The 56,479-nt window shown below is 71.9% G+C and carries 53 protein-coding genes (1 of these 53 cut by a window edge); 24 read left to right on the top strand and 29 right to left on the bottom strand.

The annotated features are described in order from the left end of the window. Together AC069R_RS24550 and AC069R_RS24545 are read left to right on the top strand one after the other, a co-directional pair. A protein-coding gene (locus AC069R_RS24550) for a COG1470 family protein (protein ID WP_478768966.1) crosses the window boundary here: on the top strand, positions 1-654 show its 3' end. Its footprint begins 663 nt before the window's first position; only the last 654 of its 1,317 coding nucleotides appear in the window; its start codon lies off the left edge, out of view; the stop codon is at positions 652-654. A 47-nt stretch (positions 655-701) separates the two neighbouring features. After that, positions 702-1,097 (top strand): PAAR domain-containing protein, encoded by a 396-nt coding sequence (locus AC069R_RS24545; RefSeq protein WP_478768965.1) that lies wholly within the window; start codon positions 702-704, stop codon positions 1,095-1,097. A 61-nt stretch (positions 1,098-1,158) separates the two neighbouring features. Here AC069R_RS24545 and AC069R_RS24540 read toward each other — a convergent pair whose 3' ends face one another. The 13 genes from AC069R_RS24540 to AC069R_RS24480 form a co-directional block, all read right to left on the bottom strand. After that, positions 1,159-2,400, bottom strand: a complete 1,242-nt coding sequence (locus AC069R_RS24540) for an NADase-type glycan-binding domain-containing protein (RefSeq protein WP_478768964.1) — start codon at positions 2,398-2,400, stop codon at positions 1,159-1,161. A gap of 608 nt (positions 2,401-3,008) precedes the next feature. Continuing rightward, positions 3,009-3,536 (bottom strand): phage tail protein, encoded by a 528-nt coding sequence (locus AC069R_RS24535; protein WP_478768989.1) that lies wholly within the window; start codon positions 3,534-3,536, stop codon positions 3,009-3,011. Positions 3,537-3,541: 5 nt separating this feature from the next. Then, on the bottom strand, positions 3,542-5,497 hold the full coding sequence (locus AC069R_RS24530) for a putative baseplate assembly protein (RefSeq protein WP_478768963.1): 1,956 nt from the start codon (positions 5,495-5,497) through the stop codon (positions 3,542-3,544). 4 nt (positions 5,498-5,501) lie between these two features. Next, positions 5,502-5,930: a GPW/gp25 family protein gene (locus AC069R_RS24525; RefSeq protein WP_478768962.1), complete on the bottom strand. Its 429-nt coding sequence runs from the start codon at positions 5,928-5,930 to the stop codon at positions 5,502-5,504. Positions 5,931-5,952: 22 nt separating this feature from the next. Next, the gene (locus tag AC069R_RS24520) at positions 5,953-7,851 is read right to left on the bottom strand and encodes a phage baseplate assembly protein V (protein ID WP_478768961.1); all 1,899 of its coding nucleotides are present in this window, start codon (positions 7,849-7,851) and stop codon (positions 5,953-5,955) included. Further along, positions 7,848-8,534 carry a hypothetical protein gene (locus tag AC069R_RS24515; RefSeq protein ID WP_478768960.1) on the bottom strand — a complete coding sequence of 229 codons (687 nt, stop codon included), beginning with the start codon at positions 8,532-8,534 and terminating at the stop codon, positions 7,848-7,850. Before AC069R_RS24515 ends, AC069R_RS24520 begins: the two co-directional genes overlap by 4 nt. A 9-nt stretch (positions 8,535-8,543) precedes the next feature. After that, entirely contained in the window at positions 8,544-9,128 is a 585-nt protein-coding gene (locus AC069R_RS24510; protein ID WP_478768959.1) for a phage tail protein, read from the bottom strand. A gap of 39 nt (positions 9,129-9,167) precedes the next feature. Then, positions 9,168-9,650: a phage tail protein gene (locus AC069R_RS24505; RefSeq protein ID WP_478768958.1), complete on the bottom strand. Its 483-nt coding sequence runs from the start codon at positions 9,648-9,650 to the stop codon at positions 9,168-9,170. Between the two features lie 27 nt (positions 9,651-9,677). Next, on the bottom strand, positions 9,678-10,403 hold the full coding sequence (locus tag AC069R_RS24500; RefSeq protein ID WP_478768957.1) for a hypothetical protein: 726 nt from the start codon (positions 10,401-10,403) through the stop codon (positions 9,678-9,680). Positions 10,404-12,857: 2,454 nt separating this feature from the next. Beyond that, positions 12,858-13,028, bottom strand: coding sequence for a DUF6760 family protein (locus AC069R_RS24495; protein ID WP_478768988.1), 171 nt, complete (start codon positions 13,026-13,028; stop codon positions 12,858-12,860). Further along, complete coding sequence (locus AC069R_RS24490; RefSeq protein WP_478768956.1) at positions 13,025-13,423, bottom strand: hypothetical protein; 399 nt, start codon at positions 13,421-13,423, stop codon at positions 13,025-13,027. Before AC069R_RS24490 ends, AC069R_RS24495 begins: the two co-directional genes overlap by 4 nt. Continuing rightward, on the bottom strand, positions 13,420-13,824 hold the full coding sequence (locus AC069R_RS24485) for a phage tail protein (RefSeq protein WP_478768955.1): 405 nt from the start codon (positions 13,822-13,824) through the stop codon (positions 13,420-13,422). The genes AC069R_RS24490 and AC069R_RS24485 overlap by 4 nt, the downstream gene beginning before the upstream one ends. 99 nt (positions 13,825-13,923) lie before the next feature. Further along, entirely contained in the window at positions 13,924-15,501 is a 1,578-nt protein-coding gene (locus AC069R_RS24480) for a phage tail sheath family protein (RefSeq protein WP_478768954.1), read from the bottom strand. 177 nt (positions 15,502-15,678) lie between these two features. Between AC069R_RS24480 and AC069R_RS24475 the strand changes: the two genes are divergently transcribed. Then, positions 15,679-16,287, top strand: coding sequence for a Pvc16 family protein (locus AC069R_RS24475; RefSeq protein ID WP_478768953.1), 609 nt, complete (start codon positions 15,679-15,681; stop codon positions 16,285-16,287). Positions 16,288-16,332: 45 nt separating this feature from the next. Here the strand turns inward: AC069R_RS24475 and AC069R_RS24470 are convergent, their stop codons facing one another. The 3 genes from AC069R_RS24470 to AC069R_RS24460 all read right to left on the bottom strand — a co-directional run bounded on the left by AC069R_RS24470 (position 16,333) and on the right by AC069R_RS24460 (position 21,404). Then, positions 16,333-16,962 (bottom strand): helix-turn-helix transcriptional regulator, encoded by a 630-nt coding sequence (locus tag AC069R_RS24470; RefSeq protein WP_478768952.1) that lies wholly within the window; start codon positions 16,960-16,962, stop codon positions 16,333-16,335. A 301-nt stretch (positions 16,963-17,263) separates the two neighbouring features. Continuing rightward, positions 17,264-19,729: a golvesin C-terminal-like domain-containing protein gene (locus AC069R_RS24465; RefSeq protein WP_478768951.1), complete on the bottom strand. Its 2,466-nt coding sequence runs from the start codon at positions 19,727-19,729 to the stop codon at positions 17,264-17,266. A gap of 475 nt (positions 19,730-20,204) precedes the next feature. Beyond that, positions 20,205-21,404 (bottom strand): sensor histidine kinase, encoded by a 1,200-nt coding sequence (locus AC069R_RS24460; protein WP_478768950.1) that lies wholly within the window; start codon positions 21,402-21,404, stop codon positions 20,205-20,207. A gap of 61 nt (positions 21,405-21,465) precedes the next feature. Between AC069R_RS24460 and AC069R_RS24455 the strand changes: the two genes are divergently transcribed. Then, a complete protein-coding gene (locus AC069R_RS24455) occupies positions 21,466-22,134 on the top strand; it encodes a response regulator transcription factor (protein WP_478768949.1) in 669 nt (222 codons plus the stop codon). Positions 22,135-22,143: 9 nt separating this feature from the next. On the opposite strand, the gene AC069R_RS24450 is transcribed toward AC069R_RS24455, so the two are convergent. After that, positions 22,144-22,419 (bottom strand): hypothetical protein, encoded by a 276-nt coding sequence (locus tag AC069R_RS24450; protein WP_478768948.1) that lies wholly within the window; start codon positions 22,417-22,419, stop codon positions 22,144-22,146. A 141-nt stretch (positions 22,420-22,560) separates the two neighbouring features. After that, entirely contained in the window at positions 22,561-23,517 is a 957-nt protein-coding gene (locus tag AC069R_RS24445) for a lytic transglycosylase domain-containing protein (protein WP_478768947.1), read from the bottom strand. A gap of 302 nt (positions 23,518-23,819) precedes the next feature. Between AC069R_RS24445 and AC069R_RS24440 the strand changes: the two genes are divergently transcribed. The 4 genes from AC069R_RS24440 (at position 23,820) to AC069R_RS24425 (ending at position 27,979) form a co-directional block, all read left to right on the top strand. Then, a complete protein-coding gene (locus tag AC069R_RS24440) occupies positions 23,820-24,764 on the top strand; it encodes a carbohydrate ABC transporter permease (RefSeq protein WP_478768946.1) in 945 nt (314 codons plus the stop codon). Continuing rightward, positions 24,761-25,648 (top strand): carbohydrate ABC transporter permease, encoded by an 888-nt coding sequence (locus AC069R_RS24435; protein ID WP_478768945.1) that lies wholly within the window; start codon positions 24,761-24,763, stop codon positions 25,646-25,648. Before AC069R_RS24440 ends, AC069R_RS24435 begins: the two co-directional genes overlap by 4 nt. A 77-nt stretch (positions 25,649-25,725) precedes the next feature. Next, entirely contained in the window at positions 25,726-27,027 is a 1,302-nt protein-coding gene (locus AC069R_RS24430) for an ABC transporter substrate-binding protein (protein WP_478768944.1), read from the top strand. Between the two features lie 124 nt (positions 27,028-27,151). After that, positions 27,152-27,979 carry an IclR family transcriptional regulator gene (locus tag AC069R_RS24425; RefSeq protein ID WP_478768943.1) on the top strand — a complete coding sequence of 276 codons (828 nt, stop codon included), beginning with the start codon at positions 27,152-27,154 and terminating at the stop codon, positions 27,977-27,979. 270 nt (positions 27,980-28,249) lie between these two features. On the opposite strand, the gene AC069R_RS24420 is transcribed toward AC069R_RS24425, so the two are convergent. Genes AC069R_RS24420 through AC069R_RS24410 form a run of 3 tightly spaced genes read right to left on the bottom strand, consistent with a single transcriptional unit; the run spans position 28,250 to position 31,070 of the window. Next, a complete protein-coding gene (locus AC069R_RS24420; protein ID WP_478768942.1) occupies positions 28,250-28,987 on the bottom strand; it encodes an SDR family NAD(P)-dependent oxidoreductase in 738 nt (245 codons plus the stop codon). Continuing rightward, positions 28,984-29,901, bottom strand: coding sequence for a dihydrodipicolinate synthase family protein (locus tag AC069R_RS24415; protein WP_478768941.1), 918 nt, complete (start codon positions 29,899-29,901; stop codon positions 28,984-28,986). The genes AC069R_RS24420 and AC069R_RS24415 overlap by 4 nt, the downstream gene beginning before the upstream one ends. 2 nt (positions 29,902-29,903) lie before the next feature. Further along, positions 29,904-31,070 (bottom strand): mandelate racemase/muconate lactonizing enzyme family protein, encoded by a 1,167-nt coding sequence (locus AC069R_RS24410; protein WP_478768940.1) that lies wholly within the window; start codon positions 31,068-31,070, stop codon positions 29,904-29,906. Between the two features lie 101 nt (positions 31,071-31,171). Here AC069R_RS24410 and AC069R_RS24405 point away from each other — a divergent pair, with 101 nt between their 5' ends. From AC069R_RS24405 to AC069R_RS24395, 3 genes are all read left to right on the top strand, one after another. Further along, entirely contained in the window at positions 31,172-31,837 is a 666-nt protein-coding gene (locus AC069R_RS24405; protein ID WP_478768939.1) for a bifunctional 4-hydroxy-2-oxoglutarate aldolase/2-dehydro-3-deoxy-phosphogluconate aldolase, read from the top strand. Between the two features lie 29 nt (positions 31,838-31,866). Next, a complete protein-coding gene (locus AC069R_RS24400; protein WP_478768938.1) occupies positions 31,867-32,802 on the top strand; it encodes a sugar kinase in 936 nt (311 codons plus the stop codon). Between the two features lie 326 nt (positions 32,803-33,128). Beyond that, on the top strand, positions 33,129-33,923 hold the full coding sequence (locus AC069R_RS24395) for an SDR family NAD(P)-dependent oxidoreductase (protein ID WP_478768937.1): 795 nt from the start codon (positions 33,129-33,131) through the stop codon (positions 33,921-33,923). Positions 33,924-33,974: 51 nt separating this feature from the next. Here AC069R_RS24395 and AC069R_RS24390 read toward each other — a convergent pair whose 3' ends face one another. Next, positions 33,975-35,084, bottom strand: coding sequence for an FAD-dependent oxidoreductase (locus tag AC069R_RS24390; protein WP_478768936.1), 1,110 nt, complete (start codon positions 35,082-35,084; stop codon positions 33,975-33,977). 476 nt (positions 35,085-35,560) lie between these two features. Here AC069R_RS24390 and AC069R_RS24385 point away from each other — a divergent pair, with 476 nt between their 5' ends. From AC069R_RS24385 to AC069R_RS24345, 9 genes are all read left to right on the top strand, one after another. After that, positions 35,561-35,692 carry a hypothetical protein gene (locus tag AC069R_RS24385; RefSeq protein WP_478768935.1) on the top strand — a complete coding sequence of 44 codons (132 nt, stop codon included), beginning with the start codon at positions 35,561-35,563 and terminating at the stop codon, positions 35,690-35,692. Positions 35,693-35,694: 2 nt separating this feature from the next. After that, positions 35,695-36,609, top strand: a complete 915-nt coding sequence (locus AC069R_RS24380; protein ID WP_478768934.1) for an NAD(P)H-binding protein — start codon at positions 35,695-35,697, stop codon at positions 36,607-36,609. A 313-nt stretch (positions 36,610-36,922) separates the two neighbouring features. Next, on the top strand, positions 36,923-37,108 hold the full coding sequence (locus AC069R_RS24375; protein WP_478768933.1) for a hypothetical protein: 186 nt from the start codon (positions 36,923-36,925) through the stop codon (positions 37,106-37,108). Positions 37,109-37,188: 80 nt separating this feature from the next. After that, positions 37,189-37,965 carry a hypothetical protein gene (locus AC069R_RS24370; RefSeq protein WP_478768932.1) on the top strand — a complete coding sequence of 259 codons (777 nt, stop codon included), beginning with the start codon at positions 37,189-37,191 and terminating at the stop codon, positions 37,963-37,965. A gap of 11 nt (positions 37,966-37,976) precedes the next feature. Continuing rightward, positions 37,977-38,873, top strand: a complete 897-nt coding sequence (locus AC069R_RS24365; protein ID WP_478768931.1) for a multinuclear nonheme iron-dependent oxidase — start codon at positions 37,977-37,979, stop codon at positions 38,871-38,873. Then, positions 38,870-41,992 carry a carbamoyltransferase C-terminal domain-containing protein gene (locus tag AC069R_RS24360; protein ID WP_478768930.1) on the top strand — a complete coding sequence of 1,041 codons (3,123 nt, stop codon included), beginning with the start codon at positions 38,870-38,872 and terminating at the stop codon, positions 41,990-41,992. Before AC069R_RS24365 ends, AC069R_RS24360 begins: the two co-directional genes overlap by 4 nt. Beyond that, a complete protein-coding gene (locus AC069R_RS24355) occupies positions 41,989-43,227 on the top strand; it encodes a YcaO-like family protein (RefSeq protein WP_478768929.1) in 1,239 nt (412 codons plus the stop codon). The genes AC069R_RS24360 and AC069R_RS24355 overlap by 4 nt, the downstream gene beginning before the upstream one ends. Continuing rightward, entirely contained in the window at positions 43,214-43,987 is a 774-nt protein-coding gene (locus AC069R_RS24350) for a TfuA-like protein (RefSeq protein ID WP_478768928.1), read from the top strand. The genes AC069R_RS24355 and AC069R_RS24350 overlap by 14 nt, the downstream gene beginning before the upstream one ends. Positions 43,988-44,015: 28 nt before the next feature. Next, a complete protein-coding gene (locus tag AC069R_RS24345; protein WP_478768927.1) occupies positions 44,016-45,290 on the top strand; it encodes an MFS transporter in 1,275 nt (424 codons plus the stop codon). Here the strand turns inward: AC069R_RS24345 and AC069R_RS24340 are convergent. The 3 genes from AC069R_RS24340 to AC069R_RS24330 are packed head-to-tail and all read right to left on the bottom strand — an operon-like array spanning position 45,223 to position 47,877. Continuing rightward, positions 45,223-45,783: a GNAT family N-acetyltransferase gene (locus AC069R_RS24340; protein ID WP_478768926.1), complete on the bottom strand. Its 561-nt coding sequence runs from the start codon at positions 45,781-45,783 to the stop codon at positions 45,223-45,225. The two genes, AC069R_RS24345 and AC069R_RS24340, sit on opposite strands and share 68 nt — an antisense overlap. A gap of 35 nt (positions 45,784-45,818) precedes the next feature. Further along, positions 45,819-47,141: an erythromycin esterase family protein gene (locus tag AC069R_RS24335; RefSeq protein ID WP_478768925.1), complete on the bottom strand. Its 1,323-nt coding sequence runs from the start codon at positions 47,139-47,141 to the stop codon at positions 45,819-45,821. A 52-nt stretch (positions 47,142-47,193) separates the two neighbouring features. Beyond that, complete coding sequence (locus AC069R_RS24330; protein WP_478768924.1) at positions 47,194-47,877, bottom strand: CatB-related O-acetyltransferase; 684 nt, start codon at positions 47,875-47,877, stop codon at positions 47,194-47,196. A gap of 85 nt (positions 47,878-47,962) precedes the next feature. On the opposite strand from AC069R_RS24330, the gene AC069R_RS24325 reads away from it, so the two are divergent. Next, entirely contained in the window at positions 47,963-48,607 is a 645-nt protein-coding gene (locus AC069R_RS24325; protein WP_478768923.1) for a TetR/AcrR family transcriptional regulator, read from the top strand. A 49-nt stretch (positions 48,608-48,656) separates the two neighbouring features. Here the strand turns inward: AC069R_RS24325 and AC069R_RS24320 are convergent, their stop codons facing one another. The 4 genes from AC069R_RS24320 to AC069R_RS24305 form a co-directional block, all read right to left on the bottom strand. After that, positions 48,657-48,863, bottom strand: a complete 207-nt coding sequence (locus AC069R_RS24320; RefSeq protein WP_397988474.1) for a ferredoxin — start codon at positions 48,861-48,863, stop codon at positions 48,657-48,659. Beyond that, positions 48,863-50,074 (bottom strand): cytochrome P450, encoded by a 1,212-nt coding sequence (locus AC069R_RS24315; RefSeq protein WP_478768922.1) that lies wholly within the window; start codon positions 50,072-50,074, stop codon positions 48,863-48,865. Before AC069R_RS24315 ends, AC069R_RS24320 begins: the two co-directional genes overlap by 1 nt. 83 nt (positions 50,075-50,157) lie before the next feature. After that, positions 50,158-51,690, bottom strand: a complete 1,533-nt coding sequence (locus tag AC069R_RS24310; RefSeq protein ID WP_478768921.1) for an FAD-dependent monooxygenase — start codon at positions 51,688-51,690, stop codon at positions 50,158-50,160. 74 nt (positions 51,691-51,764) lie between these two features. Next, on the bottom strand, positions 51,765-52,526 hold the full coding sequence (locus tag AC069R_RS24305; protein WP_478768920.1) for a thioesterase II family protein: 762 nt from the start codon (positions 52,524-52,526) through the stop codon (positions 51,765-51,767). Between the two features lie 820 nt (positions 52,527-53,346). Here AC069R_RS24305 and metK point away from each other — a divergent pair. The 3 genes from metK to AC069R_RS24290 form a co-directional block, all read left to right on the top strand. Beyond that, positions 53,347-54,555, top strand: a complete 1,209-nt coding sequence (gene metK / locus AC069R_RS24300) for a methionine adenosyltransferase (RefSeq protein WP_478768919.1) — start codon at positions 53,347-53,349, stop codon at positions 54,553-54,555. A gap of 30 nt (positions 54,556-54,585) precedes the next feature. Continuing rightward, on the top strand, positions 54,586-55,569 hold the full coding sequence (locus AC069R_RS24295) for a carbohydrate kinase family protein (protein ID WP_478768918.1): 984 nt from the start codon (positions 54,586-54,588) through the stop codon (positions 55,567-55,569). Between the two features lie 62 nt (positions 55,570-55,631). Continuing rightward, positions 55,632-56,479 (top strand): homocysteine S-methyltransferase family protein (locus AC069R_RS24290; RefSeq protein WP_478768987.1); only part of this gene is annotated, 848 nt, incomplete at its 3' end.

Here is a 56,479-nt window from a genome sequence, read left to right as displayed (position 1 = left end):
AGCGTCGAATCGGAGGCGCGCAAGCAGGTCGCGGTGGCGACCGGCCAGGACCCGTCGGCTCTGGGCTCGGGCAACGGGGGCACGGCGGGCGGCGGCACGAAAGGCGGCGCCGGGGGCGGGACCAAGAAGAACGGCGCCGCCGGCGGCTCCGGTGGGTCGAACGGCGCGGGCGGCGCGGGCGGCTCGGACGACAGTCTCTTTCCCGCGCTCGGGGACGCGCAGTCGGGCGGCGGTTCGGGCAGCGGCTCGGGCGGCTCGGGCTCGGACGGCGGCTCGGGGGGCTCGGACCCGGCGCTCCAGGCCTTCGACTTCCGCGTGCAGACGGATGTCAAGCCGTCCAGCACGTTCCACACCACGAGTTACACGGTGCCCGCGGGCCACACCTTCTACGTCAGTGACATCGTCTTCGAGAACACGGCCGGTGACACCGGCATCCTGCGTCTCCAGCGGGGCGACTCCGTGCTCATGCAGATGAGCCTGGACACCTTCCGCGACCGGGACAACCACTTCGCCGAACCCGTCGAGTTCGCCGCCGGCGCCAAGGTCGTCCTGTCCGTGCGGTGTCAGACGCCCGGCGGCCAGACCTCGGCGACGGGTTCTTCCTGCACGCCCGCCGCGTACTTCTCGGGACGCTCCGTCACCACCAAGAGCTGACGATCGCCGGCACACGAACCACCCGTACAGCAAAGGGAGATCGGAAGATGGCAGGACTGCCCGCGGCGAAAATGGGAGACAGGATCGTGGGCCAGGACATCCACATCGTCCTGGTTCCCTCCCCCGGCGGACCGGTGGAGACGCCGACGCCCATGCCGTTCTCGGGTGAGATCGTCGAAAAATGCTGCCAGACCGTGCTGATCTGCCGGAAGCCGGCGGCGACCGTCGGCAGCGTCGCGATCAACACGCCGCCGCACATTCCGCCGAACGGCGCCTTCAAGTCGCCGCCCGACAACAAGGGCACCGTCTCGCGGGGCAGCACGACGGTCTTCATCGACGGCAAGGCGGCGGCCCGCAGCACCGACCGCGCGACCACGTGCACCGAACCCGCCGTCCAGAACACGGCGACGGTCGTCGCGGCCTGCGACGTGCTCATCGGGTAACCCCGCGCGCGGCGCCCCGGCCGGGGCGCCGCGGGCGCGGGGGCCCGGCTCCGTGGTCGTCTCAGGACAGGAGGGAGAAGAACTCCAGTTCGGAGATGGCCACATCGTCGTGCTTCTGGCCGGGAAACACCTCGTTGACGGTGATCTGCACGGTCTTGATTCCCCTGGCGCCCGTCAGGGAGAACTTCTGGGGTTTCTGGCTGTCCTGGAGCCTGAAGAAGTCCATGCGGTCGTTCGTGTACTTCACGGTGATCGCGTTGGGCCGGCCGTGCTCGGTGAAGCCATCGGCGACACCCGGCGTGATGATGAGCTGGTCGAGGCTGACGATCTTGTCGAACTCGACCGTCAGGACCAGCTTGCCCTCGTCGCCCTTCTTCGCCGGAGCCGCCCAGTAGGTCGCCGTGTTCAGATCGATCGAGTTGTCGGGCCCGTCACCCTTGAGGAAGCTTTTCGCCACGGCCCTGGAGGGGCGCACCGGCGAGTAGTGCGACTCCGTGAACGCCTTGACCGACGAGCGCACGGAGGCGATCTTCCGGCCGACGGCATGCCGGTAGGGCGGGTAGGAGGTGTACAGGACGGAGCCCACCAGGACGACGACGCCCGCGATGATCTTGATCGCGTTGAAGATCCTGCGCCGTCTCTCGCCGGGCGCGGCGGACTCGGGCGTACGGCCGCTCGCCGTTCCCAGGGCCACGACGCGCGGGCCCCGGCGCGGGCGCAGCCGGTGCCACCACGGTGCCCTGGCGACCTCGGCCTCGCTCAGCTCGGAGCCGCAGCGCGAGCAGAAGCGGCGGTTGGGCGGGTTCCCCTGGCCGCATTCCCCGCAGATCAGGTGGCCCGGCTGGATGGAGTTCCGGCGTACCGTGCGGTGGTCCTGACGGGCCGTCCGGGGCTGCGGGTCCTGCGGGAGGACGGCTTCGGGCTCCTCGTCGTCCCAGTCGTCCTCCTCGTCCTCCGGGTCGGGGGAGGGCAGGGGAGCGATCAGGGCGGCGTCGCGCGCGAGCGCGTCCTGCGGGCGTGCCAGGGGAACGGGAACGGTCGGGGGTTCGCCCTCGTCGTCCTCATCCTCGCCGTCGCCCTCGTCGCCCTCGTCGTCCTCGTCGTCCTCGTCGTCCTCGTCGTCCCAGGCGTCCCAGTCGTCGTCCTCGTCATCCTCGCCGTCCCAGTCGCCCTCCTCGTCCTCGTCCTCTTCCTCATCGCCGTAAGTACCTCCGGACGGGCCTGACCCGCTCGCCGGAGCTCCGGCCGACGCGGGGGAGAACGGCGTACTCCCGCCGTCCTCGTCCTCGTCGGGGTCGTCCAAGCCCGGCGGCCGGGGCGGAGCACTCAGCCCCGGAGGAGCAGGGGGGCCACCCAGGCCCGGCGGCCGGGGCGGGCCACTCAGCCCCGGAGGAGCAGGAGGACCACCCAACCCCGGAGGCCGGGGCGGGCCACCCAACCCCGGAGGAGCAGGAGGACCACCCAGGCCCGGCGGCCGAGGCGGACCACCCAACCCCGGAGGAGCAGGAGGACCGCCCGCCCCCGGAGGAGCAGGAGGACCGCCCAACCCCGGAGGCCGGGGCGGGCCGCCCATGCCCGGTGGCCGGGGCGGGCCGCCAAGTCCCGGAGGGCCGACCATGCCCGGAGGCCGGGGTGGGCCGCCCGGTCCCGGCGGGCCGCCGAAGCCTCCGAAGCCGGTGCTCGTCGGGATCGGTGCTCCTCGGGAGTCCGCCGAGGTCAATCGCGCCATGCCGCGGGTGACCCTGCGCAGCAGCGGCATGCTCGCCGGGTCGGCAGCGGACTCCGCCTCCGTTCGGACCTCCTCCGAGATCTCCGGAACGGCCTGCTCCCCCGACCATTCGAGGAACGCCCCGCACTCTCCGCAGAACGCGTCGGCGTCACGGTTGCGCTTGCTGCAACGACGGCAGATCATCATCGGTCTATCTCCACGCGGTACGGAACATGCGCCGGCAGGCACTCGCGGACGAGCGCCTCCACATCGATGGGATCGGCGTCCTGCTCGCGTTCGACGGCGATGCGGACGACGACACCGGGCTGCGGGTTTTCGGGAAAGGGCGTCTGCGGCCGGTCGGAGGTGTACACCCCGCCGCAGTCGGACACGTCGACCTCGCCACCGGCGGCCAGGGCGATCCGCGCGCGCACGCCTTCCACCGTCCCTCGGGCACGATGGCCCTGGACGGCGTGCGCGGTGGCCGCCCGCTTGCGCGCCATCGGCCAGTTCTCGTCGAGCTGGGTGCCCATCCGGTCCGCCAGCCAGACGAGGAAGTCCTCCGGGGCGAACCGGGGATCGACATAGGAGTCGAGGCAGTCCAGGGTGCTGACGACCGGCGCGATCACCTCGTCCCAGCAGGCCGTCAGCCGCACGGTGAACGGGTCGTCCTGATACACCGCGGGCATCAGCTGGACCACCGAGTAGGGGCTGCCCAGCCCCTCGACCATGCCCCTCACCGGGCTTCCTCCACCCGGATGTGGTGGTCATAGGAGATGACCAGGCTGTTCGCGGGCAGGTCGATCCGGCGGGCCTCCTTGCCGCGCTCGCCCGTGACCGGGTTGGCGGCGAACAGCCGTACGTCGTCCACCAGATCGACCCCGTCGACACGTTGCAGCAGGGCGAAGATCTCCCCGACCTGCACCGGCCGTCCGAAGGGCCACCCGCCGCCCTGCGGGCCGCCGCCGGGCAGCGGGTCGAGGAACCGGTACAGGGCGTCCTCGACGTCCCGGCGCACCCGGTCGGCCAGCGCGCGGTGATGGGCCGTCACCGTGGCGACCACGGTGACACCGCGGTAGAGCGGGGGTTCGATCATGATCCGGGTGCCGACCATGCGTACCTCCTCCATCCGGCGCGCCACCTTGTCGAGGGTCTCCCGGCTGGGGACCAGATGCTGGAGGCGCACCCGCTCGCCCGGCGGGGCGGCCGGTACGACGAGGAGTTTCACGTCGCCCAGTCGCTCCGTGGGCAGGCAGCGCACCCGCGCCAGCTCGGGAGCGGCCTCGCGGGAAAGGGTCTCGAAGTCCTCCGCCGTCACGGCCCGGTTGCTGCTGCGCAGCATGAGCGGTCCCCGCGCCATCGCCTCGGTCAGCGTCTCGCCGTCGGCACCGCCCCTGGCCGGATGCCGGTTCTCCACCGCCGCGACGAAGGGCAGCGACGACATCAGCGTTCTGATCGCGCCCGCCGCCACGTTTCCACGGGCACCGCCCCCGATGGCGAAGTCGCGGATCCGTACCGTCGCTCCGTCGGCGGGGACCGCGCCGTACTGGCGGAGCGTGCCGTCCGCCTCGCGCACGGCCGGACCGAGCCGCACCTCGCCCGCCATCGCGTCCAGGACGAAGTGCCGGTCCTCGGGGCCGCTGCCGGTGAAGTCCGGGACCCGGATCCACTTCTCCCAGACGGTCTCGTCACCGGGTTCGGCAATCTCCAGTACGGGATCGCCGTAGGGGGCGAGGACGGGCTTGAGCGCGAGGGTGAACCGCTGGCCCGGTACGCCCTCGGCGTCCTGGAGCAGTTCGCCGTCGACGATCTCCACGTTGGTCGCCGTGACCGTGGCTCCCACGGTCACCGTGTTCAGTCCATGGACGATCGGGCTTGCCGTGTAACCCGGCTGCCCTTCGGAGGGTTCCCGCACACGGGCCCGGAGCCAGCCGGCGGTCTGCCCGCCGAGCAGCGCGCTTTCGTGCTGTCCGGGGACGTGGACGACGATGTTCCCGGACCGGTTCAGGCCGCCCGTCCCGTCCTGCGACACCTCGCAGGGGGACCACTCCGAGCCGTCCCATGCCTCCCAGACCAGCGGTGGCGCGTCCGGGTCGACGCCGACGCCGTCGATGCGCCCGTCGAACTCGATCCGTACGGCGCAGTGCGGCACCGCGTTCGCCAGTCCGAGCAGCAGGGCGTCGCCGGCGGCGGGTGCCGGGCCGAAGGCGGGGAAGGGCGCGCGGACGCCGAGCCTGCCGTACTCCACGGCCTGCGGCCGCTCGTCGCCGGCGCCCTGTCTCAGGACGTGCGCGAGCGCGCCGGGCACGATGGTGACATCGGCGTCCGTGCAGAAGCTGACGGCCTCCTCGGTCTCCGTGCGCACGGTGGCCGTCCGGGTGCCCCGGCGGATCACCAGAGGCGCCTCGGTGATCGGCACCGTGGTCCAGAAGGTGACGGGGACGCGCGCGGCCACGGGCGGCAGCATGTGCAGCCCGATGAGGTCGAGAAACCTGGCGTAGAGCCGGTCGGGTACCTGGTTCAGCCGGTGGATGATGTGCTCCGTCATCATGGCGTAGGCCTCGATGAGGGTGGCACCGGGATCCGAGGGGTTGTGATCGGTCCACTCCGGACAGCGGCGGGCTATCAGACGCAGGGCTTCGTGGTACAGGTCCTGGAAGCGCCGGTCGTCGAGCTCGGGGGTGGGAAGCACGGTGCTAGGCTCCTGCGTTCTGGTCGTCCGGCGTGACGTCGTCGTCCGGAAGGGTGTAGAAGGGGAAGACCATGTTGCGGAAGTCGTTGGTCCCCTTTTGCGCGTAAAAGATCTGGATGCGTACCAGCGCGGAGTCGTCGGGATCGGGCTCGACCCGTACCGCCTTGATGTCCACGCGGGGTTCGCAGGCCGCGAGTGAGTACGTGACCTCGCGGTTCACCTCGTTCAAGGTGGCGGGGTCGGTCCCGGCGAACACGTAGTCGCGCAGCCGGGAACCGAATTTCGGCCGCATCGGGCGTTCGCCCGGATACGTGGTCAGGATCAGGCGCATGGATTGCTCCAGCAGCGCGTTGCCCGTGACCATGCGTACGGCCTTGTGGTCGCCCGCCGCCAGGGGGAAGGCCCACCCTGTTCCGGTGAAGTCGTCGCTCACGGCAGTCTCCTTCTCCTCGGGCTCAGTTGAGCTTGATCGGCTTGCCGGTGACGGCGACTTCGGCGCCCTTGATGGCGACGGTGCCCTTGCTCTCGATGCTCAGGGACGTCTCGGCCCGCATCGTCAGCGAGCCGCCCGTGATGTTCACGTGTCCGTCCGCTCCCGCGGTGATGTTCACGGTGCCCCTGCTCCCGCCGCAGTCGATGTCGAGCCGGGGGCCGGCGCCGTTCGCCTCCGGTGGGCGGCAGACGAGGCGGACCGTGCCGTGCACCTGATCGATGACCAGAGCGAGGCTGTCGTCCTTCGTGCCCAGGTGGATCTCGGAATCCCTGGGGGGCTGTCCCTTGGTGGACGGCATCTTGTCGTGGAAGGCCAGCATGTTCCCGGACGGGGAGACGATGCCCCGCCGTACGACGGCGCCGATATGGCCCTCGGCTTCCACGGCCGGACCGCCCAGTGCGTAGGCGCTGTCGTCGCTCAGCACGCCGCCGACGACGTACGGGCGGCGCGGGTCGCCCAGTTCGAAGCCCAGCAGGACCTGGTCGTCGACCTCGGGCAGCAGCAGCGCCCCAGCCCGCTGTCCCCCCGCCGCCTGGACCACGGGGGCCCAGTCCGTCACGTAATCGGGGTGCAGCCAGGGCAGTGCCACCTTGACGCGGCCCTTGCCCGCGGGGTCGTTGACGTCGCTGACCACCCCGGACACCAGCCCCTGAACACGTGGCGTCGCCGGCGGCCCGGCGCTGTCTTGCGCGGTCAGTCCGAGGAGTGTCCGGTTCTCCGGATTGCCGAGCTGGAGATGGGTGCGGTATCCGCCGTCCATGACGTCGAAGACATGCCTGGCCGCGGCCACGGCCCAGGTGCCGGTGAACGGTCCGGGCACGCCCGTGACCCGCACACAGGTGCCGGTCCGGATGCGGGGGTCGCCGTCCGCCAGGCCCTGGGCCTCGGCGACGCTTCCGGCGATGCGGGCGACGGGGCCCTTCAGGGCTTCCCTGGACGCGTTGCCCAGGGCGGCGCCGACGGCGGGCAGGGTCGAGGTGAGGACCCGCCCGTCCCGTGTCGGGGCCGGGCCCCGTGAGTTCTCCGCGGAGCCGGACCCCGAGGCGCTCGGTCCGGCTGGCGGCGAGACCGTGTCGGCCCAGCCGATGACATCGGAGACGGTGACGTCGTCGAGTTCGGCGGTGCTCGATTCCGTCCGGGCGAGCGTGGAGACGGTCCGCGCGCTCATCGGGTCCCAGGCGCGCAGCTCGACCTCCGGCACCGCGTTGCCCGCCGTCACGCGGGGCCGGAAGGTCCGCAGGTTCTTCCGGAAGTCCAGCTCCACGGGCTTCGCCGCAGCCGAGCCGAGCGGCCGGAAGTAGAAGCGGTCGTCCTCGATCCCGAATTCGTAGCCGATCTCGCGGCAGCGCCAGGTGAGGAATTCCCAGTCCGTCTGGTTCATCTGGGCGATGTGGCTGTGCGCGGTGGACGTCGCCACGATCCGGCCGGCCGCCAGCCCGGCGTCCGCCGCGATCTGCCGGGCGATGTCGGAGTCGGTGCCCACGAAGGGGCGTGACCGGGACCGGCGTTGCAGAAGGTGGGTGGCGTCGTAGGCACGGACCACGGTGAACATCTTCGAGTTGTAGTAGTCCCCCTCGATCGCGGTGACCTGTCCGCTGCCGACCAGGACGGGGCCGCCGCCGTCCTGGTCGATCGCCCAGACCTCCAGCCGGCTCCCGTAGTCGATCCCGGCCCGGTCCAGGACATCGGCGGCATGGTCGTCGAAGGTGACCTCGACCATGGTCGGCGTGTTGAGGCGGGTGTCGACCACGGCCCGCAGCACGCGTTGCTGGAGTTCGTCGGTCAGCGCGCGGGCCGGCTGGCGCCCCGTGGCCCGGGCGCTGCTCGCGTGGATGGTGGCCGCGAGGAAGGAGGCCGTCATGTCCCGGACCTCCGGAGGAATTCGCGGGTGGGGTCGGCATTGGGGTCGGACGGGGTCCCGGCGCCGGGTTTCCCGCCGCCGGACGCGCTCGTGGCGGGCGCGGGCGGCCGTGTTCCGGTGCCGGGCTTCGTGGGGCGGCCCGCACCGGCGGCGGGCGGTGCCAGCTGTGTGTTGTCCCCGGACGCGGCGTTGTCGAGCACATGCAGGGTCAGATTGCGGACCTCCGTCCGGATGGGCTGCCCGTCGCGGCTGAAACGCGTGTACGTGCAGTCGAACCGCATGAGTTCGACCGAGTAGTCGAACCCCCGGTCGGGCGGACCCCACTCGAATTTGAGCACTTCCCGTTTCGGCTGTCCGGTCGCGCCCTTTTCCGCCGGCTTGGGGGTGACCCAGCGGCACAGGTATTCCACGACCTTCCGGCACTGCTCACCGCCGGTGAAGGTGAGCGGTGACATCACGAGCCGTGTCGACCCACGTGTGGCCATCTGGTCCAGCAGGCTGCGCGGATCACCCTTGTCCGCCCCCTGACCCGATGCATCCGACACCCCCTCGGCGTTGTGGGAGATGCTGATCTCGGCGGGGGTGTACTCGAAGGTGATGGAGTCCTTAGAATTCTCCGCTGATCGCAGATAGGCGGGTTGAACTATTCCCGGCGTCGAACCGGAGGCCAGCATGTTCGCCATCACTTGCTCCTACGCCCCGAGAGGGGCACCACTGCCATCGAGCCGCAGGAATCCGCTGTGCTCGAAAGATATCTTCTCGACGGCCACCGCATTGCTCTTGGCATTGAGTTCCGGGCCCGACCAGTCCTTGGGGTAGGCGTTCTGGAGAACCCAGCCGAGGACAGGTTCCCCCCTGAAGTCGAAGAGGGTGATGCGCACACTCTGCGGCTGGTACGACTCGCTGCCGTCGAACTCGTAACCGGTCCAGCTCCGCGCCACCGCGGCCAGCCATTCCTGGAGGGCCGGGGATTCCTCCCGCGTCATGGCCCGTTCCAGCGTGACCGTGCTGAACTTGATGCGGTCGGGAAGGAGCTGCTGGGTGAAATAGTCGCCGCCCTGGGTTATTTCCTTCGCCGTGAACTGCACCTGGAGGCCACGGCAGGCCGACCACATGCCGAGGTCCAGGCCCCTGCCCTCCAAGCCGTCCACGACGACCTGGAACCGCATGGCCATGGCGGCACGGGGGTACTGGTGCAGCCGCCGGGACCGGCCGGCACCCGGAGAGGGGCCCTCCGCGCCGGAGGCTGCGTCGGCATTCGGGCTCGGTGTCGTCATTCGTGTTCCTCACAGTGCGGCGGGCGGGGTGCGCCTTTGTCAGTGCGTACCAGGTCCGGTGGCGCCGCGCGCCGCCGGGAGATACAGATCGTCCAGGAAACCCGAGTGCACGAGTTCAAGGGTTTCCATGGCGACCTTCCCCTGAGCAGCATCGAAGTCGCTGATGCTCCAGCCGGAGGGGAAGAACTCTCGGATTTCCCACTTGATGGCCTCGCCGTCCGGAATGGCAAGAGCGATCTCCCCGGACATCGGCTCGTTCCGCATGGCCGTCTCCTTGAGCCACTTCTGTACGATGATCGAGTCCTTGCAGGCCGCGCGGGTCAGCTTTATCTTCTGATACTCCGGAAACCCCGGAAAAAGATATGTGTGATTCCATTTGTCGCCCGTGCGATGCTCGATCTTCTGCCAGGAGACGTTCAGACCCGACGCGCTCGCCCAGTGGCCCAGCTGATAATTACTGTCATCGATCGACACAGTGAACCTGTGCGCCATGGCGACATTTTCGACCAGTTTGTTGTCCATTTTATCCACCTCGCCGGGCCCGACTCGCTACATCCGCGGAGTGAGCAATCCCTGCCGCTCTCGTTCCGTGACCAGTTCTCTGCGCACATGGCCGATGATCCGCTCGTACACCCGGTTCGCCAGCCAGTCCAGAAATGCCGGATTGTCCATGAGGGAAATGATCTGCCAGCCGTCCAGTGATGCCGGTACCGTGTTTCCCAGCTGCCGGGGGTCCGCCTCGGCCGCCGACGGGGGAACGGGGTTTCCGGGCGGTGGGAATCCGTACTCGGCGGGAGGCGGGAATTCTCCGGGGCCCGGTGTTCCCCAGCTTTCGGTGAACATCGGCAGGTCAGCGGCCACAGCGTCCTCCAGAACAGGCATTTCCGTCTCCTCCGCCCCGAAGGCAGGGGAGAACACGGCTTCCGGGCCCGGCAGCCACCCGGCCTCGCGGGGCGGGGCCGCCGGCTGTCCGTCGGGCAGCCGCACATGGTGGAGTCCGCCGGCGGCCACGGCGGACCACCGCGACTGCGCACGCGTACGGGCGTCCGGTGCCGCGCCCGTGAACGGCTCCGACGGCTCCACGGCATCCCACTCCTCGCCGCCCACCACCGCGCCCATCACCCGGTTCACCACGTGTCGCACCAGGGCGCCCGGCTGCCGCGCCGGCACCAGGGCGCCCGCGTCCTCGGCGAGGCCGTCCAGCGCCCCGCCCGCGTGGAGCGACGGGATGTACTGCGGCACCGCGAAGAGGAAACCGGCGGTACGGCGAGCCACCTCCCCGTCAGCCGCCTGCCCGTCGGCGTCCGGGGGTCCGGACGGGCGGGCCGGTACGAAAGACGAGGTGCTCGGCACCGAGTGCACGAGGCGGAGCGGACGCAGGCGTCCGGCCGCCGGCCGGGGATCCGCGGGGCCGGGACCGCCGGCGGCGACGACGGGCGTCGTAGCCGTCGGCGTTCCTCTCGGGGCGTCGACTTCCGCTGCCGGAAGGGTGGTCGGACCGCTGACGGTGCCAACGGGCACGGCGGTGGCGGCCGTTCCCGCCGCGGCGGCGCCGACAGAGGCGGCCACCCGCGACGTCTCCCCCGCGGCCCGGCTCCCCCGGCCGAATGCCGGGGAATGCACGTTTCCGGCAGAGCCCCGGACCCGATGCACCAGTTCGGCGCGGCTGTCACGGGCCGGCAGAGCGGAGACGGAAGGCGATGAGGGCCGTGGCGGGGCGTCGCTTCCGCGCACCAGCGTGGACACCGCCGCGGTGGTGTCCACGGTGCTTCCGGCCGGCGCCGCTCCGCCGGTCGCACGCGCCGGTACGGCGTCACCGGTTCGCGGGCCGGTGACCGGCGGGCCGGGAGAGCGGGATGCGTCAGACGGTGCTCGATCAGGGGCGGACGCGGTCCCGTGGTCGGTCCCGAGGGGTGCCAACTCGGCTCGCGCCGCGCTCCGTTGGCCGGCATCGGACGCGGAGTCACCACGGGCCGACGACCCGTCCGGCGCCGTCGGACCGAAGTCAGGCAGCCCCTGGTCAGCCGCCACCCCACGCCCCGCGGGCACGGGCACGGAACCGGAGCCGGGCACACCCCCGTCAGCCCCTGCCCCACGCCCCGCGAGGGCGGGCACGGGACCGGGGGCAGGGTCCGCGGCCTCCTCCGGTCGCCCCGCCGAACCGGACGCGAGTCCGGAGGCAGGGGCGGCCGCATCGGTCTCCTGACGCGGGGGGCTCCCCGTGGGGCCGCCCAAAGCCGTGTGCGCGGCGGCGGATTCGGCCTGGGCGAGTTGCGCGTGAGCGATCGTCCGAGGGGCGCTCGCATCCGACGCTCGCGGCCCGGCCACCCGCCCATCGGCTCCCGCCGGCGAATCCGGCGCGGCCGGGACGCCTGTGTCGGCCTCCGCGGGTTCGTCGGATTCCTGCGGAAGGGATGCCGCGGTGCCGGTCTCCCCGGAGCGCCCCGCCCGCAAGGCCGCCGTACCGGCCTCCCCGGAGCGCCCCGCCCGCAAGGACGCCGTGCCGGTCTCCTCGGAGCGCCCCGCCCGCGAGGCCGCCGCGGCCCGCGGTTCGCGGCCTTCGGTGATGGCCCGGCGACGCCGGCCGGCCGGGGCGGATCCCCCGCCGTTTCGCGCTGTCCTCGTCTGCCGCATGCTCCACTCCGCCGCCCAGTCCGGCGGTTCGGATGCCGCTTCCGCCACCGGAAGGCCGCTCTCACCGGCGACCGCGGCGAGGCCGGAAGACGTAGGGGGAGCCGGCGCGTGGCCGTCGGCGCCGGGGGCGGAGGCCGCCGGGAGCGGGCCACCGTCCGGCCGCCCGTCGGGTTCCCGTTCCGGCGCCTTCGCGGACGAGGACCGGGGGGCCGGGTCGGCGGGACGCTCGGACAACCGCTGGGCCAGGACGCGCCTGCGGGACTCGGCCAGGTTCGCGCGGACGCCATCCGTGCGCGGAACGGCAGTAATGTGCGGGGTGGTTGAGATGTGCTGGGCGGCGAAGGCCTGCGGATTCGCGGGCGGGCCGCCGTGTGCCGTCGTACCGGGGGAGGCCGGAGCGGCCCTGCGCGCGAGGACGAACGAGGGAATGTCCTCGGTGTTCTCCTCCTGTCGCTTCGCCCAGGCCGGGGTGTACGCCTCCAGGAGCTGCTGGAACTCGGACCGGGCCGGGGACGGCGCAGGGGGTGTGACCGGCCGGGGCTCCCCCACGTACGCGTCCGTCGCCCGCGTGAGTGTCCGCGCGACCGGTGTACGGGCGGCGGTGTCCCCGGCGTTTTCGATCACGCGCGGCCGGCGCGGGGGCACCGGGCCGGCCGGGTCGGGCCCCGCCGTGTGCGTGCCGGCCGGTCCGGCGGGGAGGGCGTCCGCGCTCCGGGCCGCCCGCACCGGCCCGCGTGGCCGCGCCGGACGGACCGAGGCGGTGTCCGCCGGGGCGAGGGGCCGGGCCAGGCCGTCCACCCGGCCGCGCGGGGCACTGCCGGGGCCCAGGGGCGGGCGCCTGCGGTGCACCAGGGAACGGGTACCGGCCCTGGCGGTGGCGCCCCATGCCGTGGACACCACGGTCCGGGGCGCGAGCCCGACCGTGGTCCGCAGGAGCGGCAGTCTCCGCCACGCCCGGCTGTCTCCGCGAAGTCCCGGACCGCCGGCCGCCGTTCCGATCGGGCGGCGTCTCCTGCGGAACCAGGAATACACGGACTTCCACGGCCACCGCATCGATCGTCTCCTTCTCGGGAAATACTGGGCCAAGCCCGGAATTCAGCCGTCCAGCTCATCCGGTGCGGATATTTTCTGATTGATCCGACCGATCTCCCCGATCACCCGCTGCCGTGCGGGGTGCTCCAGGTCGAGAATGGAATCGGAGGACCAGTGAAGGTAGTAGGCGACGTACACGACTTCCTCCCAGAGACGGTCGGCCGTATACGTCAGGATTCCCCCGGAGCCTCACCGGCCACGTCGACGAGGAAGGCGTGCGCGCACGAAGGGCAATTGACCTCGGCCTCGGTCCGGCCTTCCTGATTGATACGCCGGTACAGGTCCTGGAGGAACGCCAGATCGGAGGCGAAGAGATTCTCGATCGTGTCCGTGTCCACATCGGTCACGGCGCCCAGCCGCGTCACCGTCCGGCTCAGCAGCACGACGGTGAGGTAGGCGGAGTTCTGCCGGACCCTGGGATCGGTCTGCGGCGCGATCTCGTCCCGAGCGGTGGCGAGCCGCATCAGTCCCTCGCGGTGCACGCGCCCTTGCGGGTCGACGTAGCCACGGGGAAGGACGAAGGGATATTCCGTCTTCATGTCCTGTCCGGACATTTCCATGACCGTCATGAGAAGTGGACATCCGGCGTGGTGGTGATCTGCTCGCAGACGATCTGCACCGTCTCCGTGACCACTTCGGTCGCTCCGGCCTTCAGAGCGCTCACCTCCACCTTGCTGGGCCAGGCCCCGAGCAGCGTGTACTGGGTCTGCACGTGCCCCTGGTTGTTCAGAATGAAGAGGTCGCAGTCCCGCCGGGCGGCCGGGTTCGCGTCCCGCGCCATGGCGTGCCATCCGAGCATCGTCCCGTTGCCGTCCCAGCCCCGCTTGAGGGTGATGGACGGCGGCTTGGGCCTGCCGAACTGCTTCGAGATGATCAGCTGCCCCTTCTTGGCCGAGGCCGCCAGATAATCCGCGGTCTCGATCTCCGTGTTGATGCCGGACAGCTCGGAGAAGTAGATGCCGTCCTGCATGCCGGAGAAGTTGAGACGAAAGCTCGCCCCGGAGAGTGCCTGGGCAACGTTGGTGTTTGCGACAACAGCCGACATTACAGATTACCCCTGTCTATTCGTCTATTCGTTGAGAGAAGATCCCTGGGAGAACTGGGACAGCCGGAACACCACGAATTCGGCGGGCTTCACCGGCGCGATCCCGATATCGACCGTCAGAATCCCGGCATCGCGGTTCTCTGGCGGATTGTTCTCCTCGTCGCACTTGACGAAGAACGCTTCCGCCGGCGTCTGGCCGAAGAGTGCGCCGCTGCGCCAGACCCGCCGCAGGAACATGTTCACGGTCCGCTGGACGGATTCCCACAGATAGATGTCGTTGGGCTCGAAGACTACCCAGTTCGTGCCGTCCAGAATGGACTTCTCGACATAGTTGAAAAGCCTCCGGACGTTGATGTAGCGCCACTCGGGGTCGCTCGACAGGGTCCGCGCTCCCCAGATGCGCAGCCCCTGGCCCGGAAAGGTCCGCAGGCAGTTGACGCCGATCGGGTTGAGGATGGCCTGTTCGCCCTTGGTCACGCCGAGCGCCACGGAAAGCGCCCCGCGGATGGTCTCGTTGGCCGGCGCCTTGTGCACCCCCCGCGTATCGTCGTTGCGCGCCCACACGCCGGCCACATGGCCGCTCGGCGGGATGAATTCCGGCGCCTTCTCCTTCGGGTTCATGACCCTGATCCACGGCCAGTACAGGGCGGCGTACTTCGAGTCGAACGCGCTGTACTCCTGGCGCCACTCGCGGACCTGCTGCGCGTTGAGGTCGGGCAGCGGGTCCAGGATCGCCATCCGGTCGCCCATCAGCTCGCAGTGCGCGACCAGCGCCAGCTGAACGGCCTTCACGCCCTCGGCGTCGATGGCGCCCTGCCGGTAGGCGGCCATGAGGTCGGGCACCGCGACCATGGTGATGTCGTCGATGGCCTCCAGCCCCGCCACACCGCTGCGTTCGGCGGCGTCGCCGATGTAGAGGTCCGGCGCGATCTCCGGCTCCGCGACGGCGGGCACGGCCGGCGTGTCCGCGCCCGCGAGCGTGACCGTGGCGCCCTTCACCGGACGGGCGGGGGCGGCGCCCTTGACGTCCTCGACGGTGATGAGGGCCGACCGCTTGACCGCGGTGGCGACGTGCGAAGCGCCCTTCCTGGTGGAGACGTTGTCGTAGACCTCCTCGACCTTTCCGTCGCGGCGGACCACGAGCTTGAAGGCGTCGTCTCCCCCGTCGGAGGCGTCGTCCACCTCGACCGTGACGGGACCGCCGCCCTGCGCCGCGCCGGCGGTCAGTGCGACGGACAGCGCCGGTCGTGCGCCGTCGGGGCCCGCCAACTCCCCGCGCGTCGTGGCGGGCAGCGCCGCCACGGCCTTGTCCGGCGCGGCGCCCTCCCCCGGCTCGGCGCCCGGTCCGAGGCTGACGATGTAGGCGTTCCCGCCGCCGTTGAGGAAGTAGCCGTAGACGGCCTGCGGAAGGTAGGCACCCGCGACGAGGTCGCCGAAGGTGTTGGTGTACTGGGTCCAATTGGTCACCAGAACAGGCGTGTTGAGCGGCCCCTTCTCGGTGAATCCGAGGAAGGCCGCGGTGGCCGTCCCCACCCCTTCGATCGGCTTGTTCCCGGAGGAGGTTTCCTCGACGTAGACACCTGGAGTCAGATAACTGGGCACGCATTCCTCGCTTTCCTGTGCGATGCGGCAATCATTTCCGCCCGGCCAGGACGACCGCAGTTACTTAGAGACAGCGGTTCAGACCTCTCCCGCTTCCCTTTCGGGCAGCGGTCCGTGAATGTTCGTCGGACCCCGCGGCGGTGGCCGGGCGAGGCCGCGCGGGGGAACGATGACGGGATGATGGACTCGGTCACCCTCGCGCTGGAATCCTGGCTGCGGCGCTGTCTTCCGGCGGCCGCGCTGTCCTTCGGGCCCCTCGCCGCGCCGCCCCCCGAGGACCCGGGCGAAAGCGTCGTCCAGGTCTATCTCTACGATGTCCGGGAGGAGGACCGGAGCCAGAGCGGTTACATGCGGTTCCGCGACGAGAACAACGTCGTCGTCGCTCATCTGCAGCCCGTGCGGACCTACCAGTACTCGTACCAGCTGAGCGCGCACGCCCCCGGCTGGCGGGAGAGCCATGCGCTCCTGGGCGACGTGATGCGGGCGAGTGCCGGCACGTCCGTGATCCCGGCGGATCTCCTGTACGGAGACCTCCGCGATTCCTGCCCCGACGGTGTCCCGCTCTTCGTCGCACCGGCCGAGCGTGTCGCGTTCCCCTGGACGGGGGCCTACCTCCCGTCGTCCCCGGTCCTGAGCCTGGTGCTCATGGCGCCTCTGATCGCCGCCGCCGACACCGGGGTGCAGCAGGCGCCGCGCCGCATCGATCTCGGCACCGCGGTGACCGGCCGGCCGGCCGCGGGGCCGCGGCGCTCCGTCCGGCTGCCCCGCAACCGCATCGAGGAGTAGGCGCGGGCCGACGCGAGGGGGCTGCGGGCCGCCGGGCCGGGAGCGTCAGATCAGCCCTTCACGGATCGCGTAAGCCACGGCGTGTGAGCGATTGCGCAGGTGGAATCGGTGGGTCACGTCGTGCAGCACGTTCTTGACGGTCCGCTCCGAGTACGACAGCTGCACGGCGATCTCCCGCGTTCCCAGCCCCTCGGCGACCAGCTTCAGCACCTCTCCCTCACGGTCCGTCAGCCCGCTGAAGCGGAGGCCGCGCGGCCCGAGGACATGACGCTGCACCTGTGACACCTGCTTGAGCAGCCGGCCGAGCAGGTCGGGCGGTACTTCTCCGGAACCGCGGTACACGGACGTGATGACCTGGACCAACCGGTCCGCAGTGGCCTCACGCCGCCGGACGAGCCCCGATACCCCGGACTCCACCGCGGCCATGAGGCCCGCGTCGTCGAGTTCCGAGACCACGACCACCGCGTGCTGGATGCCCTTCCCGCGCACCGCGCGCAGCAGACGCTGGGCTTCTTCGTCCATCTCGTCCGCGACGATGAGTGCCACCGTGGCGGGGGTGATCTGGCTCTCCTCGGCGATCCAGATCTCGGCACGTGCCCGGAGAGCCGCCACGATCCCGGCCTCCGAGATGGGGTCGGACGTCTTGACGTGCACGTAGATACGGCTGATTGACATTGGGTCCCCCTGGGGGTTCAAGCCATGCCCCACGGGCCATTCAGGGCCGTCGTGCGGGCAGTTGATCAGTTCTGCCCCTTCAGCCTCCCGGTCAGGTAAGGGGTGAACCATGGCCGCTCTCGGCGACTTCATGCACCGAACCGGTGTTACCAAGCCGTATCCATGATCCACTTTATGAAGACTTGGGGATTACCGGAGAGTAATTTTTTTCTGCCGGCGGCGCCCGGACGCGGCGGAGGCCGCGGCTCGAAAGCCGCGGCCTCATCTCCCTTCTCTCCCCCGGCGCCACGGGGGGGCCGGGTCAGGGTGCCGGTGTGACGAACTGCCAGTCCTGGTCCAGGTAACCCGACGCGGCCGCCTGGTCCGCGGCCGCTCCCGAGGCCGTGGACGCCGAGGAGATGTCCAGCAGCTTCCCGGTGCCCGCGTTCAGGATCTTCGCCGTCCCGTTGCCGGTGTCCAGCAGTTGCCACAGCTGTGCCGCGTCGTCCGTCCGCGGCTGCTGGAGCACGGTCGTACCCGCCCCGGCCGTCAGGAACAGGCCGGACTGGCCGTTCTGAACGCGGACCTTGTCACCGCCCGCGGCCGAGATGCGCCAGCTCTGTCCGGCCTGCCCGGCCTTCTGCTGTACGACACCCGTTCCGGCCGCCGTCCCGCCGGCCGTCAGCAGCTGTCCGCTGTTGCGGTTCGCCAGCGTGTAGGTCTTGCCGGCGCTGAACGGCAGATACCGGTTGACCACCCGCACGCCGTCGGGCAGACCGGTGATGCCGGTGGTCGTACCGCTGTCGTACGTGACCTGGCCGATGGAGTAGGGGCCGATGCGGTCGATGGTGTTGCCGTCGAACGTGACGTCGTCGGAATCGTGCACGTGCACCACCGACGTCAGGGGGATGTGGCACTTGTTCCCGGTCGCGCGGTTGTAGCCGCTCTGCTGCGACCTCTGGAACACGTTGCCGCGTACGGTGACGTTCCTGGCCTCGCTGATGTCGAGGTTGAGTCCCCGGATGTCCTGGAACACGTTGTCCTCGATGGTGATGTCGGGGAAGATCCGGCGGGAGTACGTCCCGTCGTCGTCGAGGGTGACCGTACCGACCTGGCAGCTGTCCCAGATTCCGTTCGCCGACCACAGCGCGCTCAGGAACGTGTTGCCCTTGATGGTGATGTCCCCGCCGGCGCCGGCGTCCGAGTCCGACCACATCTCGCTGGAGACGGAGACCGCGTTCGCGCCGCGGATGCGGTTGTTCTCGATCACGCCGTCACGTGCCTCGATGAGCAGGCCCCGGCCGGAGCTGTCGATGTCGTTGTCCCGGAACACGAAGCCGTTGCCCATCCGATCGATGTCGGCGACATCGGTGCCGGCCGTCCAGGGCGAGGTCCGGTCGAGCGTCGCCCGCCACGTGGAGCCGGACCGTGTGCCGGCCAGCGCCGTGACGGCCGGATCGGTCTCGCGCGTCATCGTCCGGATGGTGGCGACGGGATCGCCGGCCCAGCGCTGGAGGCGGTCGCCCGCCTTGCCCACCCGGTAGCTGTTGTCGGGGAAGGCGAGCCAGACGGTGCTGCCCGCCGTCTTGACGACCTTGACGTTCTTGCTGCCCTGGATGCTGAACGAGTCGTCTCCCGCGTTGACGACTCGGGAGTTCTCCACCGTGGGGCCCTTCTTGACGGACTGGAACTGGATGGCGTCCCAGGACGTGGTCAGGATGGGCTTCTCCGTGGCGCCCGGAGGCGGCGGACCGGGGACGATCCGGAAGCCGTCCAGGTGCGTGCCGCCCTCGCCGCGGGCGCTCATCAGCCCCATGCCGGGGGCCGCGTTGAGCGTCACGTCCTTGAGCGTCGTGTTCTGGCCCTCGATCTCGATGCCGTCGCTCGGACCGCCGACGGGGCCGCCCGCGAACGTGACGATGTCGCCGACGTTCGCCGCCGTGGCGCCGGTGCTGGACCTGGCGATACCGGCCGACCGGTCGACCCAGGAGACGGTGGCGCCCAGTTTCTGGCTCTTGGGGAGCCGTTGCCGGGGATCGAAGATCGTCACCCGGTCCGGGAGCTTGTCAGGCCGCGCGTACCCGGTGGAGATCCGGACGTCCATGGACTTCCCGTCGGCCGACTTGGCCACCACCTTGCCCTGGGTGAAGGGCAGCGGGTCGTAGTCGATCGTCAGGCCGTCGACGGTGAGGTTCTTCGCCGCGCCGATGAACAGGGCCTCCACCAGGCGGGTCTGGACGATTCGCACGCCCCGCGCGTTGACCGTGAAGTCGCTCAGCGTGCCGAGGTCGAGCGTGGACGTGCGCCGGTATTCACCGGGCTCGATGGTGACGTCGTGGCGGCCCTGGGCCACCGCGCGGTCGATCTGGGACTCGATGGTCATCTGGCCGGGAGAGCCGAGCTTGACCGCGTCGGCGTCGAGGAAGCCGCCGTCCGTGCCGGACAGTTCGATGTAGCCGCCGCTGCCCGCGTCGAAGTAGTCGTTCCCCAGCAGCACCCATGTGCCGCCCGCGGCCCGTTCGTTCACCTTGTAGGTGTATTCCGGGTCGGCGCTGTGCACCCTGAACCGAGCGCTCGCGGTACGGCTCGGAGTTCCGTCGGGAATCCAGTAGTAGACCCCGTAGGTGCCGGATTTCGGGACATCGGGGGTCCAGCGCGCCGTGGCCCCCGTCCCCGAACCCGCGTACAGATAATCGGCGCCATGGAAATGCGGCGATGCCGTCGACGGAGTCCAGGAGCCATGCGAGCTGAAGCCCGAGTCGCGATTGTCGACGACGACCGTCGGCATGCTCTGCGACGACTTCGGGCCGCCTTCGCCCGCGCTCGCCCGCGCCGGGAGAATGAGGCTGCCAAGGACCGCTATAAACGTCACGGCGAAGACTCCGCCGACCAGCAGGAACCACTCTGTGCGGGACGTTACGGCCCGCCGTTTCCGCATCATGTCACCCATACACTCTCTCACCGTCTCGTGCCCCGCCATGAGCGGATGGACGCGTTCGAGGATAAGGAAGAAAATCGGCCTTCCAAGCGGCGATGCGGCATGCCCGTGAAGGAAATTGCCCGAATTTCCGGCGCGCGGGCACCTTTGGGGAAACCTCCCGGCCCGGCACCCATCTGTCGTACGACCTCCATGACCTGCCGTTTGCCGTGCGGGCCCGGCCTGCCGGCGGCCGCGGGGCCATGAGCCGCGGCGCGAAAAAGCGGGTGTAATACGCCGGTTTCCCTTTCGGGCGCGTTTTCGGGCGGACTTACGGAATTCCGCCTCAGGAGCCTCGGAAGCCTCGGGAGCCGGGGTCCGGCGGGCGCAGGGGGAAGCGGCTCTCGGCCCGGAAGCCGCCGTCCGGGAGGGCACCGGCCCGGAACGTGCCGCCCAGGAGGGCGGCACGGGCGCGCATTCCGGCGAGACCGCGCCCCTCACCGGGCATTTTGGACCGCGGGACGCCGGCCGCCGCGCCGTTGGTGATGCTGAGACCGACCCCGTCCGCCGCGCAGACGAGAGAGACGGCGACCGGGGCCCCCGGCGCGTGCTTGGCGGCGTTGGCCAGGCCCTCCTGGACCATCCGGCGGAGCGCCGTTTGCAGGGCCGGGGGCAGCAGGTCGGGGTGGCCGTCGACGTCCAGGCGGACGGGGGCGCGCGATGCCCTGGCGTGCACGTCCACCAGCTGGTCGAGGTCGTCCAGGCCCTGCGGCTCCTGCCCGGTCGTCTCCTCCATGGCCCGGATGGCCAGGCGCAACTCCCGCAGAGCCGCTCGGGCCTCGGACCGGATCAGACCGGCGTCGCCCGGCACGTCCGCCCGCCCCTGTGCGTACGTGGCGTCGAGCGCGGTGGCGAGCATGACGATGTTCCCCACCCGGTGGCCGACGATGTCGTGCATGTCGCGGGCGATGCGATCGCGTTCCTCGCGGGCCGCACGGTAGACCAGCAGACGCTGTTCCCGGCGCAGGGCCTCCTCCCTGCCGAGCACCAGGCCGAGCCGCTGTCTGCTCTCGAACGAGAGACGGCCGCCCAGCGCGGCGCCGACGACCGGGACCACCACGGCGAGCACGAAGGCTCCCGCCCAGGACGCGTCGAGGGCGGGCGCCGGCCCCCACAGAAAGAAACTCGCGAACAGCCAGGCGCAGATCCCGGCGACCCAGATCGCGAGCGTGCGCGGCGACGCGACCCGCTGGCCGAGGACGACGGCGGCCACCGCCGGGGTGATCCGGCCCGCGTACGGAACCGTCTCGGGCACGCCGAACCCGTAGGCCAGCTGGGACACGACGACGAGCACCACGGCGACCGCGGCCGGATGCCGCCGCCTCCCCCACAGCACCGCGGCGCAGGCGATGGGGAGCAGCCACCACACCGCCCTGCTGACGACCGTGTCGAACACCCAGGCCAGGCCGAGGGCGGCGCAGAGCAGGACGTCCTCCCTGGCGGGGGGCCCAAGGCACGGCGCGGCTGAGGGGCGCGGGGCTCGCATGTTCCTACGCTAGGGCAGGACCGGGTGGCCAACGCCCCCAGCGAGACCCAGGGACCAGTCGATGATCAAGGTTGTGATCGCGGACGACAACGACATCGTGCGCCGGGGGCTGCGGCTGACCCTGGAGGGCGAGCAGGACCTGTCGGTGGTCGCCGAGGCGCGCACGGGAGCCGAGGCCGTCGAGGCCGCCCGCCGCTATCTCCCCGATGTCGTGCTCATGGACCTGGAGATGCCGGAGGGGGGCGGCATCCAGGCCACGCGGCAGATCATGACCCTGCACGTTCCCCCGGCGGTCCTGGTCCTGACGCTGTTCGACCGCGACGACTACATCGAGCAGGTGCTCAGAGCGCGGGCCGCCGGCTTCCTGCTCAAGGACACCCCGCCGGACGAGCTGGTCAGGGCCGTCCGCATGGTCCACGCGGGCCATACGATGATCGATCCGACGCTGGTGCGGCGGGCCCTTGACCTGATGGCCGCGCCCGCGGAAAGCCCGAGATCGTCGCTCACGGACGCCGAGCGGCGGGCGCTGGACACGCTGTCGCCCCGTGAGATCGCGGTGCTCAGACTCGTGGCCGCCGGAATGTCGAACGCGTCGATCGCCGCGGAGCTGCACAGCAGCGAGTCCACCATCAAAGGGCATGTCAGCAAAGTGATGGCCAAGTTGGGCAGCGAAAACCGGGTCCAGGCCGCCCGGATCGCCTATCGAGCGGGGCTCGAGAACGAAGGATGAGCTATTTTTTCAGTCGTTTCCGCGCTGCCCGTCGAGCGGCACGAAGATCGTCCGGTACCACTCGTCGAAAATTCCCTGCACAATGTCCTTGTAATCCCCTGCGGTCATATGTTCGGGCCTCATGCCGGCACTGTAGAGAACGGGGATGTCGCGGAAGTAGGACATGACACGGGTGATCTTCGCAGTATCGAAATGCGCCCTGCTGTGGGCGAAATCCGTCCAGCCTTCTTCCCCACTGCTCCGCCATTCTTTTGCCAGATGACTCCAGATCTCTTCGACGTCCATAGGTTTTGCTGCTCCCGAGGATAACGGCCTCATCTCACCGCGCTCCGCGCACGCCAAATGAACAGTGCCCGAAGACGGTGAAACTCTAGACCCTCGTCCCGGAAAATAAGATGCCTGTTCAGGCAGCCTTCAAGGCAACGGTCACGGCGAGGACGACGCCGACGGGCCCGGCGGCGGCTCGGAGCGGGAGCCCGACGGGGACGGGCCGGGGGGCGGGGACTGGCTCGCCGGGGGCGGGGGCGCGGTGCGCGAGATCGACGGCGACGGCTCGGGCGACGGGGGCGTGTCACCCGGCGGACCGGACGGGGAGGGCTTCGTGTCCGGGGTGGTCCTGACCGACCGTGCTCCGGAGTAACGGGCGATCCAGCCGAGCACCGTGTCCGCGTAGGCGTCCGACTTGTTGTAGGAGAGGATCGCCGCGCGAAGCTGCTCGGGGTCGGACAGATCGCGTCCACCCGCGCACAGGTAGCGGCCCGTCGTGAGGGCGGCGTCGAACATGTTCTGCGGGTCGGCGACACCGTCGCCGTTCCCGTCCGCTCCCCATACCGCCCAGGTGCTCGGAATGAACTGCATGGGCCCGACGGCCCTGTCCCACTCCGTGTCGCCGTCGAGCCGGCCGTCGTCGGTGTCCCGCACCGCGGCGAAACCCGCGCCGTCCAGAGCGGGGCCGATGATGGGGGTGATCGTCCTGCCGTCCGCGGTGAGCGCTCCATCGCGGGCCTGGCCGGACTCCACCTGCCCGATGCCGGCGAGCATCGCCCAGGTCAGGTGACACCCCGGCCGCTCCTTCGCCAGCGCCGCCTGTGCGGCGAGATAGGCCCGGTACACGGTCACCGGCAGGGTGACCCCGTTGACCTCGGTCCGCGCCGCGCCGGGTCCCGGTCCGTCGTCGGCCGCGGCGTCCGGGGGAGCCTTCGCGGTGCCCCGCGGGGCGGTGAACGGCCTCGGCAGGGCCTGCGAGCCTTCCTCCTCGGCGGCGCTGGTGGCCGCGCCGACCGGCTCTCGGGACTGCTGCACCCCGATGCCCACGGTCACCAGGGTGGTCGCAACCGCCACTGCCGCGAATCCCTGCGTGGCGCGTTGCAGCACAGCTGCCATCTCCGTCTGCTCCCCTAGCGTCCGCCGGCGGAACGGCGGCCGCCCTTCCCCGCCGGCCCCGCGCTCGCGATCACATGCCACCGCCGGGCCGTTCATACCGCGCCATCGTGGCAGCACGGCCCGCGCGCGGCGCACTGCCGAGGGGGAGGACGAGCGGGCACACCTCGATGCCCGAACAGGCCGCATGCTGCGCGGAGGGAACCATGCGGCGTGACCCCCTCCCAAGATTATGGAAGCTCCATCCGTTTACCAGATATGGGATCTGCTATACGGTTCTGCCCTGTCATACCGGAGGAGTCAGCATGGCGACCTTGACCCAGCCACCACCCGTACGTCCCGCCTCCCGCCGCGCAGCGGCCCGCGAGAAGCGGCGGCGCGCTCCGGGCGCTCGGGACCGTACGTTCGGGTTCCTGCTCGCGGCACCCGCGGTCGCCCTTTTCCTCGTCGTGGCCATCTATCCCCTGGTGGCCGGCATCGGGACAAGTCTGTACGACCAATCGCTGCTGCGGCCGGACCGAAAGTACGTAGGTCTGGCGAACTACGCCGACGTCTGGCCCGACTTCGTCGGCCGGCTCGGCAACACCCTGGTGTTCTCCGTGGCGGCGACCGTGTTCCCGGTGCTCATCGGCGGAGCGCTCGCCGTGCTGCTCAACGGCCGGCTGAAAGGGCGCAATTTGCTGCGCGGCGCGCTGATGCTGCCGTGGCTGCTGCCGGGTGTCGTCGTGTCCTTCCTGTGGGCATGGATCTTCAACGACAGCTACGGGGTGGTCAACCGCGTCCTCGGCGAGCTGCACCTGCCCTCGGTGGACGTCCTGGGCCATCCGGGCACGGCCATGGCGGCCGTCGTCATCGCCAAGACGTGGAACTCCTTCCCGTGGATCATGGTGGTGGTCCTCGCGGTCCTCCAGACCCTGCCGCGCGAGCAGCTGGAGGCGGCCGCCCTGGACGGGGCCTCGCGCGGGCAGCGGTTCCTGCATGTGTCGCTGCCGCACCTGATCGGCCCGGTCGCGCTCGTGAGCATGCTCGAATTCATCTACAACTTCGGCTCGTTCGACATGATCTTCGTGATGACCGGCGGCGGTCCCGGCACGTCGACGATGACACTCGCGGTCAGCCTCTACGAGTACGCCTTCACCGACTTCGCCCTCGGCAAGGCCGCCGCCATGGGCGTGCTGTGGCTGGCCGCCCTCTCCGTGGTGTGCGGAGGGTACTTCCTGCTCGACAAGAAGCTGGAGTCGCGTTCATGAGCCTTCTCACCCCGGCCCGAATCCGCCGGCGCGCACGCAACGTCGGGGAAGGCATCACCAACCCGAAGCCGGGCCCGCTCGGCAAGCTGGCGCTGACGGCCCTCGCGGCGTTCGGCCTGCTGCCGGTCTACTGGCTCGTCGCCACCGCCTTCATGCACCGCCAGGACGTGTTCGCGGCCGACCGCCCCTTCTTCCCGCTGCATCCGACGCTGGAGAACTTCCACGCCTTCTTCACCGACGGCTCGACCCTGCCGGGGAACCTCCTCAACTCCCTGGTGATCTCCGGCGGTACGGCCGTGGTCTCCGTGCTGGTGTCGGGTCTGCTCGCCTATTCGCTGTCGAAGTTCCGCTACCGCGGCCGCAACGCCATCATGGTCATGTTCCTGGTCGGTCAGCTGATACCCGGCGCCCTGCTGCTGGTCTCGCTGTACCTGATGTTCAGCGCCGCGGGGCTGCTGTACACGTACACGGCCGTGATCCTCTCGTACATGACCTTCACGCTGCCCCTGTCGGCGTTCCTGCTCAAGGGGCTCATCGACGGGCTGCCGGACGAGATCATCGAGGCCGCCAAGGTCGACGGGCTGTCCAATGCGGCGACGCTGTTCCGGATCGTCTTCCCGCTCATCGCGCCGGGTCTCGTCACCGCCGGGATGTTCGCCTTCATGCGCGGCTGGAGCGACCTGCTGTTCGCGCTCACCCTCGCCGGGCCCGGCAAACAGACCCTCCCCGTCGGCATGACCACGGCCTTCATCCACGAGGGCAACGCCAACTGGCCCGCCCTGATGGCCGCTTCGGTGATCACCTCGCTGCCGCTGGCGGTGATCTTCGTGGCCCTCCAGCGCTACTTCGTCTCCGGTCTCGCGGCCGGAGCGGTCAAGGGCTGACCAGCGTCCGGCCCCCCTCCGTCGTCCCGCAGCACCCGCGCCGTTCCCCTCTTTCCTCCCCTCTCACCGGAGCCGACATGTCTCACACACCCGTGCACAACCCTTCCCTGTCCCGCAGAGGACTGCTCACCGGATTCGGCGCCCTCGGCCTCCTCGGTGCCGTCGGCGCGACCGGATGCTCCACCACGGCTCCGGCCGGCCAGTCCGGCTCCGCCGAGACCGACACGCTCAACTTCTACGGCAACGCCCTCGGCGAGGCGGCGCAGAAGCCGGCGTGGCAGGCCATCATCAAGGGCTGGGAGAAGCGGACCGGCAAGACGGTCAAGCCGGTCGTCTACCCGTACGACCAGGCGGCGACCCAGCTCGCGCTCGCCGCCAGGTCGGGCGACTTCCAGGGGGTCGGCCAGGGCACCTGGCAGGTCCTGATCCCCACCGGCGTGCTGGCCGACATGTCCGACGTCGTCGCCAGGATGAGCCTGCCCGAGAAGCTCATCGACTCGCTCCGTATCCACGGCAAGCTGTACTTCGCACCGCTCAACGCCTCCGGTATCGGGCTGGTGAGCGATGGCCGGGTGGCCGACGAGGTCGGGCTGAAGGACGGCATGACGGTGGAGGAGTTCGCCAACGTCCTGGAGAAGATCAAGAAGCAGGACAAGAAGGTGATCCCGTACGCGGCGGTCACCAAGAACCCGGATCTGAAGGACGCCGTCCACTGGATGTGGGGCTGGGGCAGCGAGGTGGTCACCGCCGGCCTGGAGTGCACCATCGGAGACGCCGAGAGCGTGGCCGCGATGAAGTGGTACAAGGAACTCCAGGACTCCGGACTGGCCAAGGCGGGGGTCGCGCGCTCCGACGCCCGCGTGCTGTTCGCGCGGGGCCAGACCGTCATGTACGACGACGCTCCGCTCGCCAACAGCTTCGTGAAGACGAACGGCGGCCCCGCCGCGCTCACCGCCGCGGTCCGGCCCCTGACGCGTCCCACCTACCGGGGCAAGGACTCCTACAATCGCTACTGGGGCAACGGCCTGTTCTGCAGCTCGGGCAAGGGCGAGGAGACCAGCAAGGACTTCATCGGCTACGTCTGCACGGACCCGGCCCCCGCGACCGAGCTGTACCGGCAGGCGGCACTCGCACCCGCGGACGACAAGGTCACCGCGAAGATACCGGCGCTGGCGAAGGACACCTTCCAGCAGCAGTTCCGCAGCCGCGTGACCGAGCACTCCCGCGCGGCGGTCTGGGACACACTGGCGAGCCAGGCGCAGTTCGACACGACGATCGGCGAAGGCGTCGCGGCCGTCCTGGCCGGGCAGACCAGTGTCCAGAGCGGGCTGAACGCCCTCCGGAAGAAGGTCGAGGACATCCTCGACCAGGAGAAGTGAGTGTGGTAGCCGGAATGAAGGTTCGGGCGGCGGGTGCGCTAACGTTTCGCCAACATATGCAAGCACATTGCAGTTAGCGGATGGTTTATGTCGCGGCAGTGGGGCCGCGCGGAAGGGGAGAATGATGGCCGCCGAATCCGGCGCCGGTACCCAGGCAGTCGAGCGTGCCATGTCGCTGCTCGCCTGCTTCACCGATGAGCACAGGGAACAGCGGATCACCGAGCTGTGCGCGCAGACCGGACTGGGACAGTCCACCGTCTCACGGATGATCTCTTCTCTGGACCGTCTCGGCTACGTCATCCAGGACACCCGGACCGGTCTCTACCGCCTCGGTCCCTCGGCCGTGACCCTGGGCTCGGTGGCACTCAACAGCTCCGCCCTCTTCCGCGCGGCCCGGCCGATCGCGCAGAACCTCGCCCACGCCACGGGGCTCGGCGTGAACCTCGCCGAGTTCCGCGACGACCGGCTGTTCTACCTGTGCAACTTCGAGGGCGCCAAGTCGCCGAAGTCGTTCACCATGGCCGGGCGCACCGCACCGCTGCACGCCACGGGCATGGGCAAGGCGATCCTCGCCGCGCAGTCCCCGGAGTACGTCCGGGCCTACTTCGCCGAGGGCTTCGCCCACGGCTACACCCCGCACACGATCACCGATCCCGCCGGCATGGAGAAGGTGCTCGACGAGATCAGGAACCGCGGGTACGCGACGGAGATCGAGGAGCTGGCCTTCGGCCGGGCCTGTCTGGCCGCTCCCATCCGGGCCCGTGGCGGCCAGGTGGTGGCCGCTCTCTCCCTGAGCGGTCCGCTGTCCGAACTGGACCTGCCCGAGCGGCAGCAGGAGCTCTCGCTGATGGTGATCGAGGCGGCCGACGAACTGTCCGTCGCCCTCGGCTTCACCATCGCCTTCACCCCCCAGCCGCGGCTGGGCTCGTCGTCGCCGGAGCTGTCGAACTGAGCGTGCGGCCGCCGTCCTGGTGAATCCGGAACCGGACGCCGCGCACCCGCGGCCCGTCGACGGCGCCGTCGACGCCGTCGCGGCTGGTTCCACGCGGTGGACGTGCCGGTCGGCGGGCCGCCCGCGAACCGGGCGGCACCGGGGGGCGGAGCGCGCTGATGGGCGGCACCCGGGGGGGGCGCACCGCGCTGATACGCCACCGCGTCCGCCGGGGTGCCGCCGGCCCGGACGAGGCGGGCGCCGGGCCGGGCGGACGATCGGGCGGATGACTCAGCCGTCTGCCCCGGCCTCGCGCTCGTACAGCCTCGCGCGCAGGTCCGGGCGGAGGAACGCGGACGGGGAGGCGATGGACAGTCCTCCGTCGACCGGCAGCACCACCCCGGTGACGAAGTCCGCCGACGCCAGGTACAGGACGGCGCGGGCGACGTCCGCGGGTTCGCCGACGCGGCCGAGCGGATAGCCCTCGCTCACCTTCGGCCAGTCGTGATGGCCGATCATGCCCGGTGCCACCGCGTTGACGCGGATGCCCCGCGGCCCGTAGTCGAGCGCCAGCTGCCGTACCAGGCCCTCCACCCCGGCCTTGGCCGCCGAGTATCCCGGCAGCCAGGGCGCGGCGAGGGTGGCGTTGACGGAGCTGATCGCGACGATGCAGCCCCCGCGGGGCAGCACCGGCAGGGCGGCCCGCGCCGGGAAGAACGCGGTGTGCAGGGTGTTCCTGATCGCCCGGTCCCAGTCGTCGGGTGTCGTCCGGTGCGCCGGCGCCGGTGCCATGACGGCCGCGGCGAGCACCAGGACGTCCAGTCCGCCGAGGCGGTCCGCGGTCCGCCGCACCGCCTGGTCGGCGCCCGTCGCCCGGCTGACGTCGAGGTCGAGGTTCCCGGCGGGCGAGGGGTGTGCCGCCCCGCCGACCGAGACGCCCATGACGCGGTCCCCGGCGCGCGTGAACTCCTCCGCGATGGCGTGGCCGATCGGTGAGGAGCTGCCGACCAGCAGAACGGCACGGCTCATGCGGGGACCCGGTGCCAGACGGGCAGGGCGATGTCGCCGAGGATCTCGTCGAGGGCCCTGGCGGTCAGCGGGTCGAGGTCCTGTGCCGGTGAGCGGACGGCGCCCGAGGCGATGATCCCGCGCCGGCGCAGGACCTCCTTGTGCACCGCCCACGCCTGTCCGGGGCGCATGCCGATCTGGATGAGCGGCAGAAGCCGGCCGAACGCGGCGCGCGCGTCGCCGCGGTGGCCCGCCGCGAGGCCGTCCAGGATGTCGCGGAGCAGGTCGGCGAACTCGCAGGCGGGCATGGTGCCGACGCTGCCGTTGTCGTACTCCTCGATGAGGGACAGGGCGTTCTGCCCGCCGAGCACGGCGAACCCGTTTGGTACGGCGTCGACCACGGCCGCGACCTTGAGGGGGGTCGGGGGCGCCTCGACCTTGACGGAGGTGATGCCGGGAACGGCGGCCAGCGTGGCGATGGCCGCGACGTCGATCGGGACGCCGGTGACGCCGGGCGCGTCCTGGATCATGACGCTCGCCCCGGTGGCCGCCGCGACCTCGCCGAAGAAGTCGATCACCTGCTGTCTGCCGGGCTTGGCGAGGAACGGGGGAAGGACCATGAGCTGGTCGGCGCCGCAGGCGGCGGCCTTGCGGGCCTGCTCGACGGCCACCACGGTGCTGGTGCCGTTGACCCCGGCGACGACGGGGAAGCCGCCGCCCGCGACCTCGCGGACGGTGCGCAGGATGAGGGTGCGTTCCTCGGCGGTGAGCGCGAAGCCCTCGCTCGCCATGCCGAAGACGGCCAGTCCGTCGACGCCGCAGCCGAGTTGGAACTCCACCAGGGACCGGAGCGAGGCGAGGTCGAGCTCGCCGGAGTCGGTGAACGGTGTGGCGAGGATGGGGATGAGCCCGGTGGGCGCGCTGTCGGGGGACACGGTCAGCTCTCCTTGGCGAGTGCGAGGACGGTTTCGCGATCGATCTCGATGCCGAGGCCGGGGCCCTCGGGCAGGGTGAATCCGGTGGGTCCGGCGGTCAGCGGGCGGCGGAGGATCCGCTGGGCGAAGGGCACGGTGGTGGGCTGGAACTCGAAGAAGGGGCAGTCGGCCAGCGCCGCCGAGACGTGCAGGCCCGCGGCCAGGGACACCCCCAGGCCCACGGAGTGGTGGCAGGCCACCGGCACATGGTGGGCGTCGGCGAGCGCCGCGATGGTGACGGCCTCGGTGATGCCGGTCCGGGCGACGTCCGGCTGGACCAGTCCCGCGGCCCGCCGGGACAGCCAGTCGCGGAACTCGTAGCGGTTGCGCATGGCCTCGCCGACCGCGACCGGAGTGGTGATGCGCGAGGCGAGGTCGCGGTGGCCCTCGATGTCCTCGGGTGCCATCGGGGCCTCGAAGAACAGCGCGTTGCGGCGGTCGAGTTCGCGCCCCAGACGCAGGGCCTCGGGGAGGCTGTAGTACCAGTGGGCGTCCACGGCGATGCGGATGCCCGGAGCGGCCGCGGCGACGGCGTCGTACGTGGCGAGGTCGGCCTCGACGCCCTTGCCGGCGGCGAGCTTCACCGCGACCGCGCCCTTCGCCTGCCATGCGGCGGCCAGCCGGGCGCGGCCCTCGTCGGTCGGTTCCGGCAGGCCGGAGACGTAGACCGGGATGTCGGTGCGGTAGGCGCCGCCGAGCAGCCGGACGACCGGGAGCCCGGCCGCCTTGCCGGCCAGGTCCCACAGGGCGGTGTCGAGGGCGGCGAGCGCGTCGGCCTGATGGCCGACCAGGTGTCCCCGCTCGCGCATGAGGTCCCGCATGCCGTCCCACAGGGGCCGTACGGAACGCGGGTCGCGGCCGGTCAGCCACGGGCCCAGCATGCGGTCGATGATCGCGGCGACCACCTCGGGGCCGACCGGGGCCAGTGCCTCGCCCCAGCCCTCCAGCCCGTCATCGGTGGTGACGCAGACCAGGAGCGTCTCCATGTGGGCGGAGTAGAGGCTGCGCCAGGGAGGGCGGACGAAGTAGCCCCCGTCGGCGCTCGGCGCCGTCCCGTCGTCCAGCTTCCCGAGATAGGCCGATTCCGTCGGCTGCTTGATGACGTAGGTCGTCACGTCGGTGACCCGCATGCGCGCTCCTCGGGTTGAGTTATTCGCATTATGACTTCCTAGTTGCGCATATTGAAAGTAGCATCCAGAACTCAACGCCGGGCGTCCACAACGGAGCAGCTGTGAACCTGCTGGAAGAACTGACCGAACGCAGAGTGCTGGCCATCATCCGGACCACGGCCGCCGACCGGGCGCTGTCCTGCATCCGGACGCTGGTCGCCGCCGGGGTCACGGCGCTGGAGGTGTCGCTGACCACCCCCGGCGCCCTGGACGCGATCAGCCGGGCACGCGGGGAGTGCGATCCCTCGGTGCTGATCGGGGCGGGGACCGTCCTCACGGCCGCGGACGCCGATGCCGCCGCGGCGGCCGGGGCCGGTTTCGTCGTCACCCCGGCACTCACCCGAGGGTCCCGGCGCAGCGTGGAGACCGGCGTGCCCCTGCTGTGCGGCGCGCTGACTCCCACCGAGGTGGTCGGCGCCCTCGATCTGGGGGCGACGGCGGTGAAGATCTTCCCGGCCGGTCTGCACGGCCCCGGCTACATACGGGAGTTGCTGGCGCCGCTGGCCGGCGCGCCGCTCATCGCCGTGGGCGGCGTCGGCGCGGACACCGCGCGTGCCTATCTGGCGGCCGGGGCACGCGCCGTCGGCGTCGGATCGCCGCTGCTGGGCGAGGCCGGCACGAACGACACGGACCACGCGCGGGCCGGGCTCACCGCACGGGCCACCGCGCTGCTCACGGCCGTCGGGGCACCCGGCGCGGCGTCCGCGGCCGGGGGCGGTGTCCGATGACGAACCTCCGGTGCGACAGGAGCGGGCCCATGACCGGTGTCCTCACGATCGGCGAGGCCATGGCCTCGGTCCGCACGCGCGCTCCCCTGCGGCTGGGCGGCACGGCGCAGTTGTCCGTGGCGGGCTCCGAGAGCAATGTGGCCATCGGCCTGGCCCGGCTCGGCCACCAGGTCTCCTGGGTCGGGGTGGTGGGCCGCGACCAGCCCGGCGACCTGGTGCGCAGGACGCTGCGCGCCGAGGGCGTGGACACCCGCTACGTCCGCTGCGCACAGGGGGCGTTCACCGGTTTCGTCGCCTTCGGCCAGCCGGCGCCGGACATCACCGACGTCAGCTACCACCGGGCCGGCTCGGCCGGTTCCACGCTGACGGCGGCCGAGTGCCTCGACGCGCTGGCCGGGGTCTCCCCCCGGCTGGTGCATCTCACCGGCATCACTTCCGCCCTGTCGGTCACGGCACGCGAAGCCGTCCTGGCCACGGCACGGGCCGCTCACGAGGCCGGTGTCCGCGTCACGCTCGACGTCAACTACCGCGCTCGCCTGTGGTCCAGGGCGGACGCCGCGACGGCGCTGCGCGCGTTGCTGCCCTGGGTGGACACCGTCTTCGCCTCCGCGGACGAACTCGCTCTGCTCACTTCGGCCAAGGACCCGGCCGCCGACCTGCTGGCGCGGGGAGCGCAGGCCGTCGTCGTCACCGCGGGAGCCGCCGGCGCCCATGGCCACACGGCCGCGGGCAGCCTGTTCCAGCCCGCCCTCCCGGTCACGGTGGTGGACAGCATCGGCGCGGGGGACGCGTTCGTCTCCGGATATCTGTCCGCGCTCCTCGACGGCCTCCCCCTGGCCGACCGCCTCGCCCGCGCCGCCACGGCCGGCGCGTTCTGCGTCGGCGCGTACGGCGACTGGGAGGCGCTGCCACGCCGGGAGGACCTGCCCCTGCTGTACCGCGGAGACGGACTCGCGCTGCGCTGATCGCCGGGACCGGCGTCGTCACGATCGCAACCGAGGAAAGGAAGGGCTGTGCACCTTCCCCACCGGCATCTGCCGCGACGGCCTGGACGCCCTCCACAAGGCCCTCGCGGCCTGACACCGAGCCGGGCAAACAGGGCCGCGGCCCCATCGGCGGAGCGATCGTGGGAAAACGCTGGGGCGAATGGCGTAACCCCCGAGGCCGCTCGTGCCGTGCCCGCGCCCGCACCCGCGGGCCGACCATCGTGATCCCCGAGTCCGCCATCACCCCACGGCCACAGCACGAGCGGCACCGGCAGCGCCACCGCCTCGACGGGAAGACACCCATCATGCAGATCGATCTCTCCGGCCGCACCGCCCTGGTCACCGGCTCCACCCAGGGCATCGGCCTCGCCATCGCCACCTCACTCGCCCGCGCGGGAGCCCGCGTCGTCGTCAACGGCCGCGGCGAGGAGCGCGTCGCGGACGCCGTCGGCGCCGTGCGCGCCGGCTCCGGCAGCGAGGACGTCACCGGCGCCGCGGGGGACCTCGCGACCGAGCAGGGCGCCGCCGGCGTCCTGAAGGCCGTGCCCGCGGTCGACATCCTCGTCAACAACCTCGGCATCTTCGGCAGCGCGGCGCCGCTGGAGATCGACGACGCCGAATGGCGCCGCTACTTCGAGGTCAACGTCCTCTCCGCCGTCCGGCTCATCCGCGCCTACCTGCCGGGCATGAAGGAACGCGGCTGGGGGCGGGTCCTGAACCTCGCCAGCGACTCCGCCGTGGTCGTCCCCGCCGAGATGATCCACTACGGCATGACGAAGACCTCGCTGCTCGCCGTCGGCCGCGGGTTCGCCAAGGACGCCGCCGGCACCGGGGTCACCGTCAACTCCGTCATCGCCGGGCCCACGCACACCGGCGGGGTCGAGGAGTTCGTCCGCGAACTCGTGGGCGACAAGCTGCCCTGGGACGAGGCGCAGCGCGCGTTCATGGTCAAGTACCGTCCCCAGTCCCTGATCCAGCGCCTGATCGAGCCCGAGGAGATCGCCAACATGGTCGTCTACCTCGCCTCGCCCCTCGCCTCCGCCACCACCGGCGGTGCCCTGCGCGTCGACGGCGGCTACGTCGACTCCATCCTCCCCTAGCCACCGGCCCTGATCCTGCGCGGGGGCGCGCCGGGGGAAGAGGCCGCGGCCTCAGGGTTGTTCGGGGCCGGCGAACACGGCGGCCAGGGCGGGGGCCGTCATGGCGCCGATGTCGATCCCGTCGGTGTCGGCGAACTCCAGGGCGCGTTCGAACATGGCCTGCTCGTACGCGGTGAGCGCGGTCTCCGTGTCGCCGGGGTGGGCGGCGAGGGCCCGGCCGAGTTCGGCGCCGTCGAGCATGGCCAGGTTGGCGCCCTCGCCGTTGGGGGCGGCGAGGTGGGCGGCGTCGCCGAGGAGGGTCACTCCGGGGACCCGGTCCCACCGGGTGCCGGCCGGCAGGGCGTACAGGGAGCGCAGGGTCGGCGCGGTGTCACCGGCGGTGATCAGCGTGGTGAGTTCCGGCGCCCAGCCCTCGAACTCGGCCGCGATCCGCGCGGCGGGGTCGGCGGGATCGAGGGCGTCGAACCACTCCTGCGGCTTGGCCAGGCCGACGTAGACGTGCAGGGTGTCGTTCCGCTCCCGGTGGGCGAACAGCTGCCTGCCCGGCATGGGTGCGATCATCGAGCCGCCGCCGACCGCCTTCGCGGCGGCGGGGTGCCGGGTGGCGGCGTCGTACAGGTACGTCTCCATGACCGACCTGCCGGTGTATTCGGGGGTGGCCGCGGTCAGCAGGGGCCGGACGCGTGACCAGGCGCCGTCCGCGCCGACCAGCAGGCCCGTGACCAGGCTCGTGCCGTCGGCGAAGGTCACCTCGTGGCGGCCCTCGCCCAGGGCGCGGACGCGGACGGTCTTGCGGCCCCAGCGGACGGTGCCGGGCGGGAGCGAGTCGAGCAGGAGCTGCCGCAGTTCGCCGCGCTGTACCTCGGGGCGGCCGCCGGTGCCGTCGTCGGCCTTGTCGAGCAGGACGGTCCCGTCCGTGTCGAGGATCCGCATCGCCTGCCGGCCGGCCAGCACGATGGCACGGAATTCCTCCATCAAGTCGGCTTCCTGGAGGGCGAGTTGGCCGTTGTAGTCGTGGATGTCGAGCAGTCCGCCCTGCGAGCGCGCGGCCGGGGAGGGCTCCGCCTCGCAGACCGTGGCCGGTATGCCGTGCAGATGCAGGACGCGGGCGAGGACGAGGCCGCCGAGTCCGGCACCGATGATCGTGACGTCCGTGTTCATGAGGGGGCCTCCCGGTGGTGAGCTGCTCTGGTGGCCGGGTCCGGCGAGGGCCGGCGCCCGGTGGGCTCCACTGTCCGGGGGGCCGCCGACAACCCACCGACACGTCACCGACAGGCCGCCGTCAGCGCCGACAATCCGGCGACGGCGGCCCTGGCCTGAGTCCGAAGCGGGGGCCGGGGGCTCCCAGGTGAGGGCGGGGACGCGTTCGGTGCCGGGGGCGGGGACGACTGCGCGGTGGTCACCCCGGCGCTCGGACAGACCGCCGAACCGGGCTCGGTAACGATCTTCGGGGGCGTGTGGCAAGCGGGGTGGTCGAACAGCACCGGGTGGTCCGGGCGGGCGCGCGGTCGCCGGCGGTCCGTCCGCGCGCCGGTGGCCAGGACGACGTCGCCAGGGCAGGCAGGGGTGACCGACCGCCGGCCGCGGGGACCGCGCTAACATGACGTCCTCTCATTTTGTCGGGGACTGGACAACCTGTGACGACCACCACCGCGGAACGCGCCGCACGGGCCGAGGCGCTGATGAGCACTCAGGCCACCACCGGGGGCCTGGCCGCCGCCGTACGCGCGGACATCGGCGTCGGCCCGCGACAAGTCCGGGCCTCGTGACGATGGCGCGCAAGACCCGGCACATCGTGCTGACGGGCGCCACCGGAAAGGTCGCCCCGCTGGTGGCCCGTCACCTGGCGGCGGCCGGGCACCGGCTCACCCTCACCAGCCGAAGCGTCCCGCGGGACCGCCCGCCGCAGGGCCCGAACGGAACGCAGGGCGGCCTTCAGCCCGCGCTACGGCACCTGGTGTGCGACTACGACCGGCCCGCGAGCCTCCGCGAGGCGTTCAGCGGGGCGGACGCGGTCTTCGTCGTCACGAACGACCCCAGCCGCCCCCAGCACGACCGGAACATTGTCCGGGCGGCCCTGGACTGCTCCGTCGGACACATCGTCAAACTGTCCGCGGCCGCCGTCCGCGACCCGGCGGCCGGTGACCTCGTCACCACGTGGCAGCGGGAGAACGAGGAGCGCATCCGGAGCAGCGGCCTTCCCTGGACGATGCTCCAGCCGCGGTCCTTCATGACGCACGCCCTGGCCTGGGCTCCGGGCATCCGCGACAGCGCGACCACCGAGGCGCTGCACCCGCACAGCCGCAATGCCTGCATCGCGCCGGAGGACATCGCCGAGGTGGCCTCACTGGTCCTCGGTGACGACACCCACCATGGCCGGTCGTACCAGCTCACCGGCCCCGAGGCGTTGTCCGCCGAGGACCAGATCCGCATCCTGGCCGGTCTCCTGGGCCGGCCCCTGACGTGCCGGGCCCTGTCCCCGAGTGCGGCACGCGCCGCCTACCTGCGCCGCTATCCTCCGGCGTTGGCGGACGCGCTGCTCGCCAGCGCGGAACGGCAGGCCGCGGGCGCCAAGAGCGCGACCACGGAGACGGTCGCACGCCTCACGGGCCGGGCGCCCACCACCTTCGCCCAGTGGGCCACCGCTCATCTCGGTCACTTCACGTCCGGGGACAGTCGCGTCTGAGGGTCTGCCGCGCCTTCGCGTACCGAGCCGTCGCTCAGCCGGCCGCCGCCGCGACGACGGGCGCCCCCGACCGCGTCGCGGACCACTCGAAGCCCCCGGCCGGCGGTTGATCGCGCACTCCGGCGTGCCGTGGGTCGGCTCCCTGGCGTGATGGCCCGCCCGTTCCGGCTCCGGCTCCGTCCAGCGGTGCCGGCGTACGCCAGCAGCACCTCACGCCACCGGTCCAGTGAGGTTCAGACGGGGCTTGAGGCCGCCCTCCTAGCTTTGGCCCCTGCCAGCGAGACGACGTTCTCAACTGCCACAGGGAGACCCGATGTCCGACAAGACCGCTGCCATCCTCGCCGCCCTCGACGGTGACAAGTCACTGCGTTCGGCGATCATCCAGCACCTCGCCACCACGCACGCGCAGGAGTTCGTCAACCCGATGCGCGCCGAGCTCGGCGGCAACGACGACCTTTCGCTGGGCTCCGTGAACTCCAACAAGGAGTGGCAGGAGTAACGAGCCGCGGCCCCGGCCGGGTTCCCTCCGGGGGCCCGGCCGCCGGTCTTTCCTCGTCCCTCGTCCACGTCGAAAAGGCGGTGATCGTCTTGCCCACCCTCGCCCCCGACGCGTGCGCCGTCGGGCCCGGTACGACTCGTGCGCTGCTGCTGCGCGACGACCGGGAGGCCCGCACGGAACTGCTGCTCCGCCTGCTCTACTCGAAGTCGTCCGCCGGCGTGGTCGCCGACGCGCTGGCCGCCGGCGAGGGGCAGGTGTGCCCGGAGACGGCCGCGGTGCTCGCCACCGTCGACTTCCACGCGCTGACCGTGGAGCGCGCGGCCCGGCTGCGGAACCTGGACCGCCAACTCCAGCGCACCTGCCCGCCGTTGTGGCAGTGCCTCGGCAAGGAGACGCTCACCCCGCTGGTCGAGGGCTATGCGGACGCCGACGCGTTCTGGCGCAGCACCGGCCGCACGCTGTTCGAGAACTTCTGTCTGTACGCCCATGGCGCCGTCCGGGGCGAATCCGCGCTGCTCGCGGACGTCTTCCAGCTTTTCGGACTGGTGAGCCGCTTCTCGGCGCCCGAGCTGATCGCGCCGCCCGAGGACGTGTGCGCCTGTACCACCGGGATCCCCGGCGAGGGCATGGACCTGACGAAGTCGGCCTTCTCCCCCTGGGACGACGGGGGGCTGCTGCCGCCGGTCGTGCCGGGCGCGCTCCAGGTCGAGACGTTCCGGTCCGCGTGGCGCCTGGTAGACGAGCGGGGCCGGCTGCCGCGCTCCGCGGCGCCCGGCGCGCTCGAAGCCGGTGACCACCAGATCGTCGTCGCCGCTTTCCCCGGTCACCGGGTGACGGCCGCGGCCCTTCCGCTGTGAAGCAGGTCAACATGACACCAGCCCAGGCACACCCCGTCGCCCGGCTCGGCTTCGGGCTCGACTGGCAGTACCGCGACCGCTACCCGCAGAGCATGGCCGAGCTGCGTACCAAGTACGACGGCCGGCTGAGCCACCTCTCCGTGGTGTCGCTGCCCAGCACCGCGGACGCGCGGGTCTTCATGGACGAGTGCGCCCGCGGCCTGCCCGTGGTGCATCACCTGCCGGGCGTGGCACCGGCGGCGCCCGGTGGTCCCAACCTCGATCTGCACACCCGTCTGGAGGCGGTGAGCGACGTCCTGGACGCCGTGTGGACGTGCGAGGACATCGGTCTGTGGTCGATCGGCCCGTACCCCCTGCCGTACTTCACCCCGCCCCTGTTCGAACGCGAGCTCGCCGACCATGTCGTCGAGGGCATCCGCACCCTGCACCGCCTCAGCCACTACCGGTTCGTGCCGGAGATCCCCTCCTGCACACTGGCCGTCGGGCGGATGAGCCTCGGCGACTTCTTCCACCGGGTCACCGACGGCGCCGACTGCGATCTGCTGCTCGACGTCGCCCATGTCTTCTCGTACGCGGTCGCCGCGCGCCGGCCCTTCGCACAGGTGCTGCGCTCGCTGCCGCTGGAGCGGGTGGTGGAGATCCATGTGGCGGGCGGCTACATCGACCCGACCTTCGACAACCGCTACCTCGACACCCACAGCCACGCGGTGGCCCCGGCCGTCATCGACCTGCTCCAGGAGGCGGTAGCCGCCTCGCCGCGACTGCGCGCGGTGACGTACGAGATCGGGGTCGGGCTCGACGCGCAGGATCTGGACGAGGACTTCGGCCGGATCGAGGAGCTGCTCGACGAGGCCGACTGGACGCCGGCGGCGGCTTCGGACGGCCTGGTCCGGGCGGGTGCGGCATGACGGGGACCGGGACGGCCGTCCGGGTCCTCGTGGTCAGCGACGGATCCGTACCGGCCGCGGCGGGTTCGCCCACCGACGGCCACACCGAGCGAGTGGCCCGCCTGTGCGCACGGCTCGCGCCCGGCGCGGAGATCGGGTACGCCAGCGCCGCGGACCTCGGGACGCGCACGCTCGCGGCCGATCTGCGCCGCGTCGTCACCGGCTGGGACGTCGTCGCCATGCCCTGGTCCTGCCCCGAGGCGGACGCCGAACGGCTCGGTGTGCGGCGCGCCTTCGAGGAGGTCGCCCGCGATCCCGCCATGCCCCTCTTCGTCGCCGCCGCCGGTCACGACGGTCCGGGGCGGCTGCGCTTTCCCGCCTCCTGTACGTCGGTGCTCGCGGTCGGCGTGACGGGGGCCGACGGGGCGCCGACGGCGTACTGCGGGAGCGACCTGGTGGGCCGCAAGCCGCAGGTGCTGGTCGCGGACGGGGCGTATCCGACGCAGTCCGCGTCCGGCGGGTTCGAACCGATGCGGGGGACCTCGGCGGCGGTCGGCGTGGTCGCCGGGTGGGCGGCCGTGGTGCTGGGCCGGTTGCGGAGCGGCGGGCAGGCCGTGCCCTCGGCGTCGCTGCGGGCCGCGCTGCTGGCCGGCACCGGGCCCGGTGGTGTGCTGGAGGGTGGCCCCGAGGAGCTGGACGCGCTGGCCGCCCAGGGCGCCGGCGTGCGGGTGTTCGCTTTCCAGGGCGGGAAGTTGCCGCTGCGCGTCGGCGGCGGGCCGGCGCGGGTCGCCGTCGTCGCGGTGGGTGCCGCGGAGCCCCTCTGCGGCGAGGAGCGGCGGCTGTGGCTGCCGCCCGCGGCGGAGGTGTCCGTGACGGCTTCCGAGGGGGAGCGCGCGACCGGTGCCGGGTGGCTGGTGGCGGACGCCGGGCAGGGCACCGTCGTGGCGGAGTGCTCCGGTCCGGCCTATGCGGCCGTGGACGGAACGGCCGTGGACGGAACGGCCGGGGCGCGGGAGATCGGGCGCGCCGCGTCCGCCGCATCTACCGCGTCCGCCGCCTCCGCCGCTCGGCGCGGGCCCGTCGTGCTCGGGCTGTCCGCCAGTCACGACGCCTCCGCGTGCCTGCTGAGCGACGGAGTGCCGCGCGTCGGTGTGCAGCAGGAGCGGATCACGCGGCGCAAGCACGACGGCGTCGGCTATCTGAACTCCCGTGCGGCCGCGGACTACTGCCTGGACTCGGCCGGGGTGGACCCCGCCGGTGTCGACGCGTTCGCGTTCAACGCGCAGCCGCTGCTGCCCGGTTACGTGGGGCTCTCGGTGCCGTCCGCGGCACGGGACTTCGACCTCTTCGATCCGTTCGGCGAGCGGGCCGTGTACGTCTCGCACCATCTCGCCCACGCTTTCTCGGCGTTCTGGACCTCGCCGTTCGAGGAGGCGGTGGTCGTCGTCTGCGACGGCTCCGGGGGGTCCGTGCTGGGCGCGGACGACCTGCTGGTCAGCGGGCCGGAGCTGAAGGAGTACCTGGAGCGGCGGCCGGCCGGCCGGCTGCCGCGGATCCATGTCTTCTCCGTCTACCACTTCGACCGCGGCGGGTACCGGCTGCTGTTCCGGGAGCTGGCCGACTCCTTCAACGTACGCGTCGGATCGTCGTCGATCGGGGAGACGTACGCGGCGGTCAGCCAGTACGTCTTCGGGGACTGGCAGGAGGGCAGCGGCAAGCTGATGGGCCTCGCCCCCTGGGGCAGGCCCGAAGGCGCGGGGCCCAGTCTGCTGGAGGAGGGCCCCGACGGGCTGCCGCGTTTCCGCACCGACTGGAAGGACCTGTACCGCCGGCCGTCCGACGGCAGCGACCCGCTGGACCACGCCGACCTCGCCGCCCGCGTGCAGGCGGACCTGGAGGAGGCGCTCCTCGCGCGGATGCGGTACGCGATGTCGCTGGTCCCCGGCTGCCGGGACCTCGCCTACGCGGGCGGTGTCGCGCTCAACTCCGTGGCGAACGACCTGATCGCGCGGCAGAGCGGCGCCGACCGCTTCTTCGTGGTGCCGGCGGCGAGCGACGCCGGGGTCTCGCTGGGCTGCGCGGCGGCCGGGCACTTCCGGCTGACCGGCTCGACGCGCCGGGACATCGGCGCGTTCGACGACTATCTGGGCCATCCCTACACGCAGGAGGACCACGACAGCGCCCTCGCGCTCGTCGGGGACCGGGTCGGGGCAGAGCCGCTCAGTCTGCCCGCTCTCGCGGACCGGATCGCGGCCGGCGAGGTGATCGGCTGGTTCCGGGGCGGCTCGGAGTTCGGGCCGCGCGCGCTGGGCCACCGGTCGGTGTTCGCGGACGCCCGCAGCCGGGACACCTGGGACTTCATCAACGCGCAGGTCAAGTTCCGGGAGGACTTCCGCCCGCTGGCGCCGATCGTGCCGGAGGAGGTCGCCGCGAAGTACTTCGAACTCGACGCGCCTTCCCCGCACATGCTGCGCGTGGTCAAGGTGCGCGAGGAGTACCGGGCGCAGCTGGCGGCCGTCACCCACGTCGACGGCACGGCGCGGGTGCAGACCGTGTCCGAGGCCGCCAATCCCGAGGTGCACCGGCTACTGCACCTGGTCGGGGAGCGCACCGGCTTCCCGGTGATGGTCAACACGTCTCTCAACCGGCGCGGCGAGCCCATGATCGAGACCGCCGGGCAGGCCCTCGACATGCTGCTGGCCACCCATCTGAGCGGCATGGTCCTCGGCGACCGGTTCGTGCGCCGGCTCGCCGGACTGGGTACGACGCTCGGCCTCGACTCCTGTATCGCCCTGGCACCCGGCGCCAACCTGCGGTGGGAGCAGGACGGGTCCGGTGCCCTGCTGCGCATCACCGGCGGAGCGGAGGGGAAAGCCGGGCTGCGGCTGCCCCGGTGGGCGTTCACCGCGTTGTCGCGGGCCGAGTCGGGACTGCCGTTGTCCGCGTATCTGCCGCAGTGCCTGGCGGGCACGGGCACCGGAGTCGATGCGGCGCTGGCCTTCCTGACGGCGCTGCACGCGCGCTGCCTGGTGGTCGTGACGCGGGAGCGCGTCGTGGCCGGCCGGACGACCGCGCCGACCGGCGACGGCGTTCCCGGCTCCCCTCCACCCGTACGCCCTCGTGAGGAAGCCATGTCATGACCGACCTCCTCGCCCCCGCGCGCACCCATGCCCTGAGCTGGCTTGAGGAGCGCGGCGGCGCCCCCGCCATGATGTCGTGCGGCACCTCGCACCGGTCCGTCGGCGCCGAGGAGGCCGTCGCCCGGATATGGCCGCTGCGCAACCGGCTCGGCATCAGCCGGGTCGCCGACCTCACCCCGCTGGACTTCCTCGGCATCCCGGTGTTCAGCGTGACGCGGCCGAGTGCCCGCGCCGGCCAGATCACCCTGTGCCAGGGCAAGGGCAACGGGAAGACCGAAGCGCTGGCCTCCGCTCTGTTCGAGGCCCTGGAACGGCACTGCGGTGCGCTTGCCCGGCCGCTGCGGTCCGCCCGGCCGTCCGAACTCGACGCCGCCGGCCTCGCCCGGCTGGACGCCGCCGACCTCGGGCTGCCGGCGCTGCCCGACGAGCCCATGGAGTGGATCGGCGGCACGGACGCGCGGGACGGCACCGACGTACTGCTCCCGGCCGCCGAGGTGGTCTTCCCCTACGACACCCCGCCGGGCCATGCGCGGCCCGTACGCCCGAGCACCACGGGGCTGGCCTCCGGCGCGACCTTCGCCGAGGCCGTACTGCACGCCCTGTACGAGGTGGTCGAGCGGGACGCCACCTCCCGCTATCTGCACGGCGGTCCGGGGCGGCTGGTCGGCCTCGACACCATCACCGGCGCCGCCGAGACCGAGCTGCTGCACAAGTACGCGCGGGCGCGCGTCGACACCGTGGTCATCGACCTGACCCATACGACGGTCCTGCCGACGTTCGCCGTGTTCCTGTCCGACCCGAACTCCGCGCAGGCCCATCTCGCCGTCGCCGGCTTCGGCACCCATCCCAACGCCGGGGTGGCGCTGCGCCGGGCGCTGACCGAGGCGGCGCAGGCTCGGGCCACCGCGATCCAGGGCAGCCGCGAGGACCTCGACCGGGTCGCCGACGTCTACCGCGCGGACCCGGCGCGGCAGCGCTCGGCGTTCCTGCGGCGCGCGCTGGTTGCCAAGGCCGAGGGCGTCACCGACTTCCGCGAGCTGCCCGACCCGCCGCCCCGGTCGACCCGCGCCACGCTGCGGCATGTCGCCGCTCGGCTGGCGCACGGCGGTTACCACCGCGTCGTCTGCACCGATCTGACCGTCCAGGAGTTCGGCCTGCCCGTCGCCCATGTCGCGGTGCCCGGCATGGCCGACTCCGTCGTCGACCCCGGCAGGAGCCATCGTGTGGCCCAGTGACACCGCCCGGCCGATCGTGTTCGGCGCCGCCTCGGTCCAGCCGCTGGACCCGGCCGTGCTGGCCGGCGTGGAGCTGCGCCCGCCGGTGCGCCGCGGCGACCTCGCGCCATTGCTCGGCCGCAGGCCGGGCACGGTGGTGCTGATCGACGGGCTGTTCGGCGGGTCGATGGCCGTCACCCCGACCGAGTGCCGGGAAGTGCTCGACGCGGGCTGGACGCTGGTGGGTGCCTCCAGCATGGGGGCGCTGCGGGCCGCCGACCTGTGGCCGCTGGGCGCGATCGGTATCGGCGACGTCTTCACCCTGTACCGGCTGGGCGTGCTGCGCTCGGACGCCGATGTCGCCACCCTGCTGAACGCCGAGGGCGGCCATGCCGAACTGACGGTGTCCGTCGTCCATCTGCGGGCGGTCCTCGCGGCCGCGGCCGGTGCGGGGATCGTCGCCCCCGCGGTGCGTACGGCCATGTGCCGGGCGGCCGAGGACATCCACTGGACCGAGCGGTCATGGCCGGCGTGCCGGCTGGCCTGGCGTGAGCTGGGGGTGCCCGAGCCGGTGATCGCCGCGGTGCTGCGGTTCGGCCGGGACACGTCCCTGCACCCGAAGGTGCGCGACGCCGACACCGCGCTGCGCTCGGTGCTGTCGGACACCTGGACCGGTGACGGCATCGGCGCGGTGCGGCACTGCCCGGCCTGCCAGGAGCGCCTGGAGGGTGCGGTGTTCTGCCCCACCTGTGTCTCCGAGGCACACGAGACCTGCCTGTGAACCCTCTGGAAAGGACCGGTGACTGATCATGCCGATGTCGGTGACCGCGCGGTTCGGGATCCGCCCGACCGGCCCGACCGAACGACGGCTTCTGACGACGGTCGCCATCGACGCCGTCGGCGGTGGTCTCTTCCTGGCCGGGGCCGCCCTCTTCTACTCCCGCGTGGTCGGGCTGTCCGCCGGTGAGATCGGCGTCGGGCTGTCCGTGCTCGGCCTGGTGGCGCTCGCCGCGACCGTTCCCAACGGCGCGCTGGTGGACCGGATCGGGCCGCGGCGCGCGCTGGTCGCGCTGCATCTGTGGCGCGCGGTGTGGTGTTCCGCGCTGGCGTTCGTCGGCTCCTTCTGGCAGTTCCTCACCGTGCTGTGCCTGCTGGGGCTCGCCGAGTACGCCGGCATGCCCGCCCTCCAGACCTACGTCGGTGCCGCCTTCCCGGACGCCGAGCGGATCGGCGTGATGGCCAGGGTGCAGGTGCTGAAGAACTCCGGGTTCCTGGTGGGCGCGCTACTGGCGGCGGTGGCCGTGGGCAGCGGCACGGATCTCGGGTACCGCTCGCTGCTGCTGGGCGACGCGCTGTCCTTCGTCGTCGCGGCCGTGCTGATGATGCGGGCGCGCGAGGTGGGCGGCCACCGCAAGGTCCGGGCGCGCACCGGGCTCGCGCCGTTCCGCGACCGCCGGTTCCTGCTGCTGACGTGCTGCAACGGCTTCCTCCAGCTCAACTTGTCGGTGCTGGTGATCGGCATGCCGCTGTGGGTGACCCAGCGGACCGAGGCGCCGGCGGCGATCGCGCCGCTGCTCATCGCGGTCAACACCGTGATCGCCATCGCGCTCCAGGTGCCGCTGAGCCGGGGTGCCGAGACGGTGCCCGGCGCGGGCCGGCACATGCGGCGTGCCGGGCTGTTCCTCGCCCTGATGTGCGGCACGCTGACGCTCGCGTCCTGGGTGCCGCCGGCCGCGGCCGCGGCGCTGATGCTGGCCTCGGTGGTGCTGCACACCCTCGCCGAGATCTGGCACTCCTCGGGCGGCTGGGGGCTCCAGTTCGCGCTGTCCCCCGAGGCGGAGCGCGGAAGTTACGCCGCCGCCTACAACCTGGGCCCGACCGCGGAGGGCATGGTGGGGCCGTCGCTGGTCGCGGGCGGTGTGGTGGCCGCGGGGGCGGCCGGCTGGACGGTGCTGGGCGTACTGTTCGCGGCGGCGGGGCTGGGCGCGCACGCCGTGGCGGTGCGCGCCGCCCGGATCACGCGACCGGGTGTTCGTCGTGCAGCACCCGCTGGAAGATCCGGTGATCCCGCCACTGTCCGTTGATGTGCAGATAGCGCGGGGCCAGGCCGATCGCCTCGAACCCGCACTTCTCCAGCACCCGTGCGGAGCCGGTGTTCTCCGGGAGGATGGTCGCCTCGATCCGGTGCAGTCCGATCGTGTCCCGCGCGATCCGGCAGACCCGCTGGACGGCGCCGGTCGCGAGCCCCCGGCCCTGCTGGTCCGCGGCGACCCAGTAGCCGAGATAGGAACTGCAGAAGGCGCCCAGGGCGATGCCGGACAGCGTGATGGTGCCCACGATCCGGCCGTCGCGTTCGAACAGCCACGGCACGATCCGGCCGTCCGCGTAATGCCGTTGCTGTTCCTCCAGGCGCCGCTGCTGACCGGCCACGGTGAAGAAGGACTCCGGGCGGCGCGGTTCCCAGGGTTCGAGGTGCGTCCGGTTCTCGGCGTAGGCGGCGCACAGTGCGGGGGCGTCCGCCGGTTCGGCGAGCCGGAGTATCACGCCGTCCGCGATGTCTTCGCTTTCGATCTCCATGCGCGCACCCTAGTCTCGGCCGCGGCCTCCCCGTCTCAGCCCCGGCTTCCTGACTGGCAGAGCAGGGAGCCGGTGTCGGCGACGGTGGAGGTCGGGGTGTGGAGGACGGCATCGAACGCCTCCAGGACCGGGGTGTGGAGGTAGGCGCTCTGGATCCGGATGCGGTCGGGGCCTGAAGCGGGGCCGGCGTCTTCCCGGCCCGCCCGCGGGCGGGCCCGGCGCAGATCGGCGACGCTCAGCCCGAGTCCGGCGTCGGCGAAGGCGGCCTCGACGCTTCCCGGCTCGGCCGGCTCCAGCGCGGTGGCGTCGATGGTGAAGCCGAAGGGCGTGTTCTCGTCGCGGGGCATGTCCGCGGTGTGTCCGGTGGTGCTCACCATGCCGACGGCGACGTAGTCGTCGCCGAGCGCGTGGTGCAGGTGGTGTCCCATCGGGAGTCCCGTGAGCCGGCCGTCGAAGGACACCGGTGTCCGCTGGATGTGGGCGTTGTGGGCCGCCAGCACGACGCGGGTGCCGGGTTCGTGGCGATCCAGGTGCCACAGGAGGGACCCGGCCATGTAGGCGTCGCGGGCCGAGGTGTCGGCGGTCAGTCCGTTGCCGGCGAAGAGGCCCGCCATGGCGCGGAAGGAGTGGTCGGCGTGGCAGGCGCCTTCGAGCCGGCGGACGGCGATGTCGTAGTCGCGCTGGTCGCCGCGGGAGACGTACAGCGGTGCGAGGGAGCGGAACCGGATGAGCAGGCGGGTCAGGGTCGCGCTGAGGGCGTCCTGCTCGGCGGTGGCCAGGCGCGCCCACGCGGGCGCGGCGACGGCCGCGGAGCCGCCGGCGAACGATGCGGCGATCCGCATCGCCTCCTGGAGGAGCGGCAGGGTTTCGGGGTCGATCCGGCGCAGGTAGTCGGCGACCGGGGTCAGGGCGGGCAGCAGGGAGCCGCCGGCCGCCGGGATGTCGACGCCCGCGAAGCGCACCGGTGCCGGGGCGGTGCGGTTGTGCCGGCGTATCCAGCGCAGCGGCCCGTCGGCTCCCACGGGGATCGTCCCGGCGAGGTGCGCCGCCAGGTCGTCGTCCGTGCCCTCGCCCTGGGCCCAGGTGTCGAGGGCGAAGCCTTCGCTGAAGCCGTACTCGAAGGCCAGGACGGTGAATCCGCAGCGCTCGGCCAGGAAGCGCAGGATGCGTTCGCGCAGGGCGGCGAACTCCTCGATGAAGTGGGAGCTTTCACCGAGCGCGACGACCCGTGCGTCACCGATGACGGCGCGCAGCGGCTCCAGATCGTCGAGCGGCGCCTCGGGGTCGAGGTGGTCGAGGGGGACGGCGTGGGCGCGGAGCCAGTCGGTGAAGGTGTCGCGGTGCGGTGCGGAAGGCATACGGGCAGCTCGATTCTCGGTGCTTGGAACGGTGGTTCGTGGTGCAACTGGCTCAAGAGCCGAGGGGCGTTGGGGACTGCTGCGCCTTCCCCGCAGGTCCGGGCGCCGCCTTCTCCAGGTCGTCGACGCTGCCGGACATGATCGTGCGGATGTGCTCGGTGATGTGCTCAAGCGGCCAGTCCCACCAGGCCACGGCGAGGAGCCGGTCCACGTCGGCGTCGCTGTGGCGGCGGCGGATGAGGCGGGCGGGGTTGCCGCCGACGATGCCGTAGTCGGGGACGTCGTCGACGACGACGGAGCCGGAGGCGATGATCGCTCCGTGGCCGATGCGGACGCCGGGCATCACCATGGACCGGTAGCCGAACCAGACGTCGTGGCCCACCACGGTGTCGCCCCGTCCGGGCAGGCCGGTGATGAGGTCGAAGTGCTCGGACCAGGAACCGCCCATGATCGGGAAGGGGAACGTGGAGGGGCCGTCCATGCGGTGGTTGGCGCCGTTCATGATGAACCGCACGCCCTCGCCCAGCGCGCAGAACTTCCCGATGACCAGCTTTTCCGGCCCGTAGTGGTACAGCACGTTGCGGGTCTCGAAGGCGGTCGGGTCGTCGGGGTCGTCGTAGTAGGAGAAGTCTCCGACCTCGATCAGCTCCGAGGTGATCAGCGGCTTCAGCAGCACCACCCGCGGCTGGCCGGGCATCGGGTGCACCACGGTCGGGTCGGCGGGTACAGGCGGCATCACGAAGGTCGTCTCCCTACTAGTGCGACAGGTGTTGCTTTAATAGCCTGCCATCAGGTCGACGCCCCGAGCAAAGGTTTTTGTGATGACTCCCGCAGACCCGGAATCGGAAGGCACCCGTCCGCCGGCCCGCCGGCGGCCCGGAGGGCGCACCGCCCGTATCCGCCGGCTGGTGCTCGACGCGGTCGTCGCCTTGCTCGGCGAACACGGTTACGACGGGCTCACCACCGACGCGGTCGCCGCCCGCGCCGGTGTGCACCGCACCACGGTGTACCGGCGCTGGGGAGACGTCGGCGGCCTGCTCGCCGACGTCCTCGACGCGGCGTCCGACGACGACTGGGGGCCGCCGGACACCGGCTCGCTGGAAGGCGACCTGGCAGCGCTGAACGAGGAGATCCAGACGGCCCTCACCGCACAGCCGCCGATCGTGATGGCGCTGATCGCCGCCTCGTTCCGCTCCGAGAAGGCCGCGCGGGCCCAGCAGCGCCTGTGGGAGGACCGGTACGCGCGCTGCGAGATCGCCGTCAGCCGGGCGGTGCGGCGCGGCGAGCTGCCCCCGGACACCGACGCCCGGCGCCTGCTCGTCGCGGCCACCGCACCGCTGTACCACCAGCTGGTGCTCTTGCGCACGGCACCCGATGCGCGACTGCCCGGCCAGGCGGCGCGGACCGCCGCCCTCGCCGCCGCCGCGGGCGCCTTCGCCGAGTCCCCGTCGGCGGGCGGCAATTGAGGGGGACTTCACCGGTTCCGCATCTCTTCGAGGTGCTCCAGCCGGGCGTTCAGCTCTCGATGGTGATCCGCACGGCTCCGGAGGGGCAGGAATCGGCGGCGCGGCGGACGGACTCGTCGCCCGCGCCCGCCGCACGCAGCAACGTCACCCGCCCGTCCTCGTCCTGGTCGAAGTCCTCGGGCGCGATGAGGGCGCACATGCCGGCGCCGACGCAGCGGCTCGGGTCGACGACGAGCCTGAGAGTGCCGCTGTCCATCACTCCTCCCCCCACGTGACCGGGAGGTTCCAGACGCCGTAGATGTTCTCGCGGGTGCGCATGGGGATGTCCTCGGCGGAGGCGGCCAGCCGCAGCGACGGGAAGCGCTCCAGCAGCGCGGGGATGGTGACCCGCATCTCGACGCGGGCGAGCTGCTGGCCCAGGCACTGGTGGATGCCGTGCGAGAAGGCCAGGTGGCCGGAGGGCTTGCGGCGCAGGTCGAGCCGGTCCGGGTCGGGGTACTTCTTGGGGTCCCGGTTGCCGACCGCGAGGGAGAACACCAGCGTCTCCCCGGCCTTGATGGTCTCGCCGCCCACCTCGACGTCCTCCAGGGCGGTCCGGAACGCCATGTCCGCCACGCTCAGGTAGCGGAGCAGTTCCTCGACCGCGTCGTCGATCAGGGTCGGGTCGTTGCGCAGCCCGGTGAGCTGCTCGGGGTGGTTGAACAGCACGAACATGCCGGTCGCGATCATGTTGGACGTGGTGTCCATGCCGGCGCCCAGCAGGAACGCGCAGAAGCCCGCGATCTCGTCGAGGGTCAGGTCCGTGGCGGCCAGGTCGCTGATCATGTCGTCCGTCGGGCTGGCCCGCTTCTCCACGACCAGGCTGTGCAGGTAGTCGTGGACGGCGTTGTGCGCCGCGCCCCGCTCCTCCAGGCTGACGTCCCAGCTCATCACCGTGCGGGCCTGGTTGAGGAACTCCTCCCGGCGGTCCTCCGGGACGGCGAGCAGTTCGCAGATGGTCAGCGACGGAATGGCCTCCGCGAACACCTTCACCAGGTCCACCGGCGGGGTCAGCTTCTCCATGGCGTCCAGGTGCTCGTTCGTCATCTTCTGGATGCGCTCGGTCAGCTGCCGCATGCGCCGGACGGTGAACAGTCCGGTCACCGCCTGGCGGATCCGGGTGTGGTGCGGCGGGTCGATTCCCGACGGGTCGCCGACCATCGCGGGCGGCAGGGTGCCGCCCTCCTCGACGAACGGGAACGGGAGGTGCCACAGCTCGTAGCGGGCGCTGAAGCGCTTGTGGTCGGCCAGCACCTTCCGCATCAGCTGGTAGTCGGTGAGTATCCAGGCATAGTGGCCGTCCGGCAGCCGGACCCGGTGCACCGGGGCGGAATGCTGTAGTTCCCGCCATGCCGGGGACGGCTCGATGGGGCTTTCCTGGGTACGGGTCGAGGGCTGGAGCATCAGCTCGATCAGCTGCTCGGTCATGCGTACACCCTCCTGGGCAACGGAGTTGTGGGCGATGTCGACACTCGTCAGTCCTTACGTCTCATGGCGTCGGTCCGTGATCGTCAGTGCGGAAGCCGGCTCGTCGCGTCGGTGGGACCGCCGAACCAGGTGGTGAGGGCGGTGCGCAGGGCAAAGGTGCCGGGCACGCCGTCGTCGGCCGCCCAGGCGACATGGCCGTCGGGGCGGACGAGGAGCGCGGCGGGGGCGGGGATCTCGCCGACGGCCGGGACGACCCAGTGGTCGTCCACGCTCCGCGCCTCGACGAGGTCGACGCGATCGGCCCAGGCCCGCGCGAGCGCCGCCGCCTCGGCGCCGCCGCCCAGGTCGAGCAGGACGGGACGGGCGGTGTGCAGCAGCGCGTGGACGCGGGTGGCGCCGTCGGGCGTCTTGAGGCCGGCGTCGGGGACCCGGCGGCCCGTCAGCTCGTGGTTGCCGTCGGCGGGGTAGCGGATGTCCAGGGCGGTGAGCATGCCGCACAGCTTCCGGTTGACGTCGTCGAAGACGAGGAGCGAGCCGAACACCTCGCGCAGCGCGTCGGTCTGCGGGCCGGGGCGGGCCAGGGCCGACTGCGCGCGGGTGTTGAGCAGGACGCGCTCCGCGACGGGGTGGCGCTCGTCGTGGTAGCTGTCCAGCAGGGCCTCCGGGGCCTGGCCACGCACCACCGAGGCGAGCTTCCAGCCCAGGTTGACCGCGTCCTGGACGCCCATGTTCAGCCCCTGCCCGCCGGCCGGGAAGTGGATGTGCGCCGCGTCGCCCGCGAGCAGGATCCGGCCCTTGCGGTACTGGGCGGCCTGCCGTGCGGCGTCGTTGAACCGGGAGACCCAGCGCGGGCTGTGCATGCCGAAGTCGGTGCCGGCGAGCCGGACCAGCGACTCGCGCAGCTGCTCGAACGTCACGGGTTCGTCCCGGTCGGCGACGTGGTCGTACTCGGAGGTGATCACCCGGTACCAGCCGGGCTCGAAGGCGATGGCCGAGTAGTCGCCGCCCGCGCAGCGCCGCACCCAGATGTAGTCCTCGGTCAGGTCGGGGAGTTCGACGTCGCCGATCAGCGCGGTCATGGTGGGCTCGGTGCCGGGGAAGTCGATGCCTGCCAGTTTGCGTACCGTGCTGCGGCCACCGTCGCAGCCCACGAGGTAGCGGGCGCGCACCGGCGCGGAGGCCGCGTCCGGCGTCCGCAGCTCGACCGTCACGCCGTTCTCGTCCTGCCGGACCCCGCTCACCTCGGCGGACCTGCGCACCCGTACGCCGAGTTCGGCGGCCCGCTCCTCCAGCAGCCGCTCGATCTCGGACTGAAGGATCATCAGCGGGTAGGCGTGCCGGGACTCGGCCGGGTCGAACTCCAGGTAGAGGCCGGAGAAGTGGCCCACCGGCTGGAGTTCGCCGGCGGCGAGGAAGCGGTCCAGGATGCCGCGCTGGTCCAGCACCTCCAGGGTGCGCGAGTGCATCCCGCCGGCCCGCGACTCGCCCGTCCGCTCCGGGAGCCGCTCGACCACCACCACGTCGACGCCCGACAGCCGCAGCTCGCAGGCGAGCATCAGTCCCGTCGGCCCGGCGCCCGCGATCACCACGTCGGTGTCCGTACCGGTGTTTCCCACGTCGTTTCCCCTCGTTGCGTGGTGCCTTGACTTCGTTGGATCGGTGCCGGCCGGCGGCCGGCGGCGAGGTGCGGTCAGAGGGCGGCGGTGCCGGCGAGCAGACCGCCGGTGACGGCCCGCGCGACCGCGTCGACGTGGTCGAAGAGGTAGAAGTGGCCGCCGGGGAAGACCCGCAGGTCGAAGTCGCCGGTGGTGTGCTCCCGCCACGCCTCGGCCTCGGGGAGCGCCACCATCGGGTCGTGGTCCCCGATCAGGACGGTCATCGGGGCGGTGAGCGGCTCTCCCCCGCGCCAGCGGTACGTGCCGAAGGCCTGGTAGTCGCCGCGCAGCGCCGGCAGCACCATCTCCTGGATCTCGGGGTCGTCGAGCACGGCCCGGTCGGTGCCGCCGAGCCGGCCCACGTCGGCCAGGATCTCGGCGTCGTCGAAGAGGTCGTAACGGGTCCGGTCGCGGACGGCGGGGCCGCTCCGGCCGGAGAGGAACAGCCGCCGCGGGGCGGGCAGTTCGCCGCGGGCCAGCAGACGGGCGGTCTCGAAGGCGACGAGTGCGCCCATGCTGTGGCCGAACAAGGCGTACGGCCGTCCCGGATCCGCGGCCAGTTCGCGGGCCAGTTCCCCGGCCACCGCCTCGGCGAGCGGGGCCAGCGCGGTGAACGGCTCCTCCTCGTAGCGGTCCTGGCGCCCCGGATACTGGACGGCCACCACGTCGAAACCGTCGGCGAGTGCGCGTGCCAGCTTCAGGTAGGCCGTCGCGGAGCCCCCCGCGTGCGGGAAGCAGACGAGCCGCGGTCCATCCCCCGCGGCCGTGGTGAAGCGCCGGAACCACGTGCTGTTCACTGTTGTGTCCCTTCGTCTCGGCCCCGCCGGACCCGCTGTCGCCGCCGGTCGCACCGGCCGGCACGACGGCGCGCAGGAGGAGGGCCCGCCGGTGCCCATCGGGGGAAATGGGGGCGCCGGCGGGCGGTCCGTGGCTCCGTGAGGGCTCGTTCCGGTCCGCATCGGAGCGCACGCCCGAGGTTGCCGCGCCGGCCTCGACAGGTGCTCGCGGAGCGGTGGAGGGGCCGCGTGTCCAGGGCGTCCCGGGCGCCCCGAGGGCCGTCGGGCGGCGGGCCGGACGCTGGCCGGTGGACATGCCGCGGGGGCACCGCCGCGGTCGTACGGCCGTGCCCCCACCTCGTGGGTCTCCTCGGTGTGTGCCGCGCCGACCGTGCGGGGCTTCCCGGCGTGCGCCGCGCCGTGGCGGCCCGGTCCGGGGCCTCGGGTCCGCGCCGCGCGCGACGTCGAGCGGTCCTCCAGCCGCCCTCCACGGGCCGAGGACACGCTGATGCCGCCGTGGCACCGCCAGGGGAGGGGACGACAGACGCGTACGGACCCCGCCGCCGTCCGTGTGCTGCCGGGGACGCCTCCCGGCCGGTCCCGCGGCACGGACTCCGGTGCGGCCGGCCCCGATCGCGGCGTCCGCGTCCCGCCCTCGCCGGCGGCGGCCGGACACGGCCCCAGGGGGGTCGGCCGCCGTCCGGGCCGCCGCGCCCGCGCGGCCGCATCCCCAGCCGCGCCGCCGGCTTCGTACGGATCTCACGGCCGCCGCCCGGCGAGCCCGCCGGCCGCCCGGACCCGGGCGGCACGTTGGACACGACTGCTCACGCCTAGGAGAGACATGGCAACCCGGTTGTTCACCTCGGAGTCCGTCACCGAGGGCCACCCCGACAAGATCGCTGACCAGATCAGTGACGCCGTCCTGGACTCCCTCCTGCGCGAGGACCCGACCTCACGGGTGGCGGTGGAGACCCTGATCACCACGGGCCAGGTGCACGTCGCCGGGGAGGTGACCACCTCCGCCTACGCGGACATCCCCGGCATCGTCCGCAAGACCGTCCTGGACATCGGCTACGACTCGTCGGCCAAGGGCTTCGACGGCGCCTCGTGCGGCGTGTCGGTGTCCATCGGCGCCCAGTCCCCGGACATCGCCCAGGGCGTGGACACCGCGTACGAGCAGCGGCTCGGCCACAGCGATGACGAACTCGCCGCGCAGGGCGCCGGTGACCAGGGGCTGATGTTCGGCTACGCCACGCGGGAGACCCCCACCCTGATGCCGCTGCCCATCGAACTGGCGCACCGGCTGTCGCGCCGGCTGGCCGCGGTGCGCAAGGACGGCGTGGTGCCCTACCTGCGCCCGGACGGCAAGACCCAGGTCACCATCGAGTACCGGGACGACCGCCCGGTGCGCCTGGACACGGTGGTGGTCTCCTCGCAGCACGCGGCCGACATCGACCTCGACCACCTGCTGACCCCGGACGTGCGCCGGCAGGTCGTGGAGCCCGTGCTGGCCCGGCTGGCCGAGGACGGCATCAAGCTGGAGACCGACGACTACCGGCTGCTGGTCAATCCCACCGGCCGGTTCGAGATCGGCGGCCCGATGGGCGACGCCGGCCTGACCGGCCGGAAGATCATCATCGACACGTACGGCGGCATGGCCCGGCACGGCGGCGGCGCCTTCTCCGGCAAGGACCCGTCCAAGGTGGACCGTTCGGCCGCCTACGCGATGCGCTGGGTCGCCAAGAACGTCGTCGCGGCGGACCTCGCCGAACGCTGCGAGGTGCAGGTCGCCTACGCGATCGGCAAGGCCGAACCGGTGGGCCTGTTCGTGGAGACCTTCGGCACCGAGCGGGTGCCGCGCACCGTGATCGAGCGGGCCATCCGCGAGGTGTTCGATCTGCGTCCGGCCGCCGTCATCCGCGATCTGGATCTGCTGCGGCCGATCTACTCGCGCACCGCCGCCTACGGCCACTTCGGCCGTGAGCTGCCCGAGTTCACCTGGGAGCGCACGGACCGTGCCGACCAGCTCAACGCCGCCGCGGGTCGCTGACCGGCCGGACCGACAGGGACGGGAGTTCCCATGCGCATCGCGGTGACCGGCTCCATCGCCACCGACCACCTCATGACGTTTCCCGGCCGGATCGCGGATCAGCTGATCCCCGACCGGCTCGACCGTGTGTCGCTGTCGTTCCTGGCCGACGACCTGGAGGTGCGCCGCGGCGGGGTCGCCGCCAACATCTCCTACGGGCTGGGCGGGCTGGGGCTCGGCCCCGTGCTCGTCGGCGCCGTCGGCAGCGACTTCGCCGAGTACGAGGTGTGGCTCAAGGAGCACGGCGTCGACACCGGCGCCGTGCATGTCTCGGCCCGGCGGCAGACGGCCCGGTTCCTGTGCCTCACGGACCAGGACGCCAACCAGATCGCGGCCTTCTACGCCGGTGCCATGGCCGAGGCGCGGGACATCGACCTGAGCCGCCTCGATCCGGTGCCGGACCTCGTGGTCGTGGCGCCGGACGACCCCGAGGCCATGGTGCGGCACACCGAGCGGTGCCGCGCGCTCGGCATCGCCTTCGCGGCCGATCCCTCGCAGCAGCTGGCCCGCCTCGACCGCGACCAGACGCGCACCCTGGTGACCGGGGCACGCTGGCTGTTCACCAACGAGTACGAGTCGACCCTGCTGCTGGAACGCACCGGCTGGAATCACGAGGACGTCCTGGTACGGGTGGGGTCCTGGGTCACCACGCTCGGCGCCGACGGGGTCCGGATCGAGACCGCGGACGGCCCGGTGCTCAGCGTGCCCGCCGTCGCCGGTGTCCGGATCGCCGATCCGACCGGAGTCGGCGACGCCTTCCGCGCGGGCTTCCTCGCGGCCCTCGCCTGGGGAAAGAGCCGCCTGCTCGCGGCGCAACTGGGGTGTGCGATGGCCTCGTTGGCGCTCGGCGAGGTCGGTTCCCAGTCCTACGAAGCCGATCCCGCCCGGCTGTGCGCCGTGCTCGCCGCGTCCTACGGCACGGCGGCGGCCGACGAGCTGGCGGCGCACCTGGGAGGTGTGCTGTGGCCGCGGTGACCGCAGGCTCCGAGACGCTCCGTGCGGCGCTCGCCTCCCGTGTGGTGGTCGCGGACGGGGCCATGGGCACGATGCTCCAGGCCCACGACCCGACCCTGGAGGACTTCCAGCAGTTGGAGGGCTGCAACGAGGTCCTGAACGTCACCCGCCCCGACATCGTGCGCTCGGTGCACGCCGCCTATTTCGACGCGGGCGTGGACTGCGTCGAGACCAACACCTTCGGGGCGAACCATTCCGCCGCGTCCGAGTACGACATCGCGGACCGGGTGTACGAGCTGTCCGAGGCGGGCGCCCGGATCGCCCGCACGGTCGCCGACGAGTTCACCGCGCGGGACGGCCGCGCCCGCTGGGTGCTGGGCTCGATCGGTCCCGGCACCAAGCTGCCCACCCTCGGCCACATCGGGTTCACGACCATCCGGGACGGCTTCCAGGCCAATGCCGAGGGGCTGCTCGCCGGCGGTGCGGACGCGCTCCTCGTGGAGACCACCCAGGACCTGCTCCAGACCAAGGCCTCCGTGCTCGGCGCGCGCCGCGCCATGACGGCCCTCGGCGCCGAGGTCCCGCTCCTGGTCTCGATGGCCTTCGAGACCACCGGCACGATGCTGCTGGGCTCGGAGATCGGCGCGGCGCTGACGGCGCTGGAGCCGCTGGGCATCGACATGATCGGCCTGAACTGCTCGACCGGGCCTGCGGAAATGACCGAGCACCTGCGCTATCTCACCCGGCATGCCCGCGTCCCGCTGCTGTGCATGCCGAACGCCGGCCTGCCGGTCCTCACCAGGGACGGCGCGCACTTCCCGCTCGGACCGGAGGGCCTGGCGGACGCTCAGGAGACCTTCGTCCGCGAGTACGGCCTGTCGCTGGTCGGCGGCTGCTGCGGTACGACCCCCGAGCACCTGCGTCAGGTGGT

The organism is Streptomyces sp. NPDC043952, assembly GCF_056435325.1.
This window is presented reverse-complemented; position numbering and strand designations above follow the sequence as displayed.

Excerpts from the sequence above, each read along its gene's own strand:
- AC069R_RS24465 (WP_478768951.1), bottom strand. The coding sequence starts at position 19,729 with ATGCCGACGGTCGTCGTCGACAATCGCGACTCGGGCTTCAGCTCGCAT.
- AC069R_RS24395 (WP_478768937.1), top strand. The coding sequence starts at position 33,129 with ATGCAGATCGATCTCTCCGGCCGCACCGCCCTGGTCACCGGCTCCACC.
- AC069R_RS24355 (WP_478768929.1), top strand. The coding sequence starts at position 41,989 with ATGACCGACCTCCTCGCCCCCGCGCGCACCCATGCCCTGAGCTGGCTT.
- AC069R_RS24450 (WP_478768948.1), bottom strand. The coding sequence starts at position 22,419 with ATGGACGTCGAAGAGATCTGGAGTCATCTGGCAAAAGAATGGCGGAGC.
- AC069R_RS24440 (WP_478768946.1), top strand. The coding sequence starts at position 23,820 with ATGGCGACCTTGACCCAGCCACCACCCGTACGTCCCGCCTCCCGCCGC.
- AC069R_RS24505 (WP_478768958.1), bottom strand. The coding sequence starts at position 9,650 with ATGGACAACAAACTGGTCGAAAATGTCGCCATGGCGCACAGGTTCACT.
- AC069R_RS24470 (WP_478768952.1), bottom strand. The coding sequence starts at position 16,962 with ATGTCAATCAGCCGTATCTACGTGCACGTCAAGACGTCCGACCCCATC.
- AC069R_RS24375 (WP_478768933.1), top strand. The coding sequence starts at position 36,923 with ATGTCCGACAAGACCGCTGCCATCCTCGCCGCCCTCGACGGTGACAAG.
- AC069R_RS24445 (WP_478768947.1), bottom strand. The coding sequence starts at position 23,517 with ATGGCAGCTGTGCTGCAACGCGCCACGCAGGGATTCGCGGCAGTGGCG.
- AC069R_RS24335 (WP_478768925.1), bottom strand. The coding sequence starts at position 47,141 with ATGCCTTCCGCACCGCACCGCGACACCTTCACCGACTGGCTCCGCGCC.
- AC069R_RS24420 (WP_478768942.1), bottom strand. The coding sequence starts at position 28,987 with ATGAGCCGTGCCGTTCTGCTGGTCGGCAGCTCCTCACCGATCGGCCAC.
- AC069R_RS24430 (WP_478768944.1), top strand. The coding sequence starts at position 25,726 with ATGTCTCACACACCCGTGCACAACCCTTCCCTGTCCCGCAGAGGACTG.
- AC069R_RS24520 (WP_478768961.1), bottom strand. The coding sequence starts at position 7,851 with ATGACGGCCTCCTTCCTCGCGGCCACCATCCACGCGAGCAGCGCCCGG.
- AC069R_RS24330 (WP_478768924.1), bottom strand. The coding sequence starts at position 47,877 with ATGCCGCCTGTACCCGCCGACCCGACCGTGGTGCACCCGATGCCCGGC.
- AC069R_RS24545 (WP_478768965.1), top strand. The coding sequence starts at position 702 with ATGGCAGGACTGCCCGCGGCGAAAATGGGAGACAGGATCGTGGGCCAG.
- AC069R_RS24325 (WP_478768923.1), top strand. The coding sequence starts at position 47,963 with ATGACTCCCGCAGACCCGGAATCGGAAGGCACCCGTCCGCCGGCCCGC.
- AC069R_RS24515 (WP_478768960.1), bottom strand. The coding sequence starts at position 8,534 with ATGGCGAACATGCTGGCCTCCGGTTCGACGCCGGGAATAGTTCAACCC.
- AC069R_RS24390 (WP_478768936.1), bottom strand. The coding sequence starts at position 35,084 with ATGAACACGGACGTCACGATCATCGGTGCCGGACTCGGCGGCCTCGTC.
- AC069R_RS24535 (WP_478768989.1), bottom strand. The coding sequence starts at position 3,536 with ATGGTCGAGGGGCTGGGCAGCCCCTACTCGGTGGTCCAGCTGATGCCC.
- AC069R_RS24345 (WP_478768927.1), top strand. The coding sequence starts at position 44,016 with ATGCCGATGTCGGTGACCGCGCGGTTCGGGATCCGCCCGACCGGCCCG.
- AC069R_RS24340 (WP_478768926.1), bottom strand. The coding sequence starts at position 45,783 with ATGGAGATCGAAAGCGAAGACATCGCGGACGGCGTGATACTCCGGCTC.
- AC069R_RS24380 (WP_478768934.1), top strand. The coding sequence starts at position 35,695 with ATGGCGCGCAAGACCCGGCACATCGTGCTGACGGGCGCCACCGGAAAG.
- AC069R_RS24455 (WP_478768949.1), top strand. The coding sequence starts at position 21,466 with ATGATCAAGGTTGTGATCGCGGACGACAACGACATCGTGCGCCGGGGG.
- AC069R_RS24460 (WP_478768950.1), bottom strand. The coding sequence starts at position 21,404 with ATGCGAGCCCCGCGCCCCTCAGCCGCGCCGTGCCTTGGGCCCCCCGCC.
- AC069R_RS24315 (WP_478768922.1), bottom strand. The coding sequence starts at position 50,074 with ATGACCGAGCAGCTGATCGAGCTGATGCTCCAGCCCTCGACCCGTACC.
- AC069R_RS24360 (WP_478768930.1), top strand. The coding sequence starts at position 38,870 with ATGACGGGGACCGGGACGGCCGTCCGGGTCCTCGTGGTCAGCGACGGA.
- AC069R_RS24490 (WP_478768956.1), bottom strand. The coding sequence starts at position 13,423 with ATGACGGTCATGGAAATGTCCGGACAGGACATGAAGACGGAATATCCC.
- AC069R_RS24485 (WP_478768955.1), bottom strand. The coding sequence starts at position 13,824 with ATGCAGGACGGCATCTACTTCTCCGAGCTGTCCGGCATCAACACGGAG.
- AC069R_RS24425 (WP_478768943.1), top strand. The coding sequence starts at position 27,152 with ATGGCCGCCGAATCCGGCGCCGGTACCCAGGCAGTCGAGCGTGCCATG.
- AC069R_RS24435 (WP_478768945.1), top strand. The coding sequence starts at position 24,761 with ATGAGCCTTCTCACCCCGGCCCGAATCCGCCGGCGCGCACGCAACGTC.
- AC069R_RS24295 (WP_478768918.1), top strand. The coding sequence starts at position 54,586 with ATGCGCATCGCGGTGACCGGCTCCATCGCCACCGACCACCTCATGACG.
- AC069R_RS24510 (WP_478768959.1), bottom strand. The coding sequence starts at position 9,128 with ATGACGACACCGAGCCCGAATGCCGACGCAGCCTCCGGCGCGGAGGGC.
- AC069R_RS24410 (WP_478768940.1), bottom strand. The coding sequence starts at position 31,070 with ATGCGGGTCACCGACGTGACGACCTACGTCATCAAGCAGCCGACGGAA.
- metK (WP_478768919.1), top strand. The coding sequence starts at position 53,347 with ATGGCAACCCGGTTGTTCACCTCGGAGTCCGTCACCGAGGGCCACCCC.
- AC069R_RS24400 (WP_478768938.1), top strand. The coding sequence starts at position 31,867 with ATGACCGGTGTCCTCACGATCGGCGAGGCCATGGCCTCGGTCCGCACG.
- AC069R_RS24365 (WP_478768931.1), top strand. The coding sequence starts at position 37,977 with ATGACACCAGCCCAGGCACACCCCGTCGCCCGGCTCGGCTTCGGGCTC.
- AC069R_RS24475 (WP_478768953.1), top strand. The coding sequence starts at position 15,679 with ATGATGGACTCGGTCACCCTCGCGCTGGAATCCTGGCTGCGGCGCTGT.
- AC069R_RS24320 (WP_397988474.1), bottom strand. The coding sequence starts at position 48,863 with ATGGACAGCGGCACTCTCAGGCTCGTCGTCGACCCGAGCCGCTGCGTC.